The organism is Acidocella sp. MX-AZ03, from assembly GCF_027626035.1.
In the GTDB taxonomy this organism is placed as follows: Bacteria; Pseudomonadota; Alphaproteobacteria; order Acetobacterales; family Acetobacteraceae; genus Acidocella; species Acidocella facilis.
The window spans coordinates 3,420,650-3,476,327 of the sequence record NZ_CP110774.1; the positions used below are offsets into that span (position 1 = coordinate 3,420,650).

At 64.5% G+C, this 55,678-nt stretch carries 54 protein-coding genes and 7 pseudogenes (2 of these 61 cut by a window edge); 34 read left to right on the plus strand and 27 right to left on the minus strand.

Features of this window, described 5'->3' with window-relative positions; translation table 11 throughout:
- Together GT370_RS18915 and GT370_RS18920 are read left to right on the plus strand one after the other, a co-directional pair.
- Positions 1–1,066, plus strand: partial view of an efflux RND transporter permease subunit gene (locus tag GT370_RS18915; protein ID WP_270183553.1) — the 3' end only. Its footprint begins 1,385 nt before the window's first position; only the last 1,066 of its 2,451 coding nucleotides appear in the window; its start codon lies beyond the left edge, outside the window; the stop codon is at positions 1,064–1,066.
- Between the two features lie 123 nt (positions 1,067–1,189).
- Positions 1,190–1,804 carry a hypothetical protein gene (locus tag GT370_RS18920; protein WP_270183554.1) on the plus strand — a complete coding sequence of 205 codons (615 nt, stop codon included), beginning with the start codon at positions 1,190–1,192 and terminating at the stop codon, positions 1,802–1,804.
- Here the strand turns inward: GT370_RS18920 and GT370_RS18925 are convergent.
- The 3 genes from GT370_RS18925 to GT370_RS18935 are packed head-to-tail and all read right to left on the minus strand — an operon-like array spanning position 1,786 to position 3,466.
- A complete protein-coding gene (locus GT370_RS18925) occupies positions 1,786–2,298 on the minus strand; it encodes an iron transporter (RefSeq protein ID WP_008495332.1) in 513 nt (170 codons plus the stop codon). The two genes, GT370_RS18920 and GT370_RS18925, sit on opposite strands and share 19 nt — an antisense overlap.
- A complete protein-coding gene (locus GT370_RS18930; protein WP_008495333.1) occupies positions 2,291–3,127 on the minus strand; it encodes an FTR1 family iron permease in 837 nt (278 codons plus the stop codon). Before GT370_RS18930 ends, GT370_RS18925 begins: the two co-directional genes overlap by 8 nt.
- Positions 3,128–3,466: a cupredoxin domain-containing protein gene (locus tag GT370_RS18935; protein WP_008495334.1), complete on the minus strand. Its 339-nt coding sequence runs from the start codon at positions 3,464–3,466 to the stop codon at positions 3,128–3,130.
- Positions 3,467–3,580: 114 nt separating this feature from the next.
- Between GT370_RS18935 and GT370_RS18940 the strand changes: the two genes are divergently transcribed.
- The 3 genes from GT370_RS18940 (at position 3,581) to GT370_RS18950 (ending at position 6,142) form a co-directional block, all read left to right on the plus strand.
- Positions 3,581–4,114 (plus strand): hypothetical protein, encoded by a 534-nt coding sequence (locus GT370_RS18940; protein WP_008495335.1) that lies wholly within the window; start codon positions 3,581–3,583, stop codon positions 4,112–4,114.
- Positions 4,115–4,466: 352 nt separating this feature from the next.
- The gene (locus GT370_RS18945; RefSeq protein WP_240376697.1) at positions 4,467–4,667 is read left to right on the plus strand and encodes a DUF3311 domain-containing protein; all 201 of its coding nucleotides are present in this window, start codon (positions 4,467–4,469) and stop codon (positions 4,665–4,667) included.
- Positions 4,664–6,142 (plus strand): sodium:solute symporter family protein, encoded by a 1,479-nt coding sequence (locus GT370_RS18950; RefSeq protein ID WP_008495337.1) that lies wholly within the window; start codon positions 4,664–4,666, stop codon positions 6,140–6,142. Before GT370_RS18945 ends, GT370_RS18950 begins: the two co-directional genes overlap by 4 nt.
- A 26-nt stretch (positions 6,143–6,168) precedes the next feature.
- Here the strand turns inward: GT370_RS18950 and GT370_RS18955 are convergent, their stop codons facing one another.
- Both GT370_RS18955 and GT370_RS21720 read right to left on the minus strand, forming a co-directional pair.
- A complete protein-coding gene (locus tag GT370_RS18955; protein ID WP_270183555.1) occupies positions 6,169–6,903 on the minus strand; it encodes a LysR family transcriptional regulator substrate-binding protein in 735 nt (244 codons plus the stop codon).
- 71 nt (positions 6,904–6,974) lie between these two features.
- Positions 6,975–7,103: pseudogene (locus GT370_RS21720) on the minus strand (LysR family transcriptional regulator); the annotation flags it as partial.
- Positions 7,104–7,165: 62 nt separating this feature from the next.
- On the opposite strand from GT370_RS21720, the gene GT370_RS18960 reads away from it, so the two are divergent.
- From GT370_RS18960 to GT370_RS18975, 4 genes are all read left to right on the plus strand, one after another.
- On the plus strand, positions 7,166–9,556 hold the full coding sequence (locus GT370_RS18960) for an FAD-binding and (Fe-S)-binding domain-containing protein (protein WP_270183556.1): 2,391 nt from the start codon (positions 7,166–7,168) through the stop codon (positions 9,554–9,556).
- Positions 9,523–10,008: a (Fe-S)-binding protein gene (locus GT370_RS18965; protein ID WP_270183557.1), complete on the plus strand. Its 486-nt coding sequence runs from the start codon at positions 9,523–9,525 to the stop codon at positions 10,006–10,008. Before GT370_RS18960 ends, GT370_RS18965 begins: the two co-directional genes overlap by 34 nt.
- A gap of 220 nt (positions 10,009–10,228) precedes the next feature.
- Positions 10,229–11,962 (plus strand): L-arabinonate dehydratase, encoded by a 1,734-nt coding sequence (araD, locus tag GT370_RS18970; RefSeq protein ID WP_008495340.1) that lies wholly within the window; start codon positions 10,229–10,231, stop codon positions 11,960–11,962.
- Positions 11,963–11,966: 4 nt separating this feature from the next.
- Positions 11,967–12,695, plus strand: coding sequence for a ribonuclease activity regulator RraA (locus GT370_RS18975; RefSeq protein WP_442865464.1), 729 nt, complete (start codon positions 11,967–11,969; stop codon positions 12,693–12,695).
- Positions 12,696–12,866: 171 nt separating this feature from the next.
- On the opposite strand, the gene GT370_RS18980 is transcribed toward GT370_RS18975, so the two are convergent.
- Both GT370_RS18980 and GT370_RS18985 read right to left on the minus strand, forming a co-directional pair.
- Positions 12,867–13,946, minus strand: coding sequence for an IS5 family transposase (locus GT370_RS18980; RefSeq protein ID WP_083878918.1), 1,080 nt, complete (start codon positions 13,944–13,946; stop codon positions 12,867–12,869).
- Between the two features lie 212 nt (positions 13,947–14,158).
- Complete coding sequence (locus GT370_RS18985) at positions 14,159–14,851, minus strand: GntR family transcriptional regulator (protein ID WP_008495342.1); 693 nt, start codon at positions 14,849–14,851, stop codon at positions 14,159–14,161.
- A 225-nt stretch (positions 14,852–15,076) separates the two neighbouring features.
- On the opposite strand from GT370_RS18985, the gene GT370_RS18990 reads away from it, so the two are divergent.
- From GT370_RS18990 to GT370_RS19000, 3 genes are all read left to right on the plus strand, one after another.
- On the plus strand, positions 15,077–16,417 hold the full coding sequence (locus tag GT370_RS18990; protein WP_008495343.1) for an MFS transporter: 1,341 nt from the start codon (positions 15,077–15,079) through the stop codon (positions 16,415–16,417).
- 193 nt (positions 16,418–16,610) lie between these two features.
- Positions 16,611–16,808 carry a DUF3311 domain-containing protein gene (locus GT370_RS18995; RefSeq protein ID WP_008495344.1) on the plus strand — a complete coding sequence of 66 codons (198 nt, stop codon included), beginning with the start codon at positions 16,611–16,613 and terminating at the stop codon, positions 16,806–16,808.
- 11 nt (positions 16,809–16,819) lie between these two features.
- Positions 16,820–18,241 (plus strand): sodium:solute symporter family protein, encoded by a 1,422-nt coding sequence (locus GT370_RS19000; RefSeq protein WP_008495345.1) that lies wholly within the window; start codon positions 16,820–16,822, stop codon positions 18,239–18,241.
- A 36-nt stretch (positions 18,242–18,277) separates the two neighbouring features.
- On the opposite strand, the gene GT370_RS19005 is transcribed toward GT370_RS19000, so the two are convergent.
- Both GT370_RS19005 and GT370_RS19010 read right to left on the minus strand, forming a co-directional pair.
- A complete protein-coding gene (locus GT370_RS19005) occupies positions 18,278–18,688 on the minus strand; it encodes a hypothetical protein (RefSeq protein ID WP_270183558.1) in 411 nt (136 codons plus the stop codon).
- A 14-nt stretch (positions 18,689–18,702) separates the two neighbouring features.
- The gene (locus GT370_RS19010) at positions 18,703–19,797 is read right to left on the minus strand and encodes an aminotransferase-like domain-containing protein (RefSeq protein ID WP_270183559.1); all 1,095 of its coding nucleotides are present in this window, start codon (positions 19,795–19,797) and stop codon (positions 18,703–18,705) included.
- A 185-nt stretch (positions 19,798–19,982) separates the two neighbouring features.
- Between GT370_RS19010 and GT370_RS19015 the strand changes: the two genes are divergently transcribed.
- The 7 genes and pseudogenes from GT370_RS19015 to GT370_RS19045 all read left to right on the plus strand — a co-directional run bounded on the left by GT370_RS19015 (position 19,983) and on the right by GT370_RS19045 (position 25,022).
- The gene (locus GT370_RS19015; RefSeq protein WP_008495347.1) at positions 19,983–20,366 is read left to right on the plus strand and encodes a nuclear transport factor 2 family protein; all 384 of its coding nucleotides are present in this window, start codon (positions 19,983–19,985) and stop codon (positions 20,364–20,366) included.
- Positions 20,367–20,374: 8 nt separating this feature from the next.
- Positions 20,375–21,769, plus strand: coding sequence for an NAD(P)/FAD-dependent oxidoreductase (locus tag GT370_RS19020; RefSeq protein ID WP_008495348.1), 1,395 nt, complete (start codon positions 20,375–20,377; stop codon positions 21,767–21,769).
- 194 nt (positions 21,770–21,963) lie between these two features.
- Positions 21,964–22,899, plus strand: a pseudogene (locus tag GT370_RS19025) (amidohydrolase family protein); the annotation flags it as partial.
- A gap of 26 nt (positions 22,900–22,925) precedes the next feature.
- Entirely contained in the window at positions 22,926–23,414 is a 489-nt protein-coding gene (locus tag GT370_RS19030) for an amidohydrolase family protein (protein ID WP_270183560.1), read from the plus strand.
- Positions 23,411–24,139: a CobW family GTP-binding protein gene (locus GT370_RS19035; RefSeq protein ID WP_270183561.1), complete on the plus strand. Its 729-nt coding sequence runs from the start codon at positions 23,411–23,413 to the stop codon at positions 24,137–24,139. The genes GT370_RS19030 and GT370_RS19035 overlap by 4 nt, the downstream gene beginning before the upstream one ends.
- The gene (locus GT370_RS19040) at positions 24,127–24,294 is read left to right on the plus strand and encodes a hypothetical protein (protein ID WP_270183562.1); all 168 of its coding nucleotides are present in this window, start codon (positions 24,127–24,129) and stop codon (positions 24,292–24,294) included. The genes GT370_RS19035 and GT370_RS19040 overlap by 13 nt, the downstream gene beginning before the upstream one ends.
- The gene (locus tag GT370_RS19045) at positions 24,291–25,022 is read left to right on the plus strand and encodes a TSUP family transporter (protein WP_008495352.1); all 732 of its coding nucleotides are present in this window, start codon (positions 24,291–24,293) and stop codon (positions 25,020–25,022) included. Before GT370_RS19040 ends, GT370_RS19045 begins: the two co-directional genes overlap by 4 nt.
- On the opposite strand, the gene GT370_RS19050 is transcribed toward GT370_RS19045, so the two are convergent.
- Positions 25,007–25,975, minus strand: coding sequence for a hydrogen peroxide-inducible genes activator (locus tag GT370_RS19050; protein ID WP_008495353.1), 969 nt, complete (start codon positions 25,973–25,975; stop codon positions 25,007–25,009). The two genes, GT370_RS19045 and GT370_RS19050, sit on opposite strands and share 16 nt — an antisense overlap.
- A gap of 181 nt (positions 25,976–26,156) precedes the next feature.
- Here GT370_RS19050 and katG point away from each other — a divergent pair.
- From katG to GT370_RS21730, 5 genes and pseudogenes are all read left to right on the plus strand, one after another.
- Positions 26,157–28,332: pseudogene (gene katG / locus GT370_RS19055) on the plus strand (catalase/peroxidase HPI).
- A 363-nt stretch (positions 28,333–28,695) separates the two neighbouring features.
- Positions 28,696–29,148 carry a hypothetical protein gene (locus GT370_RS19060; RefSeq protein ID WP_008495355.1) on the plus strand — a complete coding sequence of 151 codons (453 nt, stop codon included), beginning with the start codon at positions 28,696–28,698 and terminating at the stop codon, positions 29,146–29,148.
- Positions 29,149–29,241: 93 nt separating this feature from the next.
- A complete protein-coding gene (locus GT370_RS19065; RefSeq protein WP_144052829.1) occupies positions 29,242–30,186 on the plus strand; it encodes a GGDEF domain-containing protein in 945 nt (314 codons plus the stop codon).
- 92 nt (positions 30,187–30,278) lie between these two features.
- A complete protein-coding gene (locus GT370_RS21725; RefSeq protein ID WP_442865465.1) occupies positions 30,279–31,445 on the plus strand; it encodes a malic enzyme-like NAD(P)-binding protein in 1,167 nt (388 codons plus the stop codon).
- Complete coding sequence (locus tag GT370_RS21730; protein WP_442865466.1) at positions 31,442–32,533, plus strand: phosphate acyltransferase; 1,092 nt, start codon at positions 31,442–31,444, stop codon at positions 32,531–32,533. Before GT370_RS21725 ends, GT370_RS21730 begins: the two co-directional genes overlap by 4 nt.
- 57 nt (positions 32,534–32,590) lie before the next feature.
- On the opposite strand, the gene GT370_RS21735 is transcribed toward GT370_RS21730, so the two are convergent.
- The 4 genes and pseudogenes from GT370_RS21735 to GT370_RS19080 form a co-directional block, all read right to left on the minus strand.
- Complete coding sequence (locus GT370_RS21735) at positions 32,591–33,025, minus strand: AMP-binding enzyme (RefSeq protein WP_442865549.1); 435 nt, start codon at positions 33,023–33,025, stop codon at positions 32,591–32,593.
- Positions 33,026–33,070: 45 nt separating this feature from the next.
- Positions 33,071–33,657: pseudogene (locus tag GT370_RS21740) on the minus strand (AMP-binding protein); the annotation flags it as partial.
- Entirely contained in the window at positions 33,654–34,211 is a 558-nt protein-coding gene (locus GT370_RS21745; RefSeq protein WP_442865467.1) for an AMP-binding protein, read from the minus strand. The pseudogene GT370_RS21740 and the gene GT370_RS21745, both read right to left, overlap by 4 nt.
- Positions 34,212–34,298: 87 nt before the next feature.
- Positions 34,299–35,282 (minus strand): 2-hydroxyacid dehydrogenase, encoded by a 984-nt coding sequence (locus GT370_RS19080; RefSeq protein ID WP_008495360.1) that lies wholly within the window; start codon positions 35,280–35,282, stop codon positions 34,299–34,301.
- Between the two features lie 144 nt (positions 35,283–35,426).
- Between GT370_RS19080 and GT370_RS19085 the strand changes: the two genes are divergently transcribed.
- From GT370_RS19085 to GT370_RS19095, 3 genes are all read left to right on the plus strand, one after another.
- Positions 35,427–36,674, plus strand: coding sequence for an amidase (locus GT370_RS19085; RefSeq protein ID WP_270183563.1), 1,248 nt, complete (start codon positions 35,427–35,429; stop codon positions 36,672–36,674).
- Positions 36,641–36,847 (plus strand): amidase family protein, encoded by a 207-nt coding sequence (locus GT370_RS19090; protein WP_270183564.1) that lies wholly within the window; start codon positions 36,641–36,643, stop codon positions 36,845–36,847. The genes GT370_RS19085 and GT370_RS19090 overlap by 34 nt, the downstream gene beginning before the upstream one ends.
- Positions 36,848–36,928: 81 nt before the next feature.
- Positions 36,929–37,825, plus strand: a complete 897-nt coding sequence (locus GT370_RS19095) for a glycerophosphodiester phosphodiesterase family protein (protein WP_008495363.1) — start codon at positions 36,929–36,931, stop codon at positions 37,823–37,825.
- Positions 37,826–37,964: 139 nt separating this feature from the next.
- Here the strand turns inward: GT370_RS19095 and GT370_RS19100 are convergent, their stop codons facing one another.
- The 10 genes and pseudogenes from GT370_RS19100 to GT370_RS21750 all read right to left on the minus strand — a co-directional run bounded on the left by GT370_RS19100 (position 37,965) and on the right by GT370_RS21750 (position 46,689).
- Entirely contained in the window at positions 37,965–39,038 is a 1,074-nt protein-coding gene (locus tag GT370_RS19100) for an ABC transporter ATP-binding protein (RefSeq protein ID WP_008495364.1), read from the minus strand.
- Entirely contained in the window at positions 39,038–39,865 is an 828-nt protein-coding gene (gene ugpE / locus GT370_RS19105) for a sn-glycerol-3-phosphate ABC transporter permease UgpE (protein WP_008495365.1), read from the minus strand. The genes GT370_RS19100 and ugpE overlap by 1 nt, the downstream gene beginning before the upstream one ends.
- Positions 39,862–40,740 (minus strand): ABC transporter permease subunit, encoded by an 879-nt coding sequence (locus GT370_RS19110; protein ID WP_008495366.1) that lies wholly within the window; start codon positions 40,738–40,740, stop codon positions 39,862–39,864. The genes ugpE and GT370_RS19110 overlap by 4 nt, the downstream gene beginning before the upstream one ends.
- Before the next feature lie 2 nt (positions 40,741–40,742).
- Positions 40,743–41,627: an extracellular solute-binding protein gene (locus GT370_RS19115; RefSeq protein ID WP_270183565.1), complete on the minus strand. Its 885-nt coding sequence runs from the start codon at positions 41,625–41,627 to the stop codon at positions 40,743–40,745.
- Entirely contained in the window at positions 41,627–42,073 is a 447-nt protein-coding gene (locus GT370_RS19120; protein ID WP_270183566.1) for a hypothetical protein, read from the minus strand. Before GT370_RS19120 ends, GT370_RS19115 begins: the two co-directional genes overlap by 1 nt.
- Positions 42,074–42,128: 55 nt before the next feature.
- A complete protein-coding gene (locus GT370_RS19125; RefSeq protein WP_270183567.1) occupies positions 42,129–42,305 on the minus strand; it encodes a hypothetical protein in 177 nt (58 codons plus the stop codon).
- Positions 42,306–42,357: 52 nt separating this feature from the next.
- Positions 42,358–42,990 (minus strand): bifunctional 4-hydroxy-2-oxoglutarate aldolase/2-dehydro-3-deoxy-phosphogluconate aldolase, encoded by a 633-nt coding sequence (eda, locus tag GT370_RS19130; RefSeq protein WP_270183568.1) that lies wholly within the window; start codon positions 42,988–42,990, stop codon positions 42,358–42,360.
- Positions 42,987–44,815, minus strand: a pseudogene (gene edd, locus GT370_RS19135) (phosphogluconate dehydratase). Before edd ends, eda begins: the two are co-directional and overlap by 4 nt.
- A gap of 17 nt (positions 44,816–44,832) precedes the next feature.
- Positions 44,833–45,336 carry a gluconokinase gene (locus GT370_RS19140; RefSeq protein WP_008495368.1) on the minus strand — a complete coding sequence of 168 codons (504 nt, stop codon included), beginning with the start codon at positions 45,334–45,336 and terminating at the stop codon, positions 44,833–44,835.
- Positions 45,337–45,406: 70 nt separating this feature from the next.
- A pseudogene (locus GT370_RS21750) lies at positions 45,407–46,689 on the minus strand (MFS transporter).
- Positions 46,690–46,715: 26 nt separating this feature from the next.
- Here GT370_RS21750 and GT370_RS19155 point away from each other — a divergent pair.
- Positions 46,716–47,387 carry a LacI family DNA-binding transcriptional regulator gene (locus GT370_RS19155; protein ID WP_270183570.1) on the plus strand — a complete coding sequence of 224 codons (672 nt, stop codon included), beginning with the start codon at positions 46,716–46,718 and terminating at the stop codon, positions 47,385–47,387.
- Entirely contained in the window at positions 47,351–47,737 is a 387-nt protein-coding gene (locus GT370_RS19160; RefSeq protein ID WP_270183571.1) for a substrate-binding domain-containing protein, read from the plus strand. Before GT370_RS19155 ends, GT370_RS19160 begins: the two co-directional genes overlap by 37 nt.
- On the opposite strand, the gene GT370_RS19165 is transcribed toward GT370_RS19160, so the two are convergent.
- A complete protein-coding gene (locus tag GT370_RS19165; protein ID WP_270183572.1) occupies positions 47,734–48,513 on the minus strand; it encodes a MurR/RpiR family transcriptional regulator in 780 nt (259 codons plus the stop codon). The two genes, GT370_RS19160 and GT370_RS19165, sit on opposite strands and share 4 nt — an antisense overlap.
- Before the next feature lie 246 nt (positions 48,514–48,759).
- On the opposite strand from GT370_RS19165, the gene GT370_RS19170 reads away from it, so the two are divergent.
- The gene (locus GT370_RS19170; protein WP_008495372.1) at positions 48,760–50,253 is read left to right on the plus strand and encodes a CoA-acylating methylmalonate-semialdehyde dehydrogenase; all 1,494 of its coding nucleotides are present in this window, start codon (positions 48,760–48,762) and stop codon (positions 50,251–50,253) included.
- 83 nt (positions 50,254–50,336) lie between these two features.
- Here the strand turns inward: GT370_RS19170 and GT370_RS19175 are convergent, their stop codons facing one another.
- Complete coding sequence (locus GT370_RS19175; protein ID WP_008495373.1) at positions 50,337–51,035, minus strand: pirin family protein; 699 nt, start codon at positions 51,033–51,035, stop codon at positions 50,337–50,339.
- 115 nt (positions 51,036–51,150) lie between these two features.
- Between GT370_RS19175 and GT370_RS19180 the strand changes: the two genes are divergently transcribed.
- Positions 51,151–52,059, plus strand: coding sequence for a LysR substrate-binding domain-containing protein (locus tag GT370_RS19180; protein WP_442865468.1), 909 nt, complete (start codon positions 51,151–51,153; stop codon positions 52,057–52,059).
- Here GT370_RS19180 and GT370_RS19185 read toward each other — a convergent pair.
- Entirely contained in the window at positions 52,056–52,712 is a 657-nt protein-coding gene (locus GT370_RS19185) for a GntR family transcriptional regulator (RefSeq protein WP_026439786.1), read from the minus strand. The two genes, GT370_RS19180 and GT370_RS19185, sit on opposite strands and share 4 nt — an antisense overlap.
- A 295-nt stretch (positions 52,713–53,007) precedes the next feature.
- Here GT370_RS19185 and GT370_RS19190 point away from each other — a divergent pair, with 295 nt between their 5' ends.
- The 3 genes and pseudogenes from GT370_RS19190 to GT370_RS19210 form a co-directional block, all read left to right on the plus strand.
- Positions 53,008–54,249 (plus strand): NRAMP family divalent metal transporter, encoded by a 1,242-nt coding sequence (locus GT370_RS19190; protein ID WP_008495375.1) that lies wholly within the window; start codon positions 53,008–53,010, stop codon positions 54,247–54,249.
- Between the two features lie 20 nt (positions 54,250–54,269).
- Complete coding sequence (locus tag GT370_RS19195) at positions 54,270–55,037, plus strand: LamB/YcsF family protein (protein ID WP_008495377.1); 768 nt, start codon at positions 54,270–54,272, stop codon at positions 55,035–55,037.
- A gap of 135 nt (positions 55,038–55,172) precedes the next feature.
- Positions 55,173–55,678: pseudogene (locus tag GT370_RS19210) on the plus strand (D-glutamate cyclase family protein); it runs 1,772 nt beyond the window's last position.

Genomic DNA, 55,678 nt, shown 5'->3' on the forward strand with positions numbered 1-55,678 from the left:
CCTGCCGCAGCCCTTTGCGCTGGATTTATACGGCGATGATCTCTCCCAGATGTCCGCTACCGCCCAGGCCATCGCCCAGCGCCTTGGCCGCGTGCCGGGGTTGAGCGATCTGTTCAACGACCAGGGCTATCCCGAAACGCAGTTGCGCATTACGCCACGCCCGGCGGCGCTCGCCGCGGCCGGGATGACGCCCTCGACGCTGAGCGATACGGTCTCCGCCCTGATGGCGGGACAAGTGGTGGCGGAACTGCCGGATGGCGCCGCGCCGCTGCCGCTTTATCTGCGCCTGCCAGATCCGCGCCTGCTCTCCCAGCAAGGGCTCGCGGCATTGCCGGTGGGGCCAGACAGCGCCACGCCCCTGGGCGCGCTGGCGGATATCTCGCTCACCACCAGCCCCAACCAGTTCATGCATATTGATGGCGCACGGGCGCTGGAAATTCTCGCCACCCCCACCACAGCGCCCAATATCGCCATCGCCCAGGCGCGGCGCGCCTTGGCCGGGCTGAAGCTGCCGCCGGGCGAGCGGATCGTTTTCGGTGGGCTGTACCCGATGCTGGAGCGCGCCGCTCTGGGATTGGGCATAGCCGCCATCGCCGCCATCGCAGCTTTGGCCTGGGTGCTGTTTCTGCGCTTCTCTGGCCGGCGCGTACCGTTGCTGCTGCTGGCGCAAATTCCACTGGCGATGACCGGCGGCGGGCTGGCCCTGGCGGTGAGCGGGCTGGGGCTGAACGGCATCGGGTTGATCGGCTTTTTGGCCTTGGCGGGGGTGAGTCTGAATCACGGCGTCGTGCTGCTGGACCGCGCCCAGCGCAACGAGGCGGCGGGAATGAGCCCGGAAGAGGCCATTGACGAGGCGCTGAAGGTGCGGTTCCGCCCCATCTTCCTCACCACGGCCGTTGCGATCCTCGGCATGCTGCCCACCGCTTTGGGCTTCGGCACAGGCGCCGCGCCTGAGCAGGGGCTGGCGGTGGTCATCGGCGGCGGCATTCTCTGGAGCGCGCTGCTCTGCACCAACCTGCTGCCGGCGCTGTATCTCACCGGGCGCAAGCCGAAGCGGCAAGCATGAAGCAAAGAGCTTGATATTCTCACGACGGCGATTGGGCCGCGCATTGAGCAAGATCAATGCGCGGCTTTTAGTCGCGCGATATAGAACTCACGCCCTGAATCCTTCAAAAGATGGGACCCAAACATGTCTGGTTTCTTTCGGAAAGCGAGCGCCACAGTCTTGGCATTCGCCATCACCGCGCCCATCGCGTGGGCTGATTCTCCAGCCGCGAATATGGCGGCCGACGCCAATGTCGCCTTCCAAGGGCAAGGCTGTAACGGCTACGGGCCAGGGCCTTGGATGATGGGCAGATGGGGCGGTGGTGTGCCGATGATGGGCTATGGCGGTTGGGGCGGCGGCGGATGGCTCATGATGATCTTTGCCGCTGTTCTGATCGCGGCACTTCTATTGTTCATCTTCCGGGCACTCACCTGGATGGCGCATGCACCGCATCAGCAAATGCGCTCCACCGGCGCCGGGGGCCAGGCCTGCACGCGCTCGATGAGCGTTACGCGCGCGACGAAATCAAGCGCGAAGAATATCTGCAGAAAAAGCGCGATATTCTGGGCAACTGACCGCCTCAAGGCCACGGCTTATGGGCCGAAGAGCTTCACGCCTGAATTTTTTCTGAAAGTGTGGGGTAGGGAGACGTCGGAACTGATTCGCGAAGGAATGACCAACGTCTCCCCGGTGTCGGACCGATACCAAAACGCCCCGGCGAAGCGGGGCGTTGGGTCTGATCAGCCTTTGGCCGGATAGGTAAAGTTGAAGCTTTCCGTGAAGGGTTTCCACCAGGGCGGAATACCGGTCGCGGCGTCTGTATGGCGGTAATATCCGTTCACCGAGGGCGGCTCGAAGCTGTAGAGAACGTGATATGTTCCCGGGCCGTCCATTGCCAGGCTATCCGCATAATGCGGCCCGTCATCGGCGGACATCGGCAGAAGCACACCCTTATGGCTCCAATTCGTTCCCTCCTTTGTGAGCGTGTAGCTTATCTTGACGTAGGGGATCCAAGCTTGATCAGCGTAACCCCAGCGATTATTCGCGGTGGCGTGCAGATCCACTTCCAGATGAATCGTATCCGGCCCCATCGGCATGTCGGGTGGCATCGGGTCCATCTTCACGCCGAGCAGATAGGATGAAACGATTTCCATATCGTCCTGGTGGTCAGGACCGCCGATATAATATTCCTTGGCGTGGGCAGCCATGGCGACGAGACTGAACAGCGAGACGAGTGGGATAAGCTTACGCATGATTCAAATTTCCTGCAGAAGAATGTTTTGATTTTGAAGGCCGGTGAGACAGCCAGAGCAGCACGCAAAGCGTAACAATCCAGGCCAGCAGCTGTATCCCCATCGGTCTGTCTGAATACCCAAGAAGGGCCTGGGCAGCCTTGCCGGCAATGGAGCCTGTGGAGAGCAGCCGGGAACTGTTCCACAGCTGATAGCCCAACGCCGGAATATAATCGTCATTGGCCAAGAGGGCGGCGGCCTGCCCCGCCATCCCCGCGGCGAGCAGGGAAATCAGCGTGGAGGTGACACCGAACAGATGCCGCAACGGGATGGCCAGCAGCCCCCGGTAAAGCGTCCAGGACACCGCCCCGCCCGCCAGAACGCCCAGAATGCCGCCGCTGATGAGCGACGCGGCACTGAGGTTCGCCGCCGTGGCAATGCCGTACAGAAAGAGCGCCACCTCCGAGCCTTCCCGCAAAATCGCGATGGCGATGACCACGGCCATGGCCTTCATGGTGCGCTGTCCAGCCAGCACCTCAGCCCCCATGTCGCGCATCTGCGTGGCCATTTCCCGGCCGTGCCGGGCCATCCAGGCCGCATGCCAGGCCAGCATCAGCACGGCAAAAATCAGAATCGCCGCGTCGAATACGTCCTGTCCATTGCCGGCGAACATCTGGGTAAGCTCGCCCAGTAGGGCTGCGAGCAATCCTGCTCCGGCCAGACCGGCGAACAATCCGCCCCAAAGATAGCGCCCCCGGCGCGGCACCCCTGCTGTCGCGGCCATGACGATGCCAACGATGAGCCCCGCTTCCAAGACCTCACGAAACACAATGATGAAGCTGGCCAGCATCTATTTGGCTTCCACAATGCCGTGCGCGGCTTCAGGGTGGTAATCATCGTAGAATTTGTACCGCCCGGGGCTCAATGGCCCAGCCATCACAGAGATGGTTTGGCCAGGCAGGAGAATTTTCTCGACCCGCAAATCCGGGCTTTCGAATTCATCCGGCGTGGTATCGTGGCTGGTCACCAGCAGTTTAAACCGGCTGCCCGCCGGCACGACGATATGGTCCGGCGTGAAGTGATGAGCCTCCAGCACCAAGCTGAGCGGTGCTGCCATGCCGGCCACGGGCAACAGCGATGCTACAACCCCAACGGCCAGACACCTGAAATAAATGGCTTTGCTTGCCATGAGAGCCGCACTCCATCAATTGCAAATAATTATCGATTGCTGTAAGAGCTACTTATTGAAAACGATTCTCGTTATCAAGTGGCTAGAGCAAATATTATCCTGGGATAATGCAGTATGACTTTTGGTGTTGAGGTTGCGAACGCGCTCGATCCTTATCGGTTTCCGGCCAACTGGCTGGTGGCGTTGTATAATCGCGATATCACGGTGGCGCTTCAGCCGTGGCAGTTCTTGATTCGGGCCCTGCATGTGGCGGCGGTTTGCGTGTTTTTTGGCGCCTTATGCATATTAGATCTGCGTTTGCTGGGTTTTGCGCCTGACCTGCCAGTTCGCCCATTGCTGCGTTTGGTGTTGCCGGTTGTATACGCGGCATTCGGACTTGCCTTGCTAACCGGCTTCACATTGTTCTTTTACGATCCTGTTGCGGTTGGCAGCCATGACTGGCTGACGCCGAAGCTGCTATTCATTGCCCTTGGTATTGCGAACGCAATCTGGTTCAACAGGCGATATCTTTCGCCACAGCTTGCCTCCAACGACGAAGTCCGGACGGGCCATTGGGCCGTGTTTGTCTCCTTGGCGCTGTGGGGCGCGGCGATATTCTGTGCGTGCCTTAATGCTGAACCGCCGCCCCGGCTATATCTGGGAAGCTAGCCCACTCAAATCTCTCAAGCGGTGGCGCCTCCGGCAAAGCTGGCGCGGTTCACTCCCGCGCGGGGCAAGCGCGGGACGGGCAATTTCGGGCAGTACCTCCAATCAGCCGATCTTTGCCGGGCTCTCTCTGGTCGGATCGCGGCGTCGGCAGGGTTGCTTTCCCCGCCGCCGCGCGCGGGGCTGCTGTGATTCGGCCCCAGCAATTGCCTTTATCCCGTTGAAATAAGGCTTGCATCCCATCCCTAATCGCCGCAGACTAAATTTGCCGAGGAAGGCTGATGGTGTGAGCCACTCAGCGGGGAGCGCTTGGCAACACGGCCCGCGTCATCAATAAAATTTTCAACGGGGCGAGATGATGAAACATCCCGGGCTGCTTGCTGTTATTCCATTTATTGGCATGTTAATTGGGCCGATCGTCCATAACAATGTCACACCCTATATCTTGGGAATGCCCTTCAGCCTCGGCTGGATCGTGCTCTGGGTGTTTCTCACCTCCGCCATCATGGCGCTGATCCATCATCTGCAATCGCGCAAAGAGGGGGCTGGCCGATGAGCATCGCTCTGCTGTTGCTGGCCCTGGCCGCCCTGGTGGCGCTGGGGCTTGGTGTTTCCGCGCGCAGCGGCCATGAGATGGGGCTGCAGCAATGGACGGTAGCCGGGCGCGGGCTTGGCACCTTGTTCGTCTTCCTGCTGCTGGCCGGTGAGATCTACACCACCTTCACCTTCCTCGGCGCCGCCGGCTATGCCTACGGGTTCGGCGCGCCCTGCTACTACATCGTCGCCTACGGCACGCTGGCCTACGTGATCTCGTATTTCATCCTGCCGCCGGTCTGGACCTATGCGCGCGAGCATAATCTGGTCTCGCAGCCGGATTTCTTCGCGCATAAATATAAGAGCAAGCCGCTGGGCATTTTCGTCGCCCTGGTCGGCATCGTGGCGCTGATTCCCTATCTGGTGCTGCAATTCGTCGGTCTCGGCGTGATTGTCGAGGCGGCGAGTTACGGTTCCATTCACAAGACCGCCTCCGTGCTGATCGGCGCGGTGGTGGTGGTGCTGTATGTGATCACCTCCGGCGTACGCGGCACCGCCTGGACGGCGGTGGTGAAGGATGTGATGATCCTCTCGGTCGCCGCCTTTCTCGGCTTCTACCTGCCGATCCATTATTACGGCAGCATCACGCATATGTTCGAGGCGGTGGACAAGGCGCGGCCGGGCTTCCTGGCCTTTGCCGCCAGCGGGCAGAGCGTCTCCTGGTTCGTCTCCACGGTGTTGCTGACAGCACTTGGCTTCTTCATGTGGCCGCAAGCCATGGGGGCCTGCTACACCGCGCGCAATGCCGACGTGTTCCGCAAGAACGCGATCGTGCTGCCGCTCTACCAGCTGGTGATGCTGTTCATCATCTTTGTCGGGTTCACGGCGTTTCTGCAGGTGCCGGGGCTGAAAGGCGGGGCGACGAATTCGGCGCTGCTGAAAATCGTCGTCGCCAGCTTTCCGCCGGCGGTGGTTGGTATTGTCGGTGCCGCCGGGGTGTTGACGGCTTTGGTGCCGGGCTCGCTGATCATCATGAGCGCGGCGACACTTTGCGCGCGTAACGTGGTGGCGCCGCTCTGGCCGCAGATCAGCGACGAGACCACGGTGCTGCTGGCGAAAATCCTGGTGCCGGTGATCGCGCTGATCGGCGCCTTCTTCGCCATCGCCGGGAATTCCACCATCGTGGCGTTGCTGCTGATGGGCTATAGCTTCGTCACCCAGCTGTTTCCCGCACTGGTCAGCAGCCTGCTGCCGAACAGCCCGGTGACAAAATGGGGCGCCTTTGCCGGCATCGCCGCCGGTGTCGCCACCGTGGTCTATCTCTCCCTCGCGCATCAGACGATGGGCACGCTCTTCCCCGCCTTGCCGGAAATGGTTCGGGATCTGAATGTCGGCATCGTCGCGTTGATCGTCAATTTGATCGCGCTGGGGATTGTCAGCGCTCTCACCGCCCGGCGCTCCGGGGTGGCGCTGCGCGACGAGCACGGCCAGGCCTGACGGGATTTGGCCATGCGCCGCCGCGGTTACGGGTGAGGGGCTTGCCGGTCCGCGGCGCCGCTATCCTGCAGGAGCAGGGCGGCGAACTGGGCGGCGGCCGGCGAAGGTAGGCGCAAGGCCGGTTCCAGCAGATAGAGCGTGCGCCACAGCTCCAGATCCTCGATCGGCACGAAGCGGATCGAGCGATCCTCGAACAAGGACGCGGCATTCTGGGGCATCAGCGAAACCCCAACCCCGGCGCGGATCATGCAGAGCTGGGCGATGGTGGAATGGGCCAGCAGCGTCGTCTGCCGGTAGGCTTCGGGCAGCTGCGGACAATGCAGCAGCAATTGCTGGGTGCCGGTTGCGGCGGAGAGCGAGATCAGGCTGGCCGGGTCGATCTCCTGTAGCCGTACTTGCGCGCGCCCGGCCAGCTTATGCGCGGCGGCACAGACCAGCCCGAAGCGGTCGCGCTCGATTTTCGTCTGCCGCAGATCCGGCGATGATCTGGCCCGCCCGGCAATCGCCAGATCCAGCCGCCCATCAGAGACCATATCCGCCAACGCCTCGGCGACATCGTCATGCAGCTGGCAGGCGATGCCGGGATTGAGCTGGCGAAACCGCGCCAGCGCCGGGGCGACCCGGCGCGAGATGGCCGAGGGCGCGGCGCCGATGGCCAACTGCCCGGTTCGCAGCCGGGCCTGATCGCACAGTTTCTCCACCGCATCATCGAGCCCGGCCAGCAGCGGCGCGGTTTCGCGCAGGAAGGCGAGGCCGAGCAAGGTGGGGCAGGCGGGCGGGTGGTGCGGTCGAACAACGGCGCGCCGGCTTCCGCTTCCAACTGGCGGATGGTCTCGGTGAGGGCGGAGGGCACAATGCCCAGCGCCGCGGCGGCACGGGTGAAGCTGCCCTGCGCCCAGATTACGTGCAGCGCCCGCAGATGCCGCAGGCTTATGTTCATATTATTTGAATTTAGCTTCATATTTTTCTATTTTTACGAACACGCCGTTCATGTTTCAAGGGACTTGTAAACGGGAGGTGGGTATGGACGGCATGGGTGTGGAGATGGATCAGGTGACGCGCTTCGCCTCTGCCCTGCGCCAGGCCGGGTTTGGCGGCGAGGTCGAGACCGAGGCTGCGCTGCGCGTGGCGATGTCCACCGATAATTCCGTTTATCAGATCATGCCGGATGTCATCGTCGCCCCGCGCGATGCCGCGGACATGGCGCGGCTGGCTTCGGTGCTGGACCAGCCAGCGTTTCACAGCCTGGGGGTGACGGCGCGCGGCGGCGGCACCGGCACCAATGGGCAGAGCCTGAACCGGGGCGTCATCGTCGATACCAGGCGGCATATGAACCGGGTGCTGGCGGTGGATGCGCAGGAAGGCTGGGCGGATGTGGAACCGGGCGTGGTGCTGGATGCGTTGAACGATGCGCTGCGCCCGAGCGGCTGGTTTTTCGCGCCGGAAACCTCGACCTCTACACGCTGCACCATCGGCGGCATGGTCAGCACCGATGCCTCGGGCAAGGGCTCGCGGGTTTATGGCAAGACCAGCGACAATATCATCGGGCTGGAGCTGGCGCGCCCGGAAGGGCTGCTCTCCAGCCTCGCTGCGCCGCCGGACTGGGCGACCGGAATGCTGGCGCGGGCAGAGGCGGCGGCGCGGGCCGGGCGGGCGGCCTTCATCGCCCATACGCCACGCCTGAACCGGCGCTTCACCGGCTATGACCTGGAGCGCGCCTGCCCGGAGGCGGGCGGGTTCGAATGGTGGCGGCTGTTTCTGGGGGCGGAGGGCACGCTGGGGCTGATTTCGCGCATCCGGGTCAAGCTGCGGCGGATCGAGCCGGAGAAACGGCTGCTGGTGGTGGGCTTTGCGCAGTTCCGCCAGGCCTTGGCCGCCGCCGGGGCGCTGATGGCGTTCGCGCCCACCGCCATCGAGGTGATGGATGAGCGGGTTCAGGCCCTGGCCGGCGAGGCCGGGATCTTGGCGCGTCTGCCGCCCGCCTTGCGCGCCGGGGCGTGGCAGCGCCTGGCCTATGTGTTCATCGAGTTCAACGGCACTGACGGGCCGGCGCTGGAGGCGCGGCTGGCTGCCTGCCTGGCCTGTCTGGAGGGGCTGGAGGGCGCGCGGGCGGTGCATATGGCGCAGGGGCTGGCGGAGATCAAAGCGCTCTGGGCGATCCGTTCCGCCGGCGTCGGGCTGCTGGGCAAAATCCAGGGCGTGGCGCGGCCGGTGGCCTTCGTCGAGGATTGCGTGGTGCCGCCGGAAAACCTGCCGGCCTTCCTGGATGAATTCCTGGCGGTGCTGGAGGGGCATGGGCTGGAATTCGGCATTTACGGGCATGTGGATGTCGGCTGCCTGCATGTGCGCCCGGCGCTGAATATCGACAGCGCGGAGGACCGGCAAAAGCTGGGCGCGGTCTCGGATGCGGTGTTCGCGCTGACCCGTAAATATGGCGGGGTGTTCTGGGGCGAGCACGGCAAGGGGGTGCGCGGTGCCTATCTGCGGGCGTGGATCGGCGAGGAGGCTTATGCGGCGCTGCGCCAGGTGAAGGCGGCGTTCGACCCGCAAGGGCGGTTCAATCCTGGCAAGCTCGTCACCGGGGATGAAGGGGCGCTGGGCATTCTCACCACCCCGTTCCGGCCCTTCAACGCGCCGGAGGGCGATGCGCTGGCCGGGGCGTTTCGCTGCAACGGCAATGCGCAATGTCTGAGCTATGAGGCGAGCACGCCGATGTGCCCCTCCTACAAGGCGACGGCGGATTTGCGTCAGAGCCCGAAAGGCCGGGCGGACGCGCTGCGGGACTGGCACCGCCAGCGCCAGAGCGGGCCAGCAGACCCAGCTTTGGAGGCCGGGCTGCTGGCAACGCTGGATGGCTGCCTGGGCTGCAAGGCCTGCGCCTCAACCTGCCCGGTGCAGGTGGATGTGCCGGGGCTGCGCAGCGCCTTCTATGCGGATTATTACGCCCGCCACGCCCGCCCGCTGGCCGACCGGCTGGCGCTGCTGGGCGAGCGGCTGAGCCCCGCCTCGGCCGCCTGCGCGCCGGTGCTGCGCCCGCTCTGGCCGGTGTTGGGGAAGCTCGGCGGGGTGCTGGGGATGCTGGATCTGCCAAGGCATTACGCGCCGAAGCCGCCGCGCCGCTACCGGCTGGACAAATTGCCGCAGGATGCCACGGCTTTGGGCGCGCGCCCGGTGGTGCTGGTGCAGGACTGGTTCAGTGCCTTGTTCGACGGCGCCGCGCAGCGCGATGCCATCGCCGGGCTGGAGGCACTGGGCTATCGCCCCTGGCTGCTCAAGCTGCATCCGGCGGGGAAGGTGGCGCAGACATTCGGGGCACTGCCCGCCTTCATGGCGATGGCGACGCGGCTATGCGCGGCGCTCGCGGCGCTGGCGCGGCTGGGGTGCCGTTGGTCGGGCTGGACCCGGCTTTGGTGATGCAGCTGCGCCAGGATTACCCGAAGGCCGGGCTCATCCCGCCGTCTGTGGCCTTGCCGCAGGAGTTTCTGGTGCGGGAGCTGGAGGCAGGGCGGGTATTCCCGCAGGCCGCCGGCAGCGCGCCAATGCGGCTGTTCAGCCATTGCACGGAAAGCACCGCCGTGCCGGCCGCCGGGGCGCTGTGGCGGCGGGTTTATGAGGCGCTGGGGCTGGAGGTGGAGACGCCGTCCACCGGCTGTTGCGGTATGGCCGGGCTGTTCGGGCACCAGGAGCGCCACCAGCGTGTCTCGCGGCGTCTGTTCGATCTTTCCTGGCGGGCGAAGCTGGAGGGGGAGGCAGAAATGGCGGCCAGCGGTTTTTCCTGCCGCTGCCAGGCGGAGCGACTCGCAGGCAAACAACTGCGCCACCCGCTGGGGCTGATCGCCCAGGCGCTGGCCGGGAAAACCCCTTGAAATGGCTCGCCAAATAAAAGCTCAATGCGGAAAAAGCGGTTCCAGGGGGTGAAATGGCCGCCGGTTATGTCGGGCGCTTGACAGGCTAATATATTAGTGCATTTTTGGTTCCAAGGCGTGAAACGAGCCAGGAGGAAACATGTCATGCCGGGTGTCTCGGCATCGTGGGCCCGCGCGGCTTGGCGCTGTTGGTTTGGCATTATCGTAAAGGCCCTTGTCCATGAGCCGTAAAACCCCCGCTCAACTCCGCTCCGCGCGCTGGTTCGCGCCGGATGATCTGCGCAGCTTCGGGCATCGCTCCCGGATGATGCAGCTCGGCTTCGATGAGCCGGACTTCAAGGACAAGCCGGTGATCGGCATTCTCAATACCTGGTCGGAGCTGAACACCTGCCATTCGCATTTCCCCGAGCGGGTGCAGGATGTGAAGCGCGGCGTGCTGCAGGCGGGCGGGTTGCCGGTGGAGTTGCCCTCGCTCTCGGTGGATGAGAGCTACATCAAGCCGACCTCGATGCTCTATCGCAATCTGCTCGCCATCGAGGCGGAGGAGATGATCCGCTGCCATCCGCTGGACGGGGTGGTGCTGATGGGCGGTTGCGACAAGACCACGCCGGGGCTGGTGATGGGGGCGATCTCGGCCGGTGTGCCGATGATCTTCCTGCCCGCCGGGCCGATGCTGAGCGGCAATTATGCCGGCAAGCGGCTGGGCTCGGGCTCCGATGCCTGGAAATACTGGGATGAGCGCCGCGCCGGCAATATCTCGGACGATGAATGGCGCGGCATCCAGGGCGGCATCGCCCGTTCGCCGGGCGTGTGCATGACCATGGGCACCGCCAGCACGATGACGGCGATTGCCGAGGCGATGGGGCTGTGCCTGCCCGGCGCCTCCTCCATCCCGGCGGTGGATTCCGGGCATGAGCGCATGTCCGCCGCCTGCGGCCGGCGGATTGTCGAGATGGTGTGGGAGGATCTGACCCCGGAGAAGATCATCACCGAAGCCTCCTGCCGCAACGCCGCGATTGTCGCCATGGCGACTGGCTGTTCCACCAACGCGGTGGTGCATCTGATCGCGATGGCGCGGCGCGCCAAGGTGAACATGACGCTGGATGATCTCGACGCGCTGGGCCGCGTCACCCCGCTGATCGCCAATATCCGGCCTTCGGGCAAGGAGTATCTGATGGAGGATTTCTTCTACGCGGGCGGCCTGCGCGCGCTGATGAAGCAGATCGAGGCGCGGCTGGATGGCGATGCGCTCACCGTCACCGGCAAGAGCCTCAGCGAAAACCTGGAAGGGGCCAAGGTTTATAATGACGACGTGATCCGCCCGCTCTCCAACCCGGTCTATGAGGAAGGCTCGCTGGCGGTGCTGCGCGGCAATCTCTGCCCGGATGGGGCGGTGATCAAGCCCGCGGCGTGCGATCCGAAATATCACGTGCATCAAGGCCCGGCCTTGGTGTTTGACAGCTATCCGGAGATGAAGAAGGCGGTCGATGATGAGAATCTCGACATCACCCCGGACCATGTGCTGGTGCTGCGCAATGCCGGGCCGCAAGGCGGGCCGGGCTTTCCGGAATGGGGCATGCTGCCGATCCCGAAAGCGCTGATCAAGCAAGGCCACAGGGATATGCTGCGGATTTCGGATGCGCGCATGTCCGGCACCTCCTACGGCGCCTGCGTGCTGCATGTCGCCCCGGAGAGTTTCATCGGCGGGCCGCTGGCGCTGCTGCAGACCGGCGACATCGTGAAGCTGGATCTGCCCAATCGCCGTTTGGATATGCTGGTGGATGAGGACGAGATCGCCCGCCGCAAAGCCGCCTGGGTGGCCCCCGCGCCGCGCTATTCCCGTGGCTATGGCTACATGTTCCAGAACCATGTGACCCAGGCCGACCAAGGCTGCGATTTCGACTTCCTGCAATCCGATTTCGGCCCCGCCGCCGGCGAGCCGGATATTTTCTGAGGATATGATGAGCAACCCGACATTGTCAGACGCCACGCGCGAGAAATTGCGCAAGGTCTCCACCGCCTCCATCGCCAGCGCGCTTTATAAGCGCGGCCTGCGCAACCAGTTCATCCAGGGTGTGGTGCCGGTGGCGCCGAAGGAGGGCAACATGGTTGGCCCCGCCTTCACGCTGCGCTATATCGTGGCGCGGGAGGACCGCAACCCGATGACGGTGTTCCGCAGCCCGCAGCATCCGCAACGCGTGGCGATCGAGACCTGCCCGCCCGGCCATGTGCTGGTGATGGATGCTAGGAAGGATGCCAGGGCGGCGACGGCGGGCTCCATCCTGATCACCCGCCTGGCGCTGCGCGGTGCGGCGGGGGTGGTCTCTGATGGCGGCTTCCGCGATGCGGAGGGCATCGGCAAGCTGGACATGCCGGCCTATTACGCCAGGCCCTCAGCGCCGACCAACCTGACGCTGCATGAGGCGATCGACATCAACGTGCCGATCTCCTGCGGCGACGCGCCGGTATTTCCCGGGGATGTGCTGGTCGGCGACAAGGATGGGGTGATGGTGATCCCGGCTGAGATCGTCGATGAGATTGCCGATGAGTGCATGGGTATGGAAAGTTTCGAGGATTTCGTGCTGGAGCAGGTGCAGGCGGGGGCCGGCATCATCGGGCTTTATCCCTGCACGAAAGACGAGAACCAATCCGCCTACGAAGCTTGGCGCAAGGCCAACGGCCGCTAACCCCCGGCTCTGAAGTCGCAAAAGTTTTTGAGGGTCTAGCAGTTTGCTGAAAAACCCCGAAACTTGGTTTTATTTTTTCTGATTTAGCTTTGGGGCCTGGATTTTGGTTCAAGTGATTGAAGTTTCTTGCCGGTTTCTGGACTTTTTTCGTCCAGCGGACAGACTCGTCCCTTATATTGCCACCATTTTTGGAATGCGTACCAGATTATAGGCGATCAGGTTGAGCATGAAGGTGCCGGCGACCCGCGCAACGCCGCGCAGCTTGGTCTTGCGCATCGTGCCGTGCTGCTTGCCCCAGCCGAATATGCACTCGATCATCGCCCGGCGGGTCTGCGACATCGCATAACCGGGATGGCGCGTGGTGCGTCCGTCAATCGCGCTGCGGCGGTGCCTGCCGGTTTTGGTCTCACCGTTGTTTTGTGTGACATGCGGTGTCACGCCGGCGTCGCGCAGATTGGCGACATGATCGGCGGTATCGTAAGCCTTGTCTTCGCCTACGGTGATCCGCCCGGCGGCCGACTTGGCTTTGGCTTTCAACATCGCTTCCGAGGCTTCACGCTCAGCCGTGCCTGTGGCCTGGGTCACTCGGCCACCCACCGCCAAGCCGTGCCGGTTGTCCATCAGCGCGTGCCCCATATACGAAAGCTTTGCCTCCCGCCCAGCGGCCTTGCGGTACAGCCGGCTTTCCGGGTCGGTGGTGCTGGCATGGGTATCGTTCTTACGCTTCTGACCGTGGAAATCCGAACCATCATCGTCGCTGCCATCCTTCGGCCGGAAGCTCTTCTGCGACGCCCACGCCTCGATCAGCGTGCCGTCCACCGAGAAATGCTCATCCGATAGTAGCGGCGTCACCCGCGGGTGGTTCAGCAGCCGGCTCATGAATTTCTGGAATATATCGCCGTTCTGCAGGCGCTCGCGGTTCTTGCTAAACGTGGTCGGGTTCCAGACCGGATCATCCGGGGATAAGCCCACAAACCAGCGGTACAGGAGATTATAATCCAGTTGCTCCATCAACTGCCGTTCCGAGCGAATCCCGTACAGCACCTGGATCAGCAGCGCGCTCAGCAATTGTTCAGGCGGCACCGAGGGCCGGCCTTCCCTGGAATACAGCCAGGCAAAGCTGCGGCTCATCTCATGCAGAACATCCCGCACCAAAGCACGGATCGCTCGCAACGGATGGGTCGCCGGAACCCGTGTTTCTGGTGAAACATACGAAAACATCCCGCCCTGATCTCGAAAAGAACCCCGCACCCCACGCCTCACAAAACCTGCCAGCCAAAGTGAATCACATCATAATCCCGGCCGCCAGGAGTTTTTCAGCAAACTGCTAGAGCAATATGTGTTTAGGTTGACGCGCCAGCGTCAAGATAAACACATGAAATTGCTCGTTAAAACAAAACTTAGAGCCTCAAGCTAAAAGCTTGAGGCTCTAAGGGAACTTTTTCCAAAAAGTTCCCCTGTTCTTACTCGACAAACTCCGGATAATCCGCCGCCACCTGCTCCAATGTCGCGAGTGTATTCGCCAAATGCTCACGCAGCTTGGCATTGGCCTCCCCCGGTTTGCCGGCCTCGATCGCGTCGATCATTTCCTCATGCTGGCGAATGATCCTCTCGGTGCCGACATTCTTGATGTTCAGCCGGCGCAGCCGGTCGAGATGGCCGCTATGGGCGCGCATGACCGCGAAGATCTGCATCATATCGGCATAGAGATAGAGCAGGCGGTGAAAATCCCGGTCGGCGACGAGGAAGGCGGTGAGGTCCTGCGCCTGCGCCTCGACCTTCACCCGCGCATTGGCCTTGCGCAGATCATTTACCATCGCAGGCGTCGGGCGGCTGGCGAGCAGCCCGGCGATATCCGCTTCGAGCGCGCGGCGCATGAAATGCGCCTGCTTCGCCTGCGCCAGATTCACCTTCGAGACCAGTGTGGCATATTGCGGATAGACAGTGACCAGCCCTTCCTCTTCCAGCTTCAGCAACGCGTCGCGCACCGGCGTCTGGCTGACGCCGAACTGCACCTGCAGTTCGGCGCGCGACATGATGGTGCCTGGCGCGATTTCCAGCGAGAGGATCTGCTCGCGTAGAAAATCGGCGATTTGCGGCGCCGCCTGGCGGGTGCGGTCGAAGACGAAGGCGCGGGCGGTGTCGGTCGGCATCATGGCGGTCCCGTAAGGCGGTAGGGCGGATATGCGCAGTCATATAGCAAGCTTGATCGTTATTATAGCTCTGCCAGGGAGAGGTTGGTCGATCAGGCCGGCAGGTGGGAACTGCATTGACGTTCTAATATATTAGTGTTTATACGTCAAAAAAATCCCTTGGAGATGACCCAGCTTGGCCGCTCCCAATGACAAGAACGACCAAGAATTGAAGGAGAAACAAGCCCAATGAGTTCGTCGGTGGTCACGGCGGCGCTGCGCCGTAGCAAAGTGAGATATGGGATCGTCGCCATGCTGTTCCTGGTGACGGCGATCAATTATGGCGACCGCGCCAGCATGTCGATGGTCGGCGCGCCGATGTCCAAGCAGCTGGGGATCGATCCTATCGGGCTGGGCTATATCTTCTCCGCCTTCTCCTGGGCCTATGTCGTCGCGCAGATCCCCGGCGGCTGGCTGCTGGACCGGTTCGGCTCGCGCCGGGTCTATTTCTGGAGTATCTTCTCCTGGTCGGTGGTGACGGCGCTGCAGGGCTTCGTCACCATTTTCAGCAGCACGACGGAGATCATCATCACGCTGGTGCTGCTGCGCTGCCTCGTTGGCCTGGCGGAGGCGCCGAGCTTTCCTGGCAATAGCCGCATCGTCGCCGCCTGGTTCCCGGCCAATGAGCGCGGAACCGCAGCGGCTATCTTCAATTCCGCGCAATATTTCGCCACGGTGATGTTCGCGCCGCTGATGGGTTGGCTGATCCATACGATCAACTGGCAGTCAGTGTTTTTCGTGATGGGTGGAGCGGGCATCCTCGCCTCCTTGCTCTGGCTGAAGGTGATCCACAACCCGGACGCGCACCCGTCCATCAACAAGGCCGAGTTGGAGTATATCGAGCAGGGCGGCGGGCTGGTGCGGATCGACACGGTGAAGCCCGGCGCCGCGCTGGCACCTGGCTTTCGCGCCGAGGCGGTGAAGCAGATGTTCGCCTCGCGGATGATGGTCAGCGTGTTCGTGGCGCAATATTGCATCAACGCGCTCACCTACTTCTTCATTTCCTGGTTCCCGGTTTATCTGGTGCAGGCGCGTCATATGTCGATCCTGAAAGTCGGCATCGTCGCCGCCATTCCGGCCATTTGCGGCTTTGCCGGCGGCGTGCTGGGCGGGGTGCTCTCGGATGCGCTGCAGCGTATGGGGCTGTCGCTGAGCCTGTCGCGCAAAATCCCGATCATTGGCGGCATGCTGCTCTCAATGTCGATCCTGGCGGCGAACTACACCAACATCAACGCCGTGGTGATCGCGGTGATGGCCATCGCCTTCTTCGGCAAGGGCGTTGGCGCGTTGGGCTGGGCGGTGATGGCGGATATCGCGCCGCGTGAGATCACCGGACTTACCGGCGGCGTGTTCAACATGATCGGCAATGCCTCGGGCATCGTCACCCCGATCGTCATCGGCTACATCGTCAAGGATACCGGGTCCTTCAACGGTGCGCTGGGCTTCATCGCCGCGCATGCTTTCGTCGCGGTGCTCTGCTTCGCGGTGCTGGCCGGGCCGCTGAAGCGCTTCGAGATCCGCAAGGGCTGAGGCGCGGGGAGGGCCAGGGAACTGGCCCTATCGCCATTGCGATCTGGTGCTGGTGGACCAGCGCCGGTTCGGTTAGGGTAAGCAGCATCGGATAACCGATCGGGGCGGTCTTGCATCTTTCAATGCGCGACCGCCCCCAATAACGCCGTGTGTCACGTGGCCCATGAACTGCTTGTTTTGGGGCATATAGTTGATGTTGAGAGTGTTCATTGGGCTGGTGGTGCCCTATTTCGGCGTGATCGGGCTGCTGCCCTTTGCCAACAGCGTCACCTGGACGCTGTGGAATATCCCCTTCCTGTATCTATGGGTGTTCGCCTGGTTCTTCCTGACCTCGGCGTGCCTGGCGATCTGCTGGTTCTGTTTCGACCGTCACCGCGCTGACGCGGCATAAGGAGACCAGACATGGCCAGTTTCGTTTTCATCGCGATCATTCTGTTCTCCCTGGTCGTGGCCTTCTCGGCCATGCGCGGGCACAACACCTCCGACCTCAAGGAATATCTGGTTGCCTCCCGGCAGTTTGGCGGGCCGCTGCTGTTCTTCCTGGCGGTGGGTGAGATCTACTCCATCGGCACCATGATCGGCTTTCCCGGCGGCATTTACGCCAAGGGGCCGACCTACGGCATCTGGTTCCTGGGTTATATTCTGCTCGGCTATCCGCTCGGCTATTTCCTCAATCCGCTGATCTGGCGCGCCGGGCAGCTCTATAACGCGCTCACCCTGCCGGATCTGTTCAAGGGGCATTTCAACAGCCGTGCCCTGGAGCTGACCGTCACCATCACCGCGATCATCTTCATGATCCCGTGGGGACAGCTGCAATTTACCGGCTTGATCGTGGCCCTGCACGGGCTGGGCTGGAATCTGAACCCGCTGGCGCTGTCGCTGATCGCGGCGGTGCTCGCCTTCGCCTACATCGCCGCCTCCGGCATCCGTGCCCCAGCGATGGTCTCCATCATCAAGGATATATTGCTGGTGCTGGCGCTGGTGGTCACCGGTGTCGCCGCCGCCTCGGCGGGCGGGCTCAGCCATATTTTTCAGGCCGCCAGCCAGCACGTGCACAGCCAGATGAACCCGACGGAAGAGCGCTTCTCGATGAGCACCATCTTCTTCCAGTCGCTGGGCTTCTATCTCTTCCCCTTCGCCATCCCTAACCTGTTTACCGCGCGCAGCGAGCAGACCATCCGCAAGGCGCAGATCTTCATGCCGCTTTACATGCTGATGTATCCGTTCCTGGTGGTGGCGGCCTATTTCAGCCTGGGGCAGAATCTGCATCTGGCCTCGCCGAACCAGGCCTTCATGGCCGCGGCCGTGGCGCTGCTGCCGCATTGGCTGCTGGGCATGGTGGCGGCGGGGGCGGCACTCTCCGGCCTCGTCGTTCTGGCCGGCATCAGCCTGGCGATGGGGCCGCTGATCTCGCGCAATCTGCTCGGCCATCTGCCCGAGATCCGCCAGCGCAGCGGGGCGCAGATCGCCATCGTCATCTATCTGGCGTTGTCGATCTTCTTCACCCTGGTGACGCCCTCCTTGATGCTGACCCTGGTGAACACCGCCTATTTCGGGATCACCCAGTTCTTCCCGGGCGTCATCGCGATTTTGTTCCTGCGCCGCATCAACCCCTATGCGATCATCGCCGGGATTCTGGTCGCCGATGTCATGGCCATCGCCATGGTGGTGGGCAAGGTGAGCCTGGACGGCTGGAATATCGGCTTTGTCTGCCTGATCGTGAATATCGTCATCGTCGCCGTTGGCAGCCTGATCAGCCGCCGGGTGGAGTCGCCTGTGCCGGTGATTTACGCGAGGCTCTCGGGAGCATTGCAGAAAGGCTGAGTTTGAGGGTGGGGGCTTGGAAAAGCCCCCACCCCTTCAAAGCCGGGCCTGGTTCACCAGCGGCGCCAGGCGTTTAATGCCTTCGGCGATTTTATCTGTCGGGGTGGAGGCGAAGCCCAGGCGGAAATAAGGGCAAGGGACGGGTGGCTGATGGAAGAACAGCTCCCCCGGCTCGATCAATATGCCCTGCTTTTCCGCAAGTTTTGCCAGCAGGCCGGAATCCATCCCCGCCGGCCCCTGCACCCAGGCGGAGGAGCCGCCGCGCAGCGGCGTGAAGCTGAGTGACGGGGCGTGCGTGCGCAGCGCGGCATTCAGGATTTTCGCGCGCTCCGCCAGGCTTTTCTTCACCCGTCCCAGCAGCGAATCATAATGCCCGAGCGAGATGAACAAGGCCGTCGCGCGCTGGTTGTTCGCCGGCGGGTGGCGCAGCATCAGCCGCCGCAGCACCCGGGCCTCGGCGATCAGCTCAGGGCCGCCACCATGAAGCCTAGCCGCAAGCCCGGCGCCAGGGTTTTCGAGAGGCTGCCGAGATAGATCACCCGGCCCTCGGCATCGAAACTCTTCATCGCCGGCAGCGCGGTTTCGGCGAAGCTCATCTCCGAATCATAATCATCCTCGATGATCAGCTGGTCGTGGCGCTGCGCATGCGCCAGCACCGCCTGGCGGGCGGCCAGGCTCATCGTCGTCGAGCTCGGGCATTGATGGCTGGGTGTCAGATAGGCGAGATCGCAGCCGCGCAACGCCGCGATCTCGATGCCGTCCTCGCGCACCGGCAGCGGCCGCAGCGCCGCCCCGCGCAGCGCGAAGATGTTGCGCGCATCCGGATAGCCCGGCTCCTCCACCCCCACCACGCTATGCGCCGAGGCCAGCAGCTCCGCCAACATGAACAAGGCGTGCTGGGTGCCCACCGTGATCATGATCTGCTCGGCCGAGGCGAAAATCCCGCGCCGTGGCAGCACCCGGCGCTGCAGCTGCTCGATCAGCGCAACATCGTCGCCATCGATCATATCCGCCGCCCAGTCGCGGATCGCCAGCACCGCCAGGGCGGCGCGGGAGCAGGCGCGCCACTCCGCGATCGGGAAAAGGGCAGGATCCGGCTGGCCATAAATGAACTGGTAGGGGTAGCGATGCCAGTCCGCCGGCTTGCTGATATTGCGCATGGTGGAATAGCGCGAGCCGATGCGCGCCGCCCAATGCGGGCCGTTGGCGCTGGCCGGTGCAGCCAGCGGTGCGCTGCTGCGCGTCGCCTCTTCCGGCAATGCGGCGACCTGATAGCCGCTGCGCGGCTGCGCCAGAATCAGCCCGTCATCCGCCAGTTGCCGGTAGGCGGCATTCACCGTGTTGCGCGCCACGCCAAGCTGTTGCGCCAGCATCCGGCTGGAGGGCAGCTTGCTGCCGGCGGCCAGGCGCTGGTCCAGGATCGCGGCGACGAAGGCGCGGCGGATCTGCACCTGCAAGGAGATGCCGCCCTCTGGGTCCAGCTGGAACAGCTGGTTCCATGCGCGTTCCGCCGCTTGTTTGCGCGCGGGCGGCGTCATCTGCAACGGGTGGTTCATGATTTCGCCCCTGGGCACAAATGATTTTCCAACAAGCGGCTAGCATAGGCGTGCCGGGCCCGGCTTGAAAAGATGCAACTGGCTGTATGATTTGCCGTAACTGGACCTTTCTTGCCGCCGTCCCCGGCGTAATCTGGTGCCAACGCTGCGGCGTCTCCCTCCTTTACAACGGATCATCTGATATCATGGAAAAAACCCGGCTCGCTTTGTTGGAAACCCTGTTCGCGGCGTTCAACGCGCATGATGCCGAGGCGGTGATGGCCTGCTTCGCCCCTGGCATCGTGTTCGATGCGGCGGCCGGGCCGGAGGCGGTGGGCAAGCGCATCACCGGGCTGGAGGCCGTGCGCGCCGCCTTCGTCGGCACCTGGACCAGCATGCCGGATGTGCAATGGCAGGTGCGCCGCCATGCCGTGTTCGCTGACCGCGCCGTCACCGAATGGCTGTTCACCGCCACCGCGCCGGCCGGCGGGCGTATCGAGGTGGAAGGGGTCGATCTGTTCGGGTTTGAGGGCGATCTGATTGTCTCCAAGAGCGCCTTCCGCAAGGATCGTCCGCTTCAGAGCGTTTGAGGTCCGCCATGCGGGAGAGCCTCTCCACCCCGGCGCGCAACGCCTATGATCCGCTCTACGACCCGCTGCGCGATGCGCATCCGGGCATTGGCCGCAGCTATGCGCCGACCTTCTGGCTGGCCGCCGCCGGTGAGCCGCCGGGTGATGACGGGCCGGTCACCCAGGATCTGGATGCCGATGTGGTCATCGTCGGGTCCGGCTTCACCGGGCTCACCTGCGCGCTGTTTCTGGCCCGCGAGCATGGCATCAAGGCGAGTGTGCTGGAAGCCAACCGCGTCGCCTGGGGCTGCAGCACCCGCAATGGCGGGCAGGGGCAGAATGCCTCCGGCCGGCTGACGCGCGGCCAGTGGATCGCGCGGTGGGGGGAGGAGACGGCGCTGCAGCTGCATGCGGAAATCCGCGAGGGCTTCGAGCGCTTCACCGCGCTGACCCAGGAGATCGATTGCGACGCGCAAGCAGGCGGGCATCTCTATATCGCGCATCGCCAGCGCACGCTGGAGCGGCTGCGCGCGGAGTGCGAGCTCAGCAACCGCGTCTTCGGCTACAAGACCAAAATCCTTGACCGCGCCACGCTCGACTCCGAATGGGTGCGAGAGGCCGAGGCGGTGGGGGCGCTGCATGAGCCGCTGGGCACCGGGGTTAATCCCGCCAAGCTCGCCTTCGGCTATCTGCGCGCCGCCCGCGCCGCCGGGGCGAAGGTGCATCCGGCCAGCCCGGTTTTGAATATCGAGCGTCAGGGAAACGTGTTTCGGGTGCGCACGCCCGGCGGCACGGTGCGCGCCCGCGCCGTCGTCATCGCCACTGGCGGCTATACCGGCCAGGGTCTGCACAAGACCCTGCGCAGCAAGATCATGCCGATCCTCTCCAACTCGATGGTCACCCGGCCGCTGACACCCGACGAGCTCGAGGCCACCGGCTTTCGCACCCGCCAGGTGATTACAGATACAAGGGTGCTGCGCTATTATTACCGGTTGCTGCCCGAGAACCGGCTGCAGATCGGCAGCCGCAGCGCCATCACCGGGCGCGATGCCGCCAACCCGAAACATCTGCAGGTGCTCACCGAGGGGCTGGCGCGCAAATTCCCGGCGCTGGCCGGCATCCAGATCGATTATTCCTGGTGGGGCTGGGTGGATGTCAGCCACGACATGATGCCGCGCATCGTGCAGCCCCATCCGGGCGAGCCGCTTTTCTACGGGCTCGGCTATGGTGGCAACGGGGTCAGCTATTCCGCCCAGGCCGGCTGGCGGCTGGCGGAGCTGGCGGCGGGCAAGCCGCGCGCGCATCCGCTGCCGATCTATACCGGGGCGCTGAAGGGCCATATGTTCGCCCCCTTCCGCCGGCTCGGCCAACGCATGCTCTATGAGCTGTATCAGCGCCGCGACGAGAAGCCCGACGCGCCGTGACCAGAGAGGATGGAATGATGCACGCCACCACCACGATCTTCCGCGCCAGACGGATTCTCACCATGAATCCCGGCCAGCCGGTTGCCACCCATGTCGCGGTGCGGGATGGCAGGATCCTCGCCGTCGGCGGTGAGGCGGAGATGCAGGGCTTCGGCGAGTCCCGTCGCGATGAACGCTTCGCCGAGGCGGTGCTGATGCCGGGGTTCGTCGAAGGCCATTGCCATCTGTTCGAAGGCGCGGTCTGGAGCGACCCCTATGTCGGCTATTTCGACCGGCGCGGCCCGGATGGCGAGATTTCGCCGGGGCTGAAGACCATCGAGGCGGTGGTGGCGGCCCTGCGCGCCCATCCGCTGCCGGCGGGGGCGAAAAGCCTCTCCGCCTGGGGGTTCGATCCGATCTACATGGAAGGCCGGCGGATGAATGTCGGGGACCTGGATCAGGTCTCCGCGACGCTGCCGGTGATCATCACCCATGCCTCCGGCCATATCATGAATGTCAATTCGGTCGCGCTGCGCATCATCGGCGTGGATCGCGAGACGGATCTGGACGGGCTGGTGCGCGACGCGGCGGGTGAGCCGACCGGCGAGCTGCTCGGCTTCGAGCTGATGGGGCTGATCCGCGACCGCATCGCCGCCGGCGGCCTTTCGCGCAAGCTGGATGTGGCGGGGCTGAAGCGCTTCGGCCAGCTGGCGCGGCGCGTGGGGGTGACCACGGCGACCGATCTGGTCAGCGATCTCGCTGATGACACCTTGGAGGTTTACAAGACCGTCACCGCCGACGAGGATTTTCCGCTGCGCATCGCCCCGGCGATGGCGGCGCGGTTTTACAGCATCGAAGAGGGCATCGCCCGGCTGGAGCGGCTGCGCGCGCAGAGCACCGAGCGGCTGTTCATCGGCGCGGTGAAATTGCATGTCGATGGCTCGATCCAGGGCTTCACCGCGCGGCTGCGCTGGCCGGGCTATCATAACGGCGCGCCGAACGGGCTCTGGTATATCGCGCCGAGCGAGCTGGGCGGCATCATCGAGGCCTATCACCGCGCCGGCGCGCTGCTGCACATGCACACCAATGGCGACGAGGCGAGCGAGCTGACGGTGGAGATGCTGGAGCGCGCCATCATCGCGCATCCAAGGCCCGACCATCGCCACACGCTGCAGCATTGCCAGATGCCGGACCAGGCGCTGTACCGGCGCATCGCCAAGCTGGGGCTCTGCTGCAACATGTTCGCCAACCATATCTATTACTGGGCGAGGCGCATATCGCCGAGACGATGGGGCTGGCGCGGGCGCAGCGCATGGATGCCTGCGGCACGGTGCTGCGCAACAACATCCCGCTGGCCATTCATTCCGACGCGCCGATCACCCCGCTGGACCCGCTTTTCACCGCCTGGTGCGCGGTGATGCGCGAAACCTCCTCCGGCCGGGTGCTGGGGGCGGATGAGCGGATCAGCGTCGAGCAGGCGCTCTATGCGATCACCATCGGTGCCGCCTACACGCTGAAGCTCGACCATCTGGTCGGCAGCGTCGAGGTCGGCAAGCTGGCGGATTTCGCGGTGCTGGGGAGCGACCCGCTGGCAGCGCCGCCTGCGGCGCTGAAGGATACCAAGGTGCTGGGCACGATGCGCGGGGGCGTGTTCTTCCCGGCATGAGCATTCCGGTGACGATCCTGGGCGGGTTTCTGGGGGCGGGGAAGACTACCGCCCTCAACCATATGCTCCGCCACGCCACCCAGCGCGTCGCCGTGCTGGTGAATGATTTCGGCGCGCTGAACATCGATGCGGCGCTGCTGCAAGGGGCGGATAATCTGGTGCCGCTGGCCAATGGCTGCGTCTGCTGCTCGATCGGCCCGGATTTCAGCGCCAGCTTGTCCGAAATTCTGGCTTTGGCGCCGGAGCGCATCGTCGTCGAGGCGAGCGGCGTGTCGGACCCGTGGCGCATCGCCCAGCTGGTGAAGCTGAACCGGCAGGTGCGGCTGGAGGCGGTGATCGTGCTGGCGGATGCGTTGAATGTGACGGCGCAGCACAAGGATCGCTGGCTCAGCGACACGCTGGCCCGGCAGATCGCCCGCGCCGATCTGGTGGCGCTGAATAAATGCGACCTCGCCGATGCGCGAACCCTGGCGGCGGCGCAGGCCACGCTGCAGGCGATCCGCCCTGGTGTCAGCGTTCTGGAGATCGCCCATGGCGCGTTGCCGCAGGCGCTGCTGGTGCCAGGGCGCAAGGAGAACGCCAGCGCCCTGATCGCCGATGCGCCCGAGCATGGCGTCAGTAGCTGGAGCTGGCAGAGCCCGGGCCGGTTTGACGAAATGCGGCTGTGCGCCTGCCTCAAGGCGCTGCCGGCCAGCATCTGGCGTGGCAAGGGGTGCTGCGTCTGACCGATGGGCGGGTGATGCTGCTGCAGCTGGTTGGCCGGCGCTGGAGCCTGGAGGCCTTCGCCGGCGAGGAATCGGCCCTGGTGCTGCTGGGCACGCCGGAGATGCCGGCAGCTGCGGCGCTCACCGCAGCCTTCACCGCGGCGCTGGCACCATGACAATGCTGCAGCTTGGCCTGATCGGGGTGGCGGTGTTCGCCGGCGCGGTCATCCAGCGTCTCACCGGGCTTGGCTTCGCCATGGTGGCGGCGCCGCTGCTGACGCTGGTGCTGGGGCCGTTTGAGGGCGTGCTGCTGGCGAATATCCTCACCTTCCTGCTCACCTTCGGGATGTTCCTCGTCACCTGGCGCCGGGCGGAGCCAAGGCGGTTGGCGCTGCTGGTCCCCGCGGCCATCCTTGCCGCCCTGGCCGGTGCGCCGCTGGGGCGGCTGATCCCTTCCGCCTGGATGCTGACCATCAGCGGCGCGCTGGTGCTGGGGGCGCTGATTCTGGTGATGACGATGCGCCATGTGAGGCTGTTCCACGGCCGCACCGGGGCGCTGGCGGCCGGGGCGATCAGCGGCTTCATGAACGCCACCTCCGGCGTCGGCGGTGCGGCGATCACGCTCTATGCGATGAATATCTCCTGGGAGCAGGCGAGCTTTTACGCCTCGATGCAGGTTTATCTGGCGGTGCTCAACCTGGCGTCCTTCCTGCCCAAGGGGCTGCCGCATCTCGGCCAGGCGGTGGGGCTGGTGGTGGTGGCAGCGCTGGCGCTGGGCTTTGCCGGCGGGCATTGGCTGGGGCGTCTGGTGTCGCTGGACGGGGCGCGCAGGGGGGCGATCTTTCTGGCCCTGGCCGGCGCCGCCGCGACCCTGGCCAAGGGTGTGTATCAGATGGCCGGCTGAGCCGGATCAGGCTGCTCCTGCCCTCGGCCCTTGCCTTGATCCTGGGCGTGGACGTGGACGCGGCAGCGCTGGGCGGCGGCGCGGATGGTTGGCGCCATTGCCTCGAAGCTGGGGCCGAGCGGGTTGGAGCGGCGCCAGACCATACCGATCTGCCGCTGCGGCGCCGGGGCGGGGAAATGCTGCACGGCGACCGGCGCCGAGCGTGTTTCCACCGGTACCGCGATCTCCGGAATCAGTGTCACCCCGAGACCAGCCGCCACCATCTGCACCAGCGTGGAGAGCGAGCTGCCATCCAGCGTCTCCTGGCCGGGCCGTGGCGCGCGGGTGCAGAAGGCCAGAGCCTGGTCGCGCAGGCAATGCCCCTCTTCCAGCAGCAGCAGGCGCATCTTGGCCAGCCCCTCCTGGTCCGGCACCGGCGCCGCACGCTGCTCCTCAGGGCGGACCAGCACGAAATCCTCGCTGAATAAGGGCAGCTCGACCAGCGCCGGGGCGGAGACTGGCAGCGCAACAATGGCGACATCCAGCCGCCCGGCCTCCAGCTCCTCCAGGATCCGGGTGGTCACCGTCTCGCGCAGCTGAATGTCGAGCTCCGGGTGGCTCTGGCGCAGATCGCCGATCAGCGCCGGCAGCAGATACGGGGCGAGGGTGGGGATCAGCCCCAGCCGCAAGGTGCCGCGCAACGTGCCCTTGGCGGCGCGGGCCAGGGCCGCCAGCTCATCCACCGCCTCCAGGATCGCCCGCGCCCGCTGCACGAATTGCTCGCCATAGGCGGTGAGCCGGAGTTGGCGCAGCCCGCGCTCGAACAAGGCGATGCCCAGCCCCTCCTCCAGCTCCTTCACCTGCATCGACAAAGCCGGCTGCGAGATGGCGCAGGCCTCGGCGGCGCGGCGGTAATGGCCGTGGCGGGCCAGCGCATCGACATAGCGTATCTGCCGCAGAGTGATATTGTTCATCAGATTATCTTATCAGTTTAATCAGAAAATAAAAGTTTATCTGATTGATTTAGGCTGGTAAGACTTTCCTTGCCAAATACGGTGCATGTGGCTGCTCCACCAGCATAACCAAAGCTGGCCAGCGGTTTTGATGAGGCTTTCCGCGCGAGCGGGCAAATTCGATTGACATAGGAGGATACCCATGGACGGCAATCAACCGGCAGGGGCGGGCAAGTGCCCCGTCATGCATGGCGGCAACACCGCGACCAGTTCCAATTCCGTGACCGGCTGGTGGCCGGGGCGCTCAATCTGGACATTCTCAGCCAGCACGACACCAAGACCGACCCGCTGGGGCGCGGTTTTAATTACCGCGAAGAGCTGAAAAAGCTCGATGTCGAGGCGCTGAAGCGCGACATGCATGCGCTGCTGACCGACAGCCAGAGCTGGTGGCCGGCCGATTGGGGCCATTATGGCGGGCTGATGATCCGTCTCGCCTGGCATTCCGCCGGCTCCTACCGCATCGCCGATGGGCGCGGCGGTGGCGGGCATGGCAATATGCGCTTCGCGCCGCTGAATTCCTGGCCCGACAATGTCAGCCTCGACAAGGCGCGCCGGCTGCTTTGGCCGCTGAAGAAGAAATACGGCAACAAGGTTTCCTGGGCCGACCTGATCATTCTGGCCGGCACCATCGCTTATGAATCGATGGGCTTGAAGACCTTCGGCTTCTCTTTCGGCCGCGAGGATATCTGGCATCCGCAGATGGATGTTTACTGGGGCCCGGAGACCGAATGGCTGGCCCCGAGCGATGCGCGCTATGCCGATGTCGGCACGCCGAAAACCATGGAAAACCCGCTGGCTGCGGTGCAGATGGGCCTCATCTATGTGAACCCCGAAGGTGTGAACGGCCAGCCGGACCCGGCCCGCACCGCCTTGCATATCCGCGAGACCTTCGCGCGCATGGCGATGAATGACGAGGAAACGGCGGCGCTGACCGCCGGTGGCCATACTGTCGGCAAATGCCATGGCAATGGCGATGCGGCGCGGCTGGGCCCGGCACCGGAAGCTGCCGACATCACCGCCCAAGGCATGGGCTGGAGCAATCCGGACCAGCACGGCAAGGCCAGCCAGGCGATGAGCAGCGGCATCGAGGGCGCCTGGACCAGCGACCCGACGAAGTTCGACATGGGCTATTTCGAGATGCTGTTCGGCCATGAATGGGAACTGCGCCGCAGCCCGGCGGGTGCCCAGCAATGGGAGCCGGTGAACATCAAGGAAGAGAACAAGCCGCGCGACGCCTCGGACCCGAATATCCGCCGTAACCCGATCATGACCGATGCCGACATGGCGATGAAGGTGGACCCGATCTATCGCGGCATCTGCGAAAAGTTCATGAAGGACCCGGCCTATTTCCAGGACACCTTCGCCCGCGCCTGGTTCAAGCTCACCCATCGCGACATGGGACCGAAGGCCCGTTATTTCGGCCCGGACGTGCCGGCCGAGGAGCTGATCTGGCAGGACCCGGTGCCGGCCGGCCGCAAGGATTACGATGTCGCCGGGCTGAAGGCGACGATCGCGGCCAGCGGCCTGTCCACCAGCGATCTGGTGGTGGTCGCCTGGGATAGTGCCCGCACTTTCCGTGGTTCGGATCTGCGCGGCGGCGCCAACGGGGCGCGCATCCGCCTCGCCCCGCAGAAGGATTGGGAGGGCAATGAACCGGCCCGCCTGGCCAGGACGCTGGGCGTGCTGGCGCCGATCGCCCAGGCGGCGAATGTCAGCCTCGCCGATGTCATCGTGCTGGCCGGCAATGTCGGTGTGGAGCGCGCGGCGAAGGCGGCCGGCGTTGCCATCGAGCTGCCCTTCACCCCGGGCCGCGGCGATGCCACCGAGGCGCAGACCGATGCCGACAGCTTCGCGTCGCTGGAGCCGGTGCATGACGGCTTCCGCAACTGGCTGAAGCGCGACTATGCGGCCAAGCCGGAAGAGCTGCTGCTCGACCGCGCTCAGCTGATGAACCTGACCGCGCCGGAGATGACTACCTTGCTGGGCGGCCTGCGCGTCATCGGCGCCAATCATGGCGGCGCCAAGCATGGCGTGTTCACCGCCCGCGAAGGCGCGTTGACGACCGACTTCTTCGTCAACCTGACCGACATGGGCAATATCTGGGTCCCCGCCGGGCCGGGGTTTACGAGCTGCGTGACCGCGTCAGCAACGCGGTGAAGTTCACCGCCACCCGGGTCGATCTGGTCTTCGGCTCCAACGCCATCCTGCGCGCTTATGCCGAGCTCTACGCCCAGGACGACAACGCCGAAGCCTTCGTGCGCGACTTCGCCGCCGCCTGGACCAAGGTGATGAACGCCGACCGCTTCGACGTCGCCTAGAGCAATATGTGTTTAGGTTGGCGCGGTAGCGTCAAGATAAACACATGAAATTGCTCGCTAAAACAAAATCTAGAACATCAAGCTAAAAGCTTGATGTTCTAGAGCAACATAACCCTGACTGGACTCAGTCAGGGTTATAAAGTTTCTCGCCAAAACACAGAGCTAGAGCGCGCTGACCGTTTACGGTCAGCCTGAACACGCTCTAGTCGGTGAGCGGCTTCATGGGCTTGTGTCAACGCGCGCGCGTTGTTGCAGGCCCATGTCGCCCTTCTTCACGTCGGGTCTGGGCCGGCATGTTGCCGGGCATGACCGACCGTTCAAGGCGCGCTGGAGGCCGGCGCTGAGTCTGCGAAGGGGCCTTGCATGAAAACCACGACAAAATCCGACTGCCGCGCCGCCCTGCGTCGCGCCCGCTTGCCAGATGATGACACGCTGACGCGGCTTTTGATGACGCTGCGCAATAGGGAGGAGACGCATATCACCGCCGCCACGTTGGCGCGCGAGGGCGATGCCACACCGAAGCGGGAGCTGGAACACCATCTGCAGCGTCTCGCCCGCCATAGACTGATCGGCCGCGTGCCCTGCGCGGCGACGGAGCCGGTATATGATACGATCCCCCACCCGCATTCGCATCTGATCTATGAATGCACACCCCGCCAGATCGTGGACCTGCATGTTTCGCGCGAGACGCTGCTGACGCTGCTGCAGGATCTGCTGACCACCCATGGCGCGGCGGTGGACGTGACCATCCGCATCCATGCCGAGGCCAATGACGGCTTGCCGCTCCCTGCCGGCATTTCCACGCTTCCTGATTGAAAACCAATGCGCTAGGCTCCAACTCTCGCGCTGCGCCAGGACCGTCGGTGGCAGCTGGTGGGCGTGAAGGGTGAGTAGGAGCAGGAGCCGGCCTTGTCGCATGCGTTCAAGACCCCAGACGCACAGCCTTTGCCCGAGGGCGAAGGTGATCGACAGGCAATGACGCCGCCCTCGCCGGATGTCTGGGAAATCGCCATTGAGGGCAGCGGCACCGGTGTGTGGGACCGTAATATCGTCACCGGTGACATCTGGTACTCCGCCAGCTGGCACGCCATCCTCGGCTATACGCCCGGGGAACTGAGCAACCAGATCGAAACCGCCTATTTGCGGGTGCATCCTGAGGATCTGGCCTATGTCCAGGCGACGATGCAGGCGCATTTCGAGGCGCGCACCGCTTTCTATGAGGTCGAGCATCGGCTGCGCTGCAAGGATGGCAGCTTCAAATGGGTGCTGAGCCGGGGCCGGGTGATCAGCCGGGACGCGGCCGGGCGCGCCCTGCGCATGGTGGGCACCACGACGGACATCACCGCCCGCAAGCAGGTGGAGATGGAGCTGCAAGTGCTGGCGGATCTGGATGATCTGACCCAGTTGCCCAACCGCCGGCATTTCCGCAGCCGCATGAGCGCCCTGCTGGCCGAGCTGCGCCAGGGCCGGCTGGCGCAGGCCAGTGTGATGATGATCGATATCGACCGCTTCAAGGCGATCAATGATAGCGCCGGCCATGCCGCAGGGGATGCGGTGATCCGGCATTTCGCCGATCTGTTGCGCAAGAACCTGCGTGCCGACGATGTCATCGGCCGCCTCGGCGGCGATGAATTCGCGGTGTTGCTGCCTGAGATGGACGAGCCCGCGGCGGTGATGCTGGCGGCGCGGCTGAAGCAAGCGGTGAGCACCAGCCCAGCAAGCCTGGCGCAGATCGTGCTGCCCTATCAGGTGAGCATCGGCATCGCCGGAATCGACCCCGGGGCGCGCAGCTGCGATGCTGCTTTGGCGCCCGCCGATACCGCCCTCTACCAGGCCAAGGCGCGGCGCCGCTGAGCGCCGGGCGGTGGCGCAGTTGCGCCGGATGCGAGCCCCCGGTATCAAACTCGACCGGGCCACCGCCCCCAACGATAAGAGGAGAGCCTGACATGGCAAACCGGCCGCATATTTCCGAGCGCGAAGCCCTGGATTTCCACGAGATCGGCCGCCCCGGCAAGATCGAGATCATCGCCTCCAAGCCGATGGCGACCCAGCGCGACCTGGCGCTGGCCTATTCGCCGGGTGTGGCCGTGCCGGTGAAGGCCATCGCCGCCGAGCCCGACAAGGCTTATGACTACACCGCCAAGGGCAATCTGGTGGCGGTGATTTCCAACGGCACCGCCATTCTCGGCCTCGGCAATCTCGGCGCGCTCGCCTCCAAGCCGGTGATGGAAGGCAAGGCGGTGCTGTTCAAGCGCTTCGCCGATATCGACTCCATCGACATTGAGCTGGCCTCCGAGGATGTGGACCGGATCATCGACGCCGTGGCGCTGATGGAGCCGAGCTTCGGCGGCATCAATCTGGAAGACATCAAAGCGCCGGAATGCTTCGTCATCGAGCAGACGTTGCGCGAGAAGATGAACATCCCGGTGTTTCATGACGACCAGCATGGCACCGCGATCATCTCCGCCGCCGGGCTGATCAATGCCTGCCACCTGACCGGGCGCGATATTAAGGACATCAAGATCGTCGTGAATGGCGCCGGCGCGGCGTCCATCTCCTGCACCGAGCTGGCCAAGGCGCTGGGGGTGAAGCCGAATAATGTCATTCTCTGCGATTCCAAGGGCGTGATCTATAAAGGCCGCACCGAGGGGATGAATCAGTGGAAATCCGCCCATGCGGCGGAGACGGATGCACGCACTTTGGCCGAGGCGATCGAAGGGGCGGACGTGTTTTACGGCCTCTCCGTCGCCGGCGCGCTGACCAAGGAGATGGTGAAGAAGATGGCGAAGCAGCCGATCATCTTCGCCATGGCCAACCCGGACCCGGAGATCACACCGGAGGATGCGCTGGAAGCGGCACCGGATGCGATTATCGCCACCGGCCGTTCGGATTATGCCAACCAGGTGAATAACGTGCTTGGTTTCCCCTTCATTTTCCGTGGCGCGCTGGATGTGCGGGCGACCACGATCAATGAAGAGATGAAGATGGCCGCCGCCCGTGCGCTGGCGGACCTGGCGCGCCAGCAGGTGCATGAGGATGTCGCCGCCGCTTATGGCGTCACGCATCATTTCGGCCCGGACTACATCATCCCCACCCCTTCGACCCGCGTTTGATCGAGACCTTGCCGCCCGCCGTGGCGCAGGCGGCGATGGATAGCGGTGTCGCCCGCAAGCCGATCACCGACATGCAGGCCTATCGCGAAAGCCTGCGCGCCCGGCTCAACCCGACCGATGCGGTGCTGGCTTCGGCCTATGAGAAGGCGCGGGCCAAGCCCAAGCGCGTGGTCTTCGCCGAGGCGGAAGAGGATGTGGTGCTGCGCGCCGCCATCGCCTTCAAGGAGGGCGGTTATGGCACCCCGGTGCTGGTGGGGGTGGATGAGACGCGTGAGATGCTGCGCCAGCTCGGGGTTGCCGATCCGAACGGCTTCGAGCTGCATAATAGCCGCCACTCCAAGCTGGTGCCGCAGATGGTGGACCATCTCTACGCCAAGCTGCAGCGCAAGGGTTTCCTGCGCCGCGACGTGGAGCGGCTGGTGAACCGTGACCGCAATATTTTTGGCGCGCTTTTGGTGGCGCTGGGCGAGGCGGATATGATGGTGACCGGCCTGACGAGGCCCTTCCGCCAGTCGATGATCGATGTGATGAAGGTGATCGGACCGAAGCCCGGCCATACGCCGTTCGGCATCCATCTGATGGTGGGGCGCAACCATACGGTGTTCCTGGCCGACACCACGGTGAATGAGCGCCCGACGGCGAGCCAGCTGGCTGACATTGCCACCCAGACCGCCGAGGTGGCGCGCCGCATGGGGCATGAGCCACGCGTGGCCTTCATGTCCTACTCGAATTTCGGCAATCCGCAGGGCAAATGGATCGAGCATATCCGCGAGGCGGTGCTGGAGCTGGATCAGCGCCAGGTGGCGTTCGAATATGAGGGCGAGATGACGCCGGAAGTGGCGTTGAACGCGGCCGCGATGAAGAAATACCCGTTCAGCCGCCTCTCCGGCCCGGCCAATGTGCTGGTGATGCCGGGGCTGCAATCGGCGAACATCTCGGCCAAGCTCCTGCGTGAGCTGGGCGGGGAGCGGATCATCGGGCCGTTGTTGATCAATATGGAACAGCCGGTGCAGATTGCCTCGATGAGTGCGAATGCCAGCGAGCTGATGACGTTGGCCGTGCTCGCGGCCGCGGGGATTACGGGGTAAAAGTTTTTTGGGGACTTTTTGAAAAAAGTCCCCAAACCCCCAAAAACTTTTGCGACTTCAGGCCAGAGACTTAAGGGCTTTGGCGCGCAGAATGTGTTTTTGGATTTTGCCGGTTGAGGTTTTCGGCAATTCATCGAAGCGATAAAGCTTCGGGATTTTGAACCCCGCCAGATGCGCGCGGCAGAATGAAGTCAGCTCCGCCTCGTTCACCTGCGCCCCCTCCTTCAGCGCGATCACCGCCAGCGGCACCTCGCCCCATTTTTCGTCCGGCACCGCCACCACCGCCGCCTCGCGCACCGCTGGGTGGCGATACAGCACCTCCTCCACCTCCAGCGAGGAAATATTCTCGCCACCGGAAATGATGATGTCCTTGGCGCGGTCCTTGATCTCGACATAGCCATCAGGATGCAGCACGCCGAGATCTCCGGTGAGGAACCAGCCATTGCGGAACGCCTCGCGCGTGGCCTTCGGGTTTTTCAGATAGCCCTTCATCACCACATTGCCCTTGAAGGCCAGCTCGCCGATGGTTCTTCCATCCGCCGGCACCGTGGCGCCTTGCGGGTCCAGCACGCTCAAATCCTCCTGGGTGATGCCGGGCACGCCCTGGCGGGCGGTGAGCCGGGCGCGGGCGGTAAGGTCCAGTTCCTGCCAGTCCGGCTGCGGCTCGCACAAAGCCGAGGGGCCGTAGACTTCCGTCAGCCCGTAAACATGCCGCACCGAAAACCCCAGCCGCTCGGTGCCTTCGATGATCGCGCTCGGCGGCGCCGCCCCGGCGATGGCGACGATCACCTGCCGCGCCAGCACCCGCTTCACCCCCTCCGGCGCGTTGATCAGCATCCCCAGCACGATCGGCGCGCCGCACATATGGGTGACGTAATGACGCTCGATTTTCTCGAAAATCGCCGCTGGATCGATTTTGCGCAGGCAGACATGCGTGCCCCCAACGCGGTGACCGCCCAGGTGTAGGTCCAGCCCGAGCAATGGAACATCGGCAACGTCCAGAGATAGGCGGACTCCTGCGTCAGATTGACCATGAAGGCGACGCTGAGCGCCCCCAGATAGGCGCCGCGATGGTGATAGACCACGCCCTTCGGATTGCCGGTGGTCCCGGAGGTATAATTCACCGCAATCGCCTCCCACTCATCCGCTGGCAGACGCCAGGGGGCCGGGGATGCGGGGCGATCCAGTCCTCATATTCCGGCGCCCCGAGGGTGAGGCCGGGCGGGGCGGCTTCGTCCGCGATTTCCACCAGGATCGGCGGGTTGGCCAGCAGGGCCAGCGCGGCCTGCGCTTTCGGCGCCCATTCCCGGTCCACCAGCAGCAATTTCGCCTCGGCATGCTCCAGGATGAAGGCGATGGCTGGCGCGTCCAGCAGCGTGTTGATCATCGAGAGCACGCAGCCCGCCAGCGGCACGGCATAATGCGCCTCCAGCGCCACCGGCCCGTTCGGTGAGAGCACCGCCACCGCCTCGCCCGGCTTGACGCCCGCCGCCATAATGGCGCTGGCGAAGCGTCGCGCGCGGTCGGCGAACTGGGTGTAGCTATAGGCCCGGTCGTGATGGGTGACGGCGATCTTGTCCGGGAAAATCCGCACCGCCCGGCGCAGGAAGCTGAGCGGCGAGAGCGGCACGAAATTCGCCGGATCGCGGTCGAGGTCGGTTTCAAAAATGCGGCTCATGCCGGCACCTCCCTGGTCTTGGTGCATGTTTGCGGGCCGGCTTATCGCCGGTCCCGGAATGAAGCATGCGCTGAGCGGGCGCGCAGCTCAATAGCCGGTCTGGCGGTCCACCTCGCCGATCATCGCCTGCCCGGCAAAGTGGCGCTTGAGGTTCTCGATCACCGCCACAGCGCCGCTTTGCGCCTGGGTGTCGCTGGCGATATGCGGGGTGATCCAGATCTGCGGATGCGCCCAGAGCGGGGAGCTGTGCGGCAGCGGCTCCTGCGGCAGCACGTCCAGAATGGCGTGGCTGAGCTGCCCGGCCTCCAGCGCCGCCAGCAGATCGGCCTCCACCAGATGCCCGCCACGCCCGACATGGATCAGGCTGGCGCCGCGCGGCAGGGCCGCGAACAGAGACTGGTTGAGGATGCCGGTGGTGGCCGGGGTGAGCGGTAGCAGGCAGATCAAGATATCCGTCTGCGCCAGGAAGGCGGGCAGCTCATCCGGGCCGGTGTAGGATGTCACGCCGGCCAGGTGTTTCGTCGTACGGCTCCAGACGGAGAGCGGAAAACCGAACGGGCGCAGCGCCTCCAGGCAGGCCTGACCGAGCACACCCGCCCCCATGATGCCGACGCGCCGGGCGCCTGGCAGGGGCACATCCAACGGCGCCCAGCGCCGCTGCGCCTGCGCGTTGAGATAGGCCGGCATCTGTCTGTGCTGCATCAGCACTGAGCCGACGACATACTCGACCATGCCGCCGGTCAGCGCCGGTTCGATCATTCGCACCAGTTTCACATGCGCGGGCAGGTCCAGCTTGAGCGCCTGATCGGCGCCGGCGCTGGTGGTGAAGACCAGCTCGAGATTAGGGAATTGCTGAAGATTTTCGATCGGCTTGTAGAAGAGCAGATAGCGGATCTCTTCCGGCGCGCCGCATTCCGGCCAGGCGCGAAATTCGAGCGCCGGCAGCGCTGCGGCGAAGGCCGCTTCCCAGATCGCGCGCTGCTCGCTCTCATGCTTGAACAGAAAACTCATCGAACCGCCGTAAAAATTCAGAGGTGCGGGAATGTAGGCGACGGTGCGGCGACTGTACATCAGGTGGCGCCTCGTCGAAATTTGGTCAGAAACGGCGTGATCTTTCATTTTTCTGTGGATCCTTTCAGCGGTCGCTCGGCGGGTTGATTAAATGCGAAGACCTAGCCTAGCATTGTCGAGCTTTGAACGAGGTTTGCGCCGACCATGCCGGATCTATTGGGCCTGACCGCCCGTGAATTGCTTGCCGCCATCGCTGAAAAACGGGTATCCGCCGTTGAGGTGATGAAGGCCACCTACCAGCGCCTGGCGCTGGTCAATCCCCGCCTCAATGCTGTCGTCAGCCTGTTGCCGGAAGCGGAGGCGCTGGCGCTGGCACGCGCGGCGGATGAAAAACTGGCCGCGGGCGAAAAGCCGGGCGCGCTGCACGGCCTGCCTTTCGCGGTGAAGGATCTGGAAGAGACTGTCGGCATTCGCACCACCTATGGTTCGCCGCTCTATGCGGAAAACATTCCCGAAGCTGACAGCCCGATGGTGGCAAGGCTGCGCCAGGCCGGGGCTTTGATTATCGGCAAGACCAACGTGCCGGAATTCGGCTTCGGCTCGCAAACCTACAACCCTTTATTCGGCGCCACCCGCAATGCCTACAAGCCCGAGATGACGGCCGGCGGCTCCAGCGGCGGGGCGGCGGTGGCGCTGGCGGCACGGATGCTGGCCCTGGCCGATGGCAGCGACCATGGCGGCTCACTGCGCAACCCGGCCGCCTTCAACAATGTGTTTGGCCTGCGCCCCAGCCCGGGGCTGATCCCCGATCCCAGCCCGGATGCCTTCAGCCTGTCTCTGGCGACATTGGGGCCGATGGCGCGCAATGTGCCGGATCTGGCTCTGCTGCTCTCCGTGCAGGCCGGGGCAGACCCCGCAATCCCGGTGACCTGGCCGGAAAAGCCATGTACGTATCATGAGCTTTTGCAAGCCGACCTGACCGGCGCGCGCATCGGCTGGCTTGGTGATCTCGGCGGCGCGCTGCCGATGGAGCCCGGCATTCTGGCGCTGTGCGAGGCCGGCTTGCAGGCGTTGCAGCCGCGCGGGCTGGTGGCGGAAGCGGCGTCCCTTGGCTTCGATGCGGAGCGCATCTGGGAGAGCTGGGCGGGGTTGCGGGCCTGGAGCATCGCGCATCGCTTCAACGATGTGATCCGCGATCCTTATCGGCGCGATCTGCTGAAATCCGAAGCGCAATGGGAGGTCGAGCAGGGCTTGCGCCTCTCCGGGCTGGATGTGGCGCGGTATATCGAGACGCGCACACTCTGGATGCAGCAGGCGCTGCACCTTTTCGCGCGCTATGACTATCTGGCGCTGCCGAGCGCGCAGCTTTTCCCTTCCCGGTGGAAACCCATTGGCCGCGCGCCATCAATGGCGTGGCGATGGACAGCTATCATCGCTGGATGCAGGTGGTGACACCCGTAACATTGGCCGGCCTGCCGGCGCTGAACGTGCCCGTCGGCTTCAACGCGCAGGGCCTGCCGATGGGCATGCAGCTGATCGGCCGCCCGCGCGATGAGCTGGGCGTGCTGCGGCTCGGCCAGGCCTATGACGAAGCCACCGGCTGGAGCGCGCACGCCCCCGGCTGAGCCGTGATGTCGCTGAAGCGTGGCTTTTGAGCCGCGCCTTGTTGGGTTAGTCTCGCCGCAAACAAGATCGAGAGTGAGACCATGGTTGCGATTTTTGGCCATCGCGGGGCGCGTGGGCTGCTGCCGGAAAATGCCTTGTCCGGCTTCGGGCTGGCGAATGCGCTGGAGTTGACCGGCGTGGAGTTTGATGTCGGCGTCACCAAGGATGGCGTGGTGGTGGTGCATCATGACCCAAGGCTGAACCAGGATGTGGCGCGGGACAGGCAGGGCGCTTATGTCGGCGCCGATGCGCCTTTGCTGCGGGATCTGAGTTTCGCCGAGCTGCAAGGCTACGATGTCGGCCGGCTGCGGGACGGCTCAGCCTACGCGGCGCGGTTTGCGGGGCAGATTGCGCGGGACGGCACGCGGATTCCGAGCTTCGATGCCGTGCTTGAGGTTTGCGAGCCGCTGGATTTGCTTGTGGAGATCAAGAGCTTTCCGGATCGTCCGGAGGCGATGCTGCCGCCCGCCGAATTGGTGGCGCATACGCTGGCCGGCTTACGCGCGGTGGGGGCGGTTGAGCGCAGCGTGCTTTATTGCTTCGATTGGCGGGTGCTGGAGGAAGCCAAGAAACAAGCGCCGGAGCTGCGTCGCTGCTGCCTGACCGAGCCGGGCAGTGTGGCGACGGCCGATCTTTGGTTTGGCGGCACCAGCCTGGCGGCGCATGGCAATAGCGTGCCGCGCGCGGTGGCGAGCACCGGAGCGGTGGTGTGGGCGCCGTTTCATGAGATGCTGGATGAAGCACAGTTGGCGGAGGCGAAGGCGCTGGGGCTGACGGTGATACCATGGACGGTGAATGAGCCAGCCGATTTCGAGCGGATGCTGGATCTAGGCGTGGATGGGATCATCACCGATGTTCCAGATCTGGCCTTGGAAATTCTCGATGCGCGCGGCGAGGAGCCGGCGCAGCCCGGGTTCGTGACCGCGCTGCGGCGTTGAAGTTCCAAAAGTTTTTGGGGGTGTGGGGACTTTTTTCAAAAAGTCCCCACAAACGTTTGGGTGTTGGCAACGGCGTTGCCAACACCCAAACGTTTTCGCCGCTTTTTTGCAAAAAAGCGGCACCAAAAAACTCTTGTTTTTAAGCGATTTCCAGGCGCTTGCCGGTCTGCGCGTCAAATAGATGCAGATGCGCCGCCGGCAGGCTGATGGTCAACGCCGTCGCTTGCGGGGCAGGGTAGGGGACGCGGATGCGGAAGGCCTCGCCATCCGGCAGCGTGCCGTGCAGCAGCGCCTCCGAGCCCAGCGGCTCCTCCAGCGCCACGGCAAAGCCCAGCGGCCCGGTGCCGGGCTCGATGACCACGTGCTGCGGGCGGATGCCCAGCATCACCGCCATGCCCTCTGCGCCCCAGGACGCCTCGCCCGGCAGCGCCACCTCCGGCCCGGCCGCCAGCTTCGCGCCATGGCCGCCGGCGCACAGCACCGCCTTGCAGAAATTCATCGACGGATCGCCGATGAAGCCGGCGACGAACTGGTCCGCCGGGCGCGCGAACACTTCCAAAGGCGTGGCGATCTGTGCGGCCACGCCCTGCTCCATCACCGCCAGCCGGTCCGCCAGCGTCATCGCCTCCACCTGGTCGTGGGTGACATAGAGGCTGGTGACGTTGAGGCGCTTCTGCAGCTTGCGGATATCGGCGCGCACCTGCACGCGCAGCTTCGCATCCAGGTTGGAGAGCGGCTCATCGAACAGAAACAGCTTCGGTTCGCGCACGATGGCGCGGCCCATGGCGACGCGCTGGCGCTGACCGCCGGAGAGCTGTCCCGGCTTGCGGCCGAGCAGAGCGGAAAGCGAGAGCGTGTCCGCCGCCTCTTCCACCCGCTTGGCGATCTCCACCTTGGGCATCCCTTTCAGCTTCAGCCCGTAGGCCATGTTCTCGAACACGCTCATATGCGGATAGAGGGCGTAATTCTGGAACACCATCGCCACGTCGCGCTTGGAGGGGTCGACATGGGTGATGTCCTTGCCGTCCAGCAGGATGCGCCCGGCGGTCGGGCTCTCCAGCCCCGCGACCAGGCGCAGCAGCGTGGATTTGCCACAGCCCGAGCCGCCGACGATCACCAGCATCTCGCCATCGTCCAACTTCACATCCAGCCCGTGCAGCACCTTGGTGTTGCCGAAGCTTTTGGCCAGGCCTTGCAGTTCGAGTGTGGCCATTATTTATCCGCCTCCGTCAGCCCGGCCACGAACCAGCGCTGCATTGCCAGCACCACCAGGATGGGCGGCAGCAGGGCAAGGATCGTGGTGGCCATTACAAGATTCCAGGGAATGAGCTGGTCGCCGGTGATCATCTGAACGATGCCGATGACGATGGTATTCAGCCCGCCTTTGGTCGTCACCAGCAGCGGCCAGAGATACTGGTTCCAGCCATAAACAAATTCGATCACGAACAAAGCCGCGATATTGGCGCGCGAGACCGGCAGCAGCACGTCCCAGAAAAACCGCATCGGCCCGGCGCCATCCAGCTTGGCGGCCTCCACCAACTCGTCCGGCACGGCGATGAAGATCTGCCGGAACAGCAAGGTCGCCGTCGCCGAGGCGATCAGCGGCAGGGTCAGGCCGGGGAAGGTGTCGATGAGATGCAGGTCGGACATCACCGCGTAGGTGGGGACGATGCGCACCACGATCGGCAGCATCAGCGTGATGAAGATCAGCCAAAACGCCACCATGCGCAGCGGAAAGCGGAAGAACGCGATGGCGAAGGCGGAGAGGGCCGAGATCACGATCTTGCCGATGGCGATGGCGAGCGCCATGAAAAAACTGACCAGCAGCATGTGCCAGACCGGCGCGTTGGCGTTGCTGAAGCTGAGCGCCTGCACGAACACGCCGAGCTTGCTGAAATCCGGCACCAGTGATATCGCCCCGCGATTGATCGCCGCGGCGGATTGCGTGGCCCCGGCAAAGGCCACCCAGATTGGGAACATGAACAACAATACGCCCAGCAGCAAAACCGCATGGGCGAGAAAATCCGGACGTTTTTTCATGTGGTGCGGCCTCTGGTCAGGCGCATCTGCAAGGCGGTCAGCGCGATGATGCCCGCCATCAGCAACACCGATTGCGCGGCCGAGCCGCCGAGATCGAGATTGATCACGCCATCGCGATAGACCTTCACCACCAGCATGTCGGTGGAGGTGCCGGGGCCGCCGCTGGTGAGGGCGAAGATCACGTCGAACGTGTCGAACGCCGCATAGACGATGTTGGTGACGCTGAGGAACAAAGTGGTTGGCATCAGCATCGGCCAGATCATGGTGCGGAAGCGATGCAGCCCGCGCGCGCCGTCCAGCGTCGCGGCTTCCAGCATCGAGCGCGGCACGGATTGCAGGGCGGCCAGATAGAAGATGAAATTATAGCTCACCTGCTTCCAGGCGGCGATGAGGATGACCAGGGCAAGCGCCTGACTGCCATTGGCGGTATAGTTGAAATTCACCCCGAAGCGGGCGAGCAGATTGGTGATCATGCCGATTTGCGGCTGAAACAGAAAGACGAAGATCACCGAGCTCAGCGCCGGCGCGATCGCGTAGGGCCAGATCAGCGCGGTGCGGTAGAGAAAGCGGCCCTTGATGGCGCGGTTGGCGAAGCTGGCGAAGAGCAGTCCCGCGGCCATGGCCAGGATGGTGACGGCGACACAGAAAAACGCCGTGCGCAGAATCGCGGCGTGATAATCCGGGTCGGTGAGCAGGGCGAGGAAATTCGAGGCCCCGACAAACATCGTGCTGAGCCCGAAGGCGTCCGTCGCCTGCGTGCTCTCCACCAGCGCCTGGCCCGCGGGCCAGAAGAAGAACACGAAGGTGATCAGCAATTGCGGGGCGACAAGCGCGGCTGGCAGAAGCCAGCCGCGAAAGAGAGTCTTCCGCTCCACGCTCAGGCTTTGAGCGTCTGCGCGAAACGGTTGATCACGGCCTGGCCACGGCTTTGCGCGGTTTCCATGGCGGTGGCCGCCGGGGTGCCGTTCTGGATCGCCTTTTCCCATTCCTCTTCGATGATCACGCGGACCTCCGGCATGCCGCCGAGGCGGATGCCGCGCGAGAGCGGGGTGGGCTGGGTGCGGGTGAGCTGTTTCACTGCCACGTCGCTGCCCGGGTTCTTGGCATAGAAGCCCTGGCTTTCGATCATCTGGTTGCCGGCGACGGTGACCGGCACATAGCCGGTTTTTTCGGCCCAGGCGCTGTCATTCTCGGGCTGCGAGATGAATTTGAAGAAGCTGGCCGCCGCCTTGTATTCTGCCGGGGTGCGGCCCGGCGCGGTCATCGCCCAGAAGGCCGCGCCGCCGATGATGGAGTTGATCGGGCTCTTGATGATGTCCTGGTGGTAGGGCAGGGGGGCGGCGGCGAACTTGAACGCGGCGCTCGTCACCAGCTGGCCGTAGATCGAGGAGCTGTCGAAGGTGATCGCGGCCTTGCCAGCGTAGAAGATCGGGCTCGGCTTGCCGTCGCGGCCCTGATAGGAGAACAGCCCTTCCTTTTGCATGGAGAGGAACATGTCCAGCTGCTTGACGAACGGCGCGCTGCCGATCTTCAGCTGCGGCTTCGGCCCGCCGAAGCCGTCATTCAATGTCGCATATTCGACATTATGGATGGCGGCGAACTGCTCGAACTGGCTCCAGGTCGGCCAGGAGGTCATCACCGGGATGTCGGCGGCGTTCTTCGCCTTGATCACGCGCGCGGCCTTGATCACGTCGTCCCAGGTGGCGAGCGGCGCCTCGGGGTCCAGCCCGGCCTTGGCGAAGGCGTCCTTGTTGATCCACATCACGGCGGTGGAGGAGTTGAAGGGGCGGCGCCCATTTTGCCGTTATTGAGGCTGTAATAGCCGCGCACCGCCGGGATATAGGTGGCCGGGTCGATCGCGACACCGGTCATCTCGGAGAGCTTGTACACATCGACCACGGCGCGGCCGGCCGCCATCATGTCGGCGGTGCCGACATCGAACACCTGCGCGATGCTCGGCGCCTTGCCGCCGCGCCAGGCGGCGATGGAGGCGGTGAGCAGGTCAGCATAGGTGCCCTTATAGGTGGCCTGGACCTGATAATCGCTCTGGCTGGCGTTGAATTTGTCGACGCTGGCCTGGAGGGTATCGCCCAGCGCGCCGCCCATGGCGTGCCACAGCGCGATGCTGGTGGGGGCGCTGGCGGCGTTGGCGGCGGAGGCGAGCATGGCGCCGGCAGGCGCGGCGGCGAGGAGTGTACGGCGTTTCATCGATCCAACCCTTCTGGTTAAACGGGGTCTGCTGTTAGTTGAACCGGCGGCCGGGTCAATAACAGTTCTGTGACAAATCGATGACGTAAAAAAGCCAGTCTGGCAACCGGAAAGCCGGGCCCGTCGGCGTGAACCCGGCAGGGGCGCGCGGATGATGCTCGATCTGCCGTCCCGCCTCGGCGCCGAGGCGGGGGATAGGGCGGCTCAGTTTCAACGTCTGGTTCAGCAGCAACGCGTCGGTGCGGCGCCGTCTTCTTGGAAAAGGCGGTATCCGCTGTGCCCCTTTAAGCTTTCAGCTTGGCCGCCTCTGCCGCCAGCTTGGTGATGGCGGCCCAATCCTTCGCCGCCACCAGCTCCTTCTTCACCATCCAGGAGCCGCCGACGCAGAGCACGTTGGGCAGCTTCAGATAGCGCGGGGCGATCTCCGGGGTGATGCCGCCGGTCGGGCAGAATTGCAGCTGCGGCAGCGGCGAGGCGATGGAGGAGAGGAATGGCGCCCCGCCCGCCGCCTCGGCCGGAAAGAATTTCGCAAACCGATAGCCGCGCTCGATCAGCACCATCGCCTCCGAGGCGCTGGCGATGCCGGGCAGCGGCGCCAGATCCGCATCCTCCGCCGCATCCAGAAGTTTGCGCGTCGCCCCTGGCGAGACGGCGAATTGCGCGCCGGCCTTCGCCGCCTGCTTGTAATGCTTGGCGGTGAGCACGGTGCCGACCCCGGCCACCGCCCCCTCAACCTCATTCGCCACAGCGCGGATCGCCTCCAACGCTACAGGCGTGCGCAGCGTGATTTCGATCGCCTTCAGCCCGCCTTGCACCAAAGCGCGGGCCAGCGGCACCGCATCCGCGACATCATCGATGATCACCACCGGGATCACCGGGGCGAGCTTCATGATGGTTTCCAAACCCTCCTGGATCATGCGTGCGACTCCTCGTAGGCGAAAATGCTAGCGCCAAGATCGGCGCGGCTGACCAGATGGCGGAAGGGGGCGAACAGCTCCCGCCCGGTGCCGTGATGGCTGTCATCGAGATCCGCCAGCGCCTCTGCGCGCGCCTCCCATTCAGCCGCATCCACCAGCGCGCTCAACGTGCCGGCCTTGGCATCGACGCGGACGATGTCGCCATCCTTCAGCTTGGCGAGCGGGCCGCCGGCCAGCGCCTCCGGTGTGGCGTGGATGGCGGAGAGCACCTTGCCCGAGGCGCCGGACATTCGGCCATCGGTGACCAGCGCCACCTTGAAGCCCTTATCCTGCAACACCCCAAGCGGCGGCATCAGCTTGTGCAATTCCGGCATGCCATTCGCCTTCGGCCCTGGAAGCGCACCACCACGACAACATCCTTGTTCAGCTCCCCAGCCTTGAACGCCGCCTGCACCGCCTCCTGGCTGTGGAACACCCGGCAGGGGGCCTCCAGCACATGCCGTTCCTCCGCCACCGCGGAGGTTTTCACCACCGCCTGGCCGAGATTGCCGCTGAGCAGCTTCAGCCCGCCGGTCGGCTGGAACGGGTTGGCGGCCGGGCGCAGCACTTTCTCATCCCCGCTGGATGCAGGCGCCTCGCGCCAGTTGAGCTTGCCGTCTTCCAGATAGGGCTCGTTGATGTAGGCGGAGAGCCCCTTGCCCATGATGGTGTCCACATCCTCATGCAGCAGCCCGGCCTCGATCAGCTCGCGGATCAAAAACCCGGTGCCGCCGGCGGCGTGGAAATGATTCACATCGGCCTGGCCATTGGGATAGATGCGGCACAGCAAAGGCGTCACCGCCGCCAGATCCGAAAGATCCTGCCAGGTGATGGTGATCCCCGCCGCCGCCGCCATCGGCAGCAGATGGATGGTATGGTTGGTCGACCCACCGGTGGCGTGCAGCGCGACGATCGCATTCACGAAGCTGCGCTCATCGATCATCCGGCCCACCGGCTGGAAATTCTCGCCCAGTGCCGTTTGGCTCATCACACGCTGCACCGCGAAATCCGTCAGCGCGTCGCGCAAAGGCGTGCCGGGATTCACGAAGGCCGCGCCTGGCACATGCAGCCCCATGATCTCGACCAGCATCTGGTTGGTGTTGGCGGTGCCGTAGAAGGTGCAGGTGCCCGGCGCGTGGTAGGCTTCGCCTTCCGCCTTCAGCAGCGCCGCGCGGTCGATCTTGCCTTCCGCATAAAGCTGGCGGATCTTGGCTTTTTCGGAATTGGGCAGGCCGGAGGGCATCGGTCCGGCGGGGATCAGCACCGAGGGCAGATGCCCGAAGCTCAGCATGCCGATCACCAGCCCGGGCACGATCTTATCGCAAATCCCCAGGAAACAAGCGGCATCGAAGGTGTTGTGGGAGAGCGCCACGCCGGTTGCCAGCGCGATCACGTCCCGCGAGAACAGCGACAGCTCCATGCCGGCCTCGCCCTGCGTCACCCCATCGCACATGGCCGGCACGCCGCCCGCCACCATCGCCACGCCACCAACCTTGCGCGCCGCCTCGCGGATCTGCTCCGGGTAGGTTTCGTAGGGGCGATGCGCCGAGAGCATGTCGTTATAAGCGGTGACGATGGCGAGGCTGCCGCCATCGCCGTCGCGCAGCACGGCCTTGTCGCCCGCGCCGCAGCCGGCGAAGCCGTGCGCCTGGTTGGCGCAACCCAAGGCATGGCGCTTGGGCTTGTGGCTGGCGGCCTGCGCCACGCGCTGTAGGTAGCGCGAGCGCGACCCACGGCTGCGCTCGATGATCCGGGCCGTGACCTCGGCAATGACAGGGTGAAGCATGTTACGCACTCCTCTGTTCAGGCGGCCAGATGCAGCCTTGCCACCACCTCATTCACCAACTCCGGCGCGGGCGCGCCGGTATCGATGGTGATGGCGTTTTCTTCGGCTGTCGGCTCTTCCAGCGTGGCGAACTGGCTGTCCAGCAGGCTCACGGGCATGTAATGCCCCTGGCGCGCCGCCAGCCGGCTTTCAATCAGCGTGAAGCTGCCGCGCAGATAGACGAAGCGCACATCATCATGCCCTGCCGCGATGATCTCGCGATAGCGCCGGCGCAGGGCCGAGCAGGCGATGATGCCGCTCTGCCCCGCCTGGCGCCAGCCCTCGATGGTGGCGGCGATGTCGCGCAGCCAGGGCTCGCGGTCATCATCGCTCAGCGGGATGCCCTGACGCATCTTCTCGACATTGGCCGGCGGATGCAGCGCATCGCCTTCCGTGAAATCCCAGCCCAGCCTGCCGGACAGCATGGCGGCGACAGTGGATTTGCCGCAGCCCGAAACACCCATGACAATGATGAAGGCCAATGCGCTTACTCCGGGGCCTGGATCGGCTCGATCCGGCCCAGCACCACGACATAGAAGAAGATGCCGACGATCAGCACAATCCCCGCCACCAGGAAGGCCAGCTCGAAATTATTGCTGGCGCCGACGATGAAGCCGGTGACGATGGGGCGACGACGCCCATCATGTTGTTGAGAAAATTCATGATGCCGCCAATGGTGCCGGTGCCGCCCTTGGGCGCGATCAGCGAGGGGATGGACCAGCCGATCGGCGCGGAGGCGGCAAGGCCGGACAGTGCGATGGAAATCCAGACAATCGCCCAGACGGGATTGGTGGTCTGAGTGGCGCCGAACACCGCCAGGCCGAACAACATGCCGATGATCAGCACGCTCTTGCGCACTTTGGTCTCGTCATAGCCTTTGGCGACCAGACGATCGACCAGCAGCCCGCCGAAGAGAATGTCGGCGGCGGTGGCGCAGGCCCAGGGAATGGCGGCAAAGCCGGCGGATTTGATGATGCTCATATGCATCGCCTGCACCAGATAGCCCGGCAGCCAGGTGAGGAAGAGATAGAAACTATAGCCATAGGCCGCGAAACCCAGGCTCAAGCCCCAGACTTTCGGCTGCCGCAGCAGATAGGCCAGCATCGCGCCGGCATTGGTGTCGGCCTGGCCTTCCGGCGTGGCGCCGCCTTCGAGTATGTAGGCATGCTCTTCGCGGCTCAGTTTCGGATCGGCCGAGGGGTCGCGATAGATGAAGTAGAACGCGATGAAATACAGGAAGCTGAGAGCGGCGGTGAGGCCAAAGCCCAGCGCCAGCCAAAGCCGACGACGACGAAGGCGACCAGCGGCACGCCGATGACGTTGGAGAATTTCGCCGCCGCGTCAAACAAGGCGGTGGCAACAGAGCGCTCCTGGCGCGGGAACCAGTAGCCCGTGGCCTTGGCGCTGGCGGGAAAGCCCGGGGCCTCGGCGATGCCCAGCAGCATGCGCGCGACGAAGATGCCGCCAAACCCGCCGGTGAAGGCCACCGCACCGGAGGCGATGGCCCAGAGGAAGGTGCCCCACCGCCCGATCCGGGTGACGCCGAACCGATCCAGGATCATCCCCACCGGAATCTGGGTCAGCGCATAGGACCAGAAGAAGGCGCTGAACAGCAGCCCCATATCGGCGGTGGTGAGGTGAAACTCCGCCTTCAACTGCGGTGCGGCGACGGAGAGATTGATCCGGTCGATATAGTTGATCAGCACGCCGGTGCCGAGCAGGCCGCCGATAACCCAGCGGCGACGGGGATGATGGTGGTCATGCTTCCTCCAGGAAGGTTTGTTGTGTGTCGCTGCTAGCGCTAACATCTGGCTTCGTAAAGCAGAATCTGTCATGCGCTTCGGAATCAGGAGACGAAAAAATGGCCGGGCGTAAACCGCGCACCACGATGACGGGGCGTGTGACGATGCAGGATGTGGCGGCGCAGGCCGGGACCAGTATGATCAGCGTCTCGCGGGTCTTCCGCAGTGGCGGCCAGGTCAGCCCCGCCTTGCGGGCCCGAATCGAGGCCGCCGCGGCCAAGCTCGGCTATGTGCCGGACCGCGCGGCGAGCGCCCTGGCCTCGGCCCGGTCGATGAATGTGGCGGTGCTGATCCCTTCGATCACCAACACCGTCTTCGTGGAAATGCTGGCGGGGATCGACGAGGTGCTCTCCCCACACGGCTATCAGATGATCATGGCCACGACGCTCTATTCCGCCGCCGAGGAGCTGCGGCTGTTGCGCGGCCTGTTGGCCTTCCGGCCCGACGGGGTGCTGCTGACCGGCATCGATCATCAGCCCGCCACGCTGCAGCTGCTGCAAAGCCAGGCCTTGCCGGCGGTGCATATGATGGAGCTGAACGGGCAGCCCGGCGCCTACTCGGTCGGATTTTCACAGGAGCAGGGCGGTGCCGCGATTGCCCGGCATTTCCTGGCGCGCGGCTATCGCAAGCTGGGCTTTGTCGCGGCACAGCTGGACCCGCGGACCATCGCCCGCGGGCCGGGTTCCGCCAGGCCGTGCTGGCGGCGGGGCAGGCCGCCCCTTATGAACTGATGGTGCCGGAGCGCTCCTCGGTGGGGTTGGGGGCAAAGCTGCTGCAGGACGCGCTGGCGGCGCGCCCCGCGCTCGATGCGTTGTTTTTCTGCAATGACGATTTGGCACAGGGCGCGTTGTTTCAAGCGCAGCGCCTTGGCCTGGCGGTGCCAGGGCGGCTGGCGATCGCCGGGTTCAACGATCTGCCGGCCTCGGCCTGGACCAGCCCGGCACTGACCAGCGTGGCGACGCCGCGCGAGCAGGTGGGGCGGCGGGCGGCCGCGATGCTGCTGGAGCTGATGGCCGGGCGCGAGCCGCCGACGCGCTGTGAGGATCTCGGCTTTACCCTCAATATCCGCGAGAGCAGCTAACCCCGCTTGCGCTCCGCCGTGGCCAGGGCCAGCGCCATGGAGAGCGCCATCGTCGCCGAGAGGGTGCGGAAGGCGCCCAGATCGGCCTCCGCCACTTCAAGCCAGGATTGCGCGAGGGCGGCGATGGGGGAGAAGGCGGAATCGGTGATGGCGACGATCGGCACGCCGCGCCCCGCCGCCTGCGCGGCGATCTGCACCGTCGCTGGCGCGTAGGGCGTGAAGCTGATCGCCAGCATTACATCCTCGGCACCGGCGCTGGCGGCCTGCACATCCACCATGCCGCCGACATTATCCAGCAGCATATGCGCCACGCCGAGATTGCCGAGCATGTAGGAGAGATAGGCGGCGACCGGGAAGGTGCGGCGCTGGGCGAGCAGATAGATCATCCGCGCCTGCGCCAGACCCTCCACCGCCTTGTCGAACGAGCCCGGCGCCACCGAGCCGGCGAGGCGGTTGAGCGAGTGTATGGATGTCTCGACGAGTTTTCCGAGCATCGGCGCGGAATCAAAGCCGGGGCCGGTCTCGTCCTGCAATTTCACCAGCCGCTCCTGGTAATCCGGCCAGCGCTCGCGCAGCCGGTCGCGCAGCACCTGCTGTAATTCCGAGAAGCCGGAATAGCCGAGTGTCTGCGCGAAACGGATCAGCGCCGAGGGCTGCACCCCGGCGGCGACAGCGAGTTCGGCCACCGTACCCAGCGCCATCTCATCCGGCCTCTCCAGCGCAAAGGCGGCCACCTGCGCCAGGCGCTTGGGCAGGCCGGGCTGGCGGGTGAGCAAGGTTTCACGCAGGGCGGAGAAGCTGCGCGGGCGGCGGAGGAGGAAGCGGACATCGGGCTCGATTATGGAATGGAAGCTGATTTGTAGAACGAAAATTCCATTTTTAGAAGGGAGAATTCAAAATCCCTAGATACAAACAGAATTTAAATTCTGTTCTTGCGGATTAAATGGAATTGGTGTTTCATATTCGCCGTCAATCAAGGACGGCCGCGGCGTATGAGCCCCGGCTCAACAAAGGAGCGCCAGATGCAAACGCTTGGTCATTTTATCAACGGCAAGCCCGTTCCGGGCGCCGGGTCCCGCAGCCTGCCGGTTTTCAACCCCGCTACCGGGGCGCAGAGCAAGCAGGTCGCCGTCGCCACCAAGGATGAGGTGGAGGCCGCCATCGCCGCCGCCGCCGCCGCCTTCCCGGCCTGGGCCGCGACGCCGCCGCTGCGCCGGGCGCGGATCATGTTCAAGTTCAAGGATCTGTTGGAGACCCACGCCAAGGAGCTGGCGGAGCTGATCTCCTCCGAGCATGGCAAGGTGTTTTCCGACGCGCTGGGCGAGGTGACGCGCGGCGTTGAGGTGGTTGAGTTCGCCTGCGGCATTCCGGATCTGCTGAAAGGCGAGTATTCCGAGAATGTCGGCACCAATATCGACAGCTACAGCGTGCGCCAGGCGCTCGGCGTGTGCGCGGGCATCACCCCGTTCAACTTCCCGGCGATGGTGCCGCTCTGGATGTTCCCGGTGGCGCTGGCCTGCGGGAACAGCTTTGTGCTGAAGGTCTCGGAGAAGGTGCCCTCCGCCGCGCTGCGTATGGCCGAGCTGTTGCAGCAGGCGGGCCTGCCGGATGGCGTGTTCAATGTGGTGAATGGTGACAAGGATGTTGTGGAGCAGCTGCTGCATGATCCGCGCATCGCGGCGGTGAGCTTCGTCGGCTCCACGCCGATCGCCGAATATGTCTATGCCACCGGCACCAAGGCCGGCAAGCGCGTGCAGGCGCTGGGCGGGGCGAAGAACCATCTGGTGGTGATGCCGGATGCGGATCTGGACCAGGCGGTGGATGCGCTGATGGGCGCGGCCTACGGTTCCGCCGGCGAGCGCTGCATGGCGGTGTCCGTGGCCGTGCCGGTTGGCCCGGTGGCCGAGCCGCTGGTGCAGAAGATCGCCGAGCGGGCACGGTCCTTGAAGATCGGGCCGGGCAGCGACAAGGAGGCCGAGATGGGCCCGCTGGTCACGGCGCAGCACAAGGAGAAGGTCGAGGGCTATATCGCCAAGGGCCTTGAGGAAGGCGCCAAGGCGGTGCTGGATGGGCGCGGCCTGACCTTGCAGGGCAATGAGCAGGGCTATTTCACCGGCGCGACGCTGCTCGACCATGTGACGCCGGAGATGAGCGTCTATAAGGACGAGATTTTCGGCCCGGTGCTCAGCGTGGTGCGCCAGCCCAGCTTCGCGGCGGCGCTGGATCTGGTGAACAAGCATGAGTTCGGCAATGGCGCGGTCATCTATACCTCCGATGGCGATACCGCGCGGGCCTTCACCACCGGCGTTCTGGCCGGCATGGTGGGGGTGAATGTGCCGGTCCCGGTGCCGATGGCGTTCCATTCCTTCGGCGGCTGGAAGCGCTCCCTGTTCGGTGACCATGCGATCCATGGCCGCGAGGGGGTGCGGTTTTATACCAGGCTGAAGACCATCACCTCGCGCTGGCCGACCGGCATCCGCAAAGGCGCGGAATACGCCATGCCGACGATGAAATAAAAGTTTTTGGGGTGAAGCCCTTTTTTCAAAAAGGGCTTCAGACCGCTGGGGCTTTGGCAACACATGCCAAAGCCCCCAACTTTTTACGCGGCATCCACCAACACCAGCTCCGCATCCTCCAGCGCCTCGATGGTAATGCTGGTCTCACCGGTGATCGCCGCGCCATCGCGCTCATTCAGCGTCAGCCCATTCACGCTCACCTTACCCGTCGCCGGCACCAGATAAGCGTGGCGCTCGGGCGTCAGATCATAGCTGACGCGATCGCCTTTTTTCAGCGTGCCGCCCGATAGCCGCGCCTCGGCGTGGATTTTCAGCGCCTCCGCATCCTCGGCAAAGCCCGAGGCCAGGGTGACGAATTTGCCCTCGCGCCCATCCTTCGGGAAAGGCCGGGTGCCCCAGCTCGGCGCATGGCCGCGGCTGGAAGGGAGGATCCAGATCTGGAACAGTTCCGTGGCCTCGTTTTCCAGATTGAACTCGCTATGGGTAATGCCGGTGCCAGCCGACATCACCTGCACATCCCCGGCCTCGGTGCGGCCGTGATTGCCGAGATTGTCGCGATGGGTGATGGCGCCTTTGCGGACATAGGTAATGATTTCCATGTTCTCATGCGGATGCGGCGGAAAGCCGGCGCCGGCTTCGATATGGTCGTCATTCCAGACCCGCAGCCGGCCCCAGCCCATGCGCGCGCTGTCGTGATAGCCGGCGAAAGAGAAATGATGCTTGGCGTCCAGCCAGCCATGGTTGGCGCCGCCAAGGGATTTGAAGGGACGATGCTCGATCATGTTGTGCTCCTCGGGGCCGCGCCCCGTTTTGGTATGAGCGAGAGATAGAGCTGGACAGATTTCGATAAAATAGAAATGATCGAACATCATCTGTTCCGAAAGTTTCAATATGGCGATGCCGGATTTCGAGGCCTGGGCGATTTTCGCGAAGGTGGCGGCGCGCGGCTCCTTCAGCGGCGCGGCGCGGGAGCTGGGGCTGTCGCACCCGACCATCTCCAAGGCCATCGCCCGGCTGGAGCGGCGGCTGGGGACGGGCTTGTTCCATCGCACCTCACGCCGGCTCTCCCTCACCCAGACCGGGCAGGAGGCGCTGGCGCGGGCACAGCGGATTCTGGCCGAGGGCGAGGCGGCGGAGGCCGAGGCGGCGGCGCAGAGCGAGCAGCCGCGCGGGTTGGTGCGCCTGGCGGCGCCGATGTCCTTCGGGGTGCGGCATCTTGCCCCGTTGCTGCCGGAGATTCTGGCGCGCTATCCGCAGCTGGAGATCGAGCTTTCGCTCAGTGACAGCCAGGTGGATCTGGTGGCGGAGCGCTTCGATGTGGCGCTGCGGATCGCGGCCTTGTCCGACTCGTCGCTGCTGGGGCGCAGGCTTTGCACGGTGCGCCGGCCGCTGGTGGCGAGCCCCGCCTATCTCGACCGCTATGGCCGGCCCAGCCATCCGCGTGAGCTGCAGCAGCACCAGGCGCTGCTTTATACGAATATCGCGCAGCCGGGGCTGTGGCGGTTTCAGCATGAGCGGCTGGGCGACTATGCGGTGCCGGTGCAAGGGCGGTTGCGGGCGAATAATGCGGATGTGCTGAGCGGCGCGCTGCTGGCCGGGCAGGGCATGGCGCTGCAGCCGGATTTCATGGTCTGGCAGGATCTCGCGCAGGGCCGCCTGGAAGAGATGCTGCCGGGGTGGGAGGTGGCGCCGGTGGCGCTGAACCTGCTCACCCCGCCCGGGCCGCTGCGCCCGGCACGGGTAAGGGTGCTGCTGGAGGAGCTGGCGCGGGCCTTCGGCGCCGCCCCCTGGTCACGGTTGGATTAAGCCGCCGCGCGCCGGGCCAGGGCGGCCAGGATCGTCCGCTCCGACTGGTTGAGATAGGTCTCGAGCGAGGCGGCGGCGGCGGCCGGCCGGCCTTGTTCCAGCAAGGATATGATCGCCTCGTTCATATCGACATAGGGCGCATGCAGCAGCTCGGGATCATCGAGCAGGAAAAACGCCAGACGCAGCTCCGCCGAGACCTGGGCGTAGAAGCCGCTGAGGCGTTCGCTATCCGCCAGCTCAACGATGGCGGTGTGAAAGCGCATATTGGCGCTGCCGACCTCGCGCCAATCCAGACGCTGGCGGGCGGCGCGCGCGCTCTGCACGGCCGCGCGCATACGCGCGGCGGCGGGATGGTTGGGATAGGCGTGCGCCAGAGCCGGGCATTCGAGCATCCGGCGCACGCGATAAATATCGATCACCGCGGCAATGCTGGGGGTGGTGACGAAGACGCCGCGATTGGCCTTGTGCTCCAGCAAGCCCTCCTTGGTGAGCAGCCGGAAAGCCTCGCGCAGCGTGTTGCGGGAGACATCGAGCTCGTCGCACAAAGCCTGTTCGGAGAGGCGCTGACCGGGGGTGAAGGCGCCGCCGATCAACCCCTCGCGCAATTGATTGGCGAGTTTCTGGGGCAGCGGCAGCGCGAGATCCTGGTCCATTTCCGGTCTTTTATCCTTTGGCGGCGGCGATGTGGCCGCCTCTCCATGGGCTGTGCTTAGCCGATGCCACGGCGCCTCGCCAGACGCCGGCGCGGCGAGGATTTTGCGGTGCAGCAAGAAATTGCATCAGCAGCGTGCGGTTTGTTCAAGAAACATTCAATGGTTGACCAATTATTCCTCCATATCGTAGGATGATCAAATAAAATTGTTGAACAATGTTGACGGTTTGATCTTTCCTGCGGCAGGTTTTGTAGGACAGCATTGGGCTGGGCGGCGTAAATAAAGGGAGAGTGTGATGGCGCAGGTGACAATTCCACAATCGGGCTTGAGCCCGGCAGCCCGGCGCAAGGGCTATATTGCGGCGATCATGATCATGGCGATGTCGGCGGTGGGGCCCGGCTTCATCACCCAGACCGCGACCTTCACCGCGAAGATGGGGGCGGCCTTCGCCTTCGCCATCCTGGCCTCCATCATCATCGATTTCGTCATTCAGGCGAATATCTGGCGCATGGTGACGATCACCCGCATGCGCGCGGCGGATATCGCCAATGCCGCCATTCCCGGCTCGGGCTATCTGCTCGCGGTGCTGATCATCGTCGGTGGCCTGTTCTTCAATATCGGCAATATCGCCGGCGCCGGGCTGGGCCTGAACGCGCTGGTGGATATGGACCCGAAGATTGGCGGCGCGGCCGCGGCGATCGTCGCGATTATCATCTTCCTCTCCAAGCGCGCCGGCATTGCCATGGACCGCGTGGTGCTGGTGGCCGGTGCGGTGAAGCTGGCGCTGGTGCTCTATGCCTGCGTGGTTGCAGCGCCGCCGGTGGGTGAGGCGCTGCGCCAGAGCATCATGCCGGATCACATTAATTTCGCTACCATCACCACCATCGTCGGCGGCACGGTGGGCGGCTATATCACCTATGCCGGCGCGCATCGGCTGCTGGATAAAGGCGCTGTCGGACCCGAGCATATTGCCGAGGCGAACAAGGCGGCGATCACCGGCATTCTGGTGACCGGCGTGATGCGCTACATCCTGTTCCTGGCGGTGCTGGGCGTGGTGGCCACGGGCACCGTCATCACCTTCTCCGGCAAGGATGCCAACCCCGCCGGCCAGGCCTTCCTCGCCTCCTGCGGGCCGATCGGCTACCGCATTTTCGGCGCGGTGTTCCTGGCCTCCGCGATGACCAGCATCATCGGGGCGGGCTATACCTCCGTCACCTTCGTGACCGCCTTCAAGAAAGACATGACCGAGCGGCATCGCAATTTCGCCACTGTCGGCTTCATCCTGTTCTCGCTGCTCTGCTTTGAGCTGATGAAGACTACGCCGGCGGCAATGCTGGTGTTCGTCGGCGGGTTGAACGGGCTGGTGCTGCCGGTGGGCCTCTCCATCTTCCTGTTCGCCGCCGTGGCCTGCAAGAAGCTGATGGGCGGCTATCACTATCCGCGCTGGCTGCTGGGGCTGGGCGTGCTGGTCTGCCTGCTGACATGGTATATGGCCTACAAGTCGGTCGGGCCGATCTTCGCCTTCCTCGGTAAGTAAAAACGTTACAGGAGACACGCATGGTCAGCATCGATTTGAACAGTGATCTGGGCGAAGGCTATGGCGCCTGGAAGATGGGTGATGACCAGGCGATGCTCGAAATCGTCTCCAGCGCCAATGTCGCTTGCGGGTTTCACGCCGGCGATCCGGCGGGGCTGCTGAAGACGGTGCAGACAGCCGCCGCGATGAAGGTGGCGATCGGCGCGCATGTCTCCTACCCGGATCGTGTCGGCTTTGGCCGGCGCGATATGGATGTGACCTCTGAGGAGCTGATCGGCGATGTGATCTATCAGATCGGCGCGCTGCAGGGGATTGCGAAAGCGGCGGGAACCAGCGTGCGCTATGTGAAGCCGCATGGCGCGCTCTATAACCATATCGCCAACCATGAGCGTCAGGCGCTGGCGGTGATCAAGGCGATCAAGCTGATCGACCCGGCGCTGGTGCTGATGGGGCTGGCGGGGACGCCGGTTCTGGAGTTGGCGAAATCCGAAGGGTTGCAGGTTGTCGGCGAAGTTTTCGCGGATCGCGGCTATACGCGGGAGGGGCTGCTCGTCTCCCGGCGTGAGCCTGGCGCGGTGTTGCATGATGCGGCGCAGGTGGCGCGGCGTATGCTCAATTTCGTGCGCACCGGCCTCGTCACCGCGCAGGATGGTACTGAAATCCGCATCGAGGCGCAGTCCATCTGTGTCCATGGCGACAGCCCCGGGGCGGTGACGATGGCGCGTGAAATCCGCACCCTTTTCCAGGCCGAATCGATTGGCGTCCGCGCCTTCGCCGGCACCGCCTGAGGAGCCGCGATGATGACCCCAGAAGCGTTTTTGTCACATACGGATGCAAGCGCCGCGCACCAGGCACGGGCCGCCTACCGGGCCGGGCAGGTGGCGCCGACCTCCGGCGTCGCCCCCGGGTTCACCCAGGCGAATATGATCGTGCTGCCGCGCGACTGGGCGTTTGACTTTCTGCTCTTCGCGCAGCGCAACCCCAAGCCCTGCCCGGTGCTGGATGTCTCCGACCCCGGCGTGCCGACAACCGCGCTTGCCCCCGGCGCCGATTTGCGCACGGATTTGCCGCTCTACCGCATCTGGCGCGACGGCAAGCTGGCCGAGGAAACCCCGGATGCCAGCCGCGCCTGGGCGGAGCGGGACGATCTTGTCGCGTTTCTCATCGGCTGCAGCTTCACCTTTGAAACGCCACTGGTGGAGGCCGGCATCGAGATCCGCCACATGACGGACAAGACCAACGTGCCGATGTATCTCACCAACCAGCCCTGCCGCCCGGCCGGGCGGTTGCGGGGGAATATGGTGGTCTCCATGCGGCCGATTCCGGGGGGCGGGTTGCTGAGGCCGCCACCATTTCCGGACGTTTCCCCGCCGTGCATGGCGCGCCGGTGCATGTGGGCATGCCCGAGGCAATCGGCATCGCGGATCTT

What these genes read in the sequence shown, in the direction of transcription:
- GT370_RS18920 (WP_270183554.1), top strand. Translation starts at nt 1,190, where the DNA reads ATGTCTGGTTTCTTTCGGAAAGCGAGCGCCACAGTCTTGGCATTCGCC.
- GT370_RS18925 (WP_008495332.1), bottom strand. Translation starts at nt 2,298, where the DNA reads ATGCGTAAGCTTATCCCACTCGTCTCGCTGTTCAGTCTCGTCGCCATG.
- GT370_RS18930 (WP_008495333.1), bottom strand. Translation starts at nt 3,127, where the DNA reads ATGCTGGCCAGCTTCATCATTGTGTTTCGTGAGGTCTTGGAAGCGGGG.
- GT370_RS18935 (WP_008495334.1), bottom strand. Translation starts at nt 3,466, where the DNA reads ATGGCAAGCAAAGCCATTTATTTCAGGTGTCTGGCCGTTGGGGTTGTA.
- GT370_RS18940 (WP_008495335.1), top strand. Translation starts at nt 3,581, where the DNA reads ATGACTTTTGGTGTTGAGGTTGCGAACGCGCTCGATCCTTATCGGTTT.
- GT370_RS18945 (WP_240376697.1), top strand. Translation starts at nt 4,467, where the DNA reads ATGATGAAACATCCCGGGCTGCTTGCTGTTATTCCATTTATTGGCATG.
- GT370_RS18950 (WP_008495337.1), top strand. Translation starts at nt 4,664, where the DNA reads ATGAGCATCGCTCTGCTGTTGCTGGCCCTGGCCGCCCTGGTGGCGCTG.
- GT370_RS18960 (WP_270183556.1), top strand. Translation starts at nt 7,166, where the DNA reads ATGGACGGCATGGGTGTGGAGATGGATCAGGTGACGCGCTTCGCCTCT.
- araD (WP_008495340.1), top strand. Translation starts at nt 10,229, where the DNA reads ATGAGCCGTAAAACCCCCGCTCAACTCCGCTCCGCGCGCTGGTTCGCG.
- GT370_RS18975 (WP_442865464.1), top strand. Translation starts at nt 11,967, where the DNA reads ATGATGAGCAACCCGACATTGTCAGACGCCACGCGCGAGAAATTGCGC.
- GT370_RS18985 (WP_008495342.1), bottom strand. Translation starts at nt 14,851, where the DNA reads ATGATGCCGACCGACACCGCCCGCGCCTTCGTCTTCGACCGCACCCGC.
- GT370_RS18990 (WP_008495343.1), top strand. Translation starts at nt 15,077, where the DNA reads ATGAGTTCGTCGGTGGTCACGGCGGCGCTGCGCCGTAGCAAAGTGAGA.
- GT370_RS18995 (WP_008495344.1), top strand. Translation starts at nt 16,611, where the DNA reads ATGTTGAGAGTGTTCATTGGGCTGGTGGTGCCCTATTTCGGCGTGATC.
- GT370_RS19000 (WP_008495345.1), top strand. Translation starts at nt 16,820, where the DNA reads ATGGCCAGTTTCGTTTTCATCGCGATCATTCTGTTCTCCCTGGTCGTG.
- GT370_RS19010 (WP_270183559.1), bottom strand. Translation starts at nt 19,797, where the DNA reads ATGAACCACCCGTTGCAGATGACGCCGCCCGCGCGCAAACAAGCGGCG.
- GT370_RS19015 (WP_008495347.1), top strand. Translation starts at nt 19,983, where the DNA reads ATGGAAAAAACCCGGCTCGCTTTGTTGGAAACCCTGTTCGCGGCGTTC.
- GT370_RS19020 (WP_008495348.1), top strand. Translation starts at nt 20,375, where the DNA reads ATGCGGGAGAGCCTCTCCACCCCGGCGCGCAACGCCTATGATCCGCTC.
- GT370_RS19035 (WP_270183561.1), top strand. Translation starts at nt 23,411, where the DNA reads ATGAGCATTCCGGTGACGATCCTGGGCGGGTTTCTGGGGGCGGGGAAG.
- GT370_RS19045 (WP_008495352.1), top strand. Translation starts at nt 24,291, where the DNA reads ATGACAATGCTGCAGCTTGGCCTGATCGGGGTGGCGGTGTTCGCCGGC.
- GT370_RS19050 (WP_008495353.1), bottom strand. Translation starts at nt 25,975, where the DNA reads ATGAACAATATCACTCTGCGGCAGATACGCTATGTCGATGCGCTGGCC.
- GT370_RS19060 (WP_008495355.1), top strand. Translation starts at nt 28,696, where the DNA reads ATGAAAACCACGACAAAATCCGACTGCCGCGCCGCCCTGCGTCGCGCC.
- GT370_RS21725 (WP_442865465.1), top strand. Translation starts at nt 30,279, where the DNA reads ATGGCAAACCGGCCGCATATTTCCGAGCGCGAAGCCCTGGATTTCCAC.
- GT370_RS21735 (WP_442865549.1), bottom strand. Translation starts at nt 33,025, where the DNA reads ATGAAGGGCTATCTGAAAAACCCGAAGGCCACGCGCGAGGCGTTCCGC.
- GT370_RS21745 (WP_442865467.1), bottom strand. Translation starts at nt 34,211, where the DNA reads ATGAGCCGCATTTTTGAAACCGACCTCGACCGCGATCCGGCGAATTTC.
- GT370_RS19080 (WP_008495360.1), bottom strand. Translation starts at nt 35,282, where the DNA reads ATGTACAGTCGCCGCACCGTCGCCTACATTCCCGCACCTCTGAATTTT.
- GT370_RS19085 (WP_270183563.1), top strand. Translation starts at nt 35,427, where the DNA reads ATGCCGGATCTATTGGGCCTGACCGCCCGTGAATTGCTTGCCGCCATC.
- GT370_RS19090 (WP_270183564.1), top strand. Translation starts at nt 36,641, where the DNA reads ATGGACAGCTATCATCGCTGGATGCAGGTGGTGACACCCGTAACATTG.
- GT370_RS19095 (WP_008495363.1), top strand. Translation starts at nt 36,929, where the DNA reads ATGGTTGCGATTTTTGGCCATCGCGGGGCGCGTGGGCTGCTGCCGGAA.
- GT370_RS19100 (WP_008495364.1), bottom strand. Translation starts at nt 39,038, where the DNA reads ATGGCCACACTCGAACTGCAAGGCCTGGCCAAAAGCTTCGGCAACACC.
- ugpE (WP_008495365.1), bottom strand. Translation starts at nt 39,865, where the DNA reads ATGAAAAAACGTCCGGATTTTCTCGCCCATGCGGTTTTGCTGCTGGGC.
- GT370_RS19115 (WP_270183565.1), bottom strand. Translation starts at nt 41,627, where the DNA reads ATGTGGATCAACAAGGACGCCTTCGCCAAGGCCGGGCTGGACCCCGAG.
- GT370_RS19120 (WP_270183566.1), bottom strand. Translation starts at nt 42,073, where the DNA reads ATGAAACGCCGTACACTCCTCGCCGCCGCGCCTGCCGGCGCCATGCTC.
- eda (WP_270183568.1), bottom strand. Translation starts at nt 42,990, where the DNA reads ATGATCCAGGAGGGTTTGGAAACCATCATGAAGCTCGCCCCGGTGATC.
- GT370_RS19155 (WP_270183570.1), top strand. Translation starts at nt 46,716, where the DNA reads ATGGCCGGGCGTAAACCGCGCACCACGATGACGGGGCGTGTGACGATG.
- GT370_RS19170 (WP_008495372.1), top strand. Translation starts at nt 48,760, where the DNA reads ATGCAAACGCTTGGTCATTTTATCAACGGCAAGCCCGTTCCGGGCGCC.
- GT370_RS19175 (WP_008495373.1), bottom strand. Translation starts at nt 51,035, where the DNA reads ATGATCGAGCATCGTCCCTTCAAATCCCTTGGCGGCGCCAACCATGGC.
- GT370_RS19180 (WP_442865468.1), top strand. Translation starts at nt 51,151, where the DNA reads ATGCCGGATTTCGAGGCCTGGGCGATTTTCGCGAAGGTGGCGGCGCGC.
- GT370_RS19185 (WP_026439786.1), bottom strand. Translation starts at nt 52,712, where the DNA reads ATGGACCAGGATCTCGCGCTGCCGCTGCCCCAGAAACTCGCCAATCAA.
- GT370_RS19190 (WP_008495375.1), top strand. Translation starts at nt 53,008, where the DNA reads ATGGCGCAGGTGACAATTCCACAATCGGGCTTGAGCCCGGCAGCCCGG.
- GT370_RS19195 (WP_008495377.1), top strand. Translation starts at nt 54,270, where the DNA reads ATGGTCAGCATCGATTTGAACAGTGATCTGGGCGAAGGCTATGGCGCC.